Source organism: Roseivivax sp. THAF30, assembly GCF_009363575.1.
Classification (GTDB): Bacteria; Pseudomonadota; Alphaproteobacteria; order Rhodobacterales; family Rhodobacteraceae; genus Roseivivax; species Roseivivax halotolerans.
Genome location: NZ_CP045389.1, coordinates 1,522,878 through 1,579,731 on the forward strand (window position 1 = coordinate 1,522,878; position 56,854 = coordinate 1,579,731).

Annotated in this window: 50 protein-coding genes, 6 tRNA genes and 3 rRNA genes (2 of these 59 only partly in view); 39 read left to right on the plus strand and 20 right to left on the minus strand. The window is 62.5% G+C overall.

Annotation, left to right across the window (positions count from 1 at the left end; translation table 11 throughout):
• Positions 1-625, minus strand: the 5' portion of a protein-coding gene (urtB, locus tag FIU91_RS07360) for an urea ABC transporter permease subunit UrtB (RefSeq protein WP_152462010.1). The gene continues 1,349 nt to the left of window position 1, outside the view; 625 of the gene's 1,974 nt are visible here — the first part of the coding sequence; the start codon lies at positions 623-625; the stop codon falls past the left edge of the window.
• A 63-nt stretch (positions 626-688) separates the two neighbouring features.
• Complete coding sequence (gene urtA, locus FIU91_RS07365) at positions 689-1,954, minus strand: urea ABC transporter substrate-binding protein (protein WP_152462011.1); 1,266 nt, start codon at positions 1,952-1,954, stop codon at positions 689-691.
• 131 nt (positions 1,955-2,085) lie between these two features.
• On the opposite strand from urtA, the gene FIU91_RS07370 reads away from it, so the two are divergent.
• Complete coding sequence (locus FIU91_RS07370; RefSeq protein WP_152462012.1) at positions 2,086-2,961, plus strand: LysR family transcriptional regulator; 876 nt, start codon at positions 2,086-2,088, stop codon at positions 2,959-2,961.
• A 105-nt stretch (positions 2,962-3,066) separates the two neighbouring features.
• The gene (locus tag FIU91_RS07375; RefSeq protein ID WP_152462013.1) at positions 3,067-3,345 is read left to right on the plus strand and encodes a GlsB/YeaQ/YmgE family stress response membrane protein; all 279 of its coding nucleotides are present in this window, start codon (positions 3,067-3,069) and stop codon (positions 3,343-3,345) included.
• Between the two features lie 261 nt (positions 3,346-3,606).
• On the opposite strand, the gene FIU91_RS07380 is transcribed toward FIU91_RS07375, so the two are convergent.
• Positions 3,607-5,667, minus strand: coding sequence for a hypothetical protein (locus tag FIU91_RS07380; RefSeq protein ID WP_152462014.1), 2,061 nt, complete (start codon positions 5,665-5,667; stop codon positions 3,607-3,609).
• Positions 5,668-6,974: 1,307 nt separating this feature from the next.
• Between FIU91_RS07380 and FIU91_RS07385 the strand changes: the two genes are divergently transcribed.
• Positions 6,975-7,541 (plus strand): hypothetical protein, encoded by a 567-nt coding sequence (locus FIU91_RS07385; protein WP_152462015.1) that lies wholly within the window; start codon positions 6,975-6,977, stop codon positions 7,539-7,541.
• Positions 7,542-7,724: 183 nt separating this feature from the next.
• Positions 7,725-8,762, plus strand: coding sequence for a tyrosine-type recombinase/integrase (locus FIU91_RS07390; protein WP_152463679.1), 1,038 nt, complete (start codon positions 7,725-7,727; stop codon positions 8,760-8,762).
• A 74-nt stretch (positions 8,763-8,836) separates the two neighbouring features.
• On the opposite strand, the gene FIU91_RS07395 is transcribed toward FIU91_RS07390, so the two are convergent.
• Positions 8,837-8,910 (minus strand) — tRNA-Cys (locus tag FIU91_RS07395).
• 121 nt (positions 8,911-9,031) lie between these two features.
• Here FIU91_RS07395 and FIU91_RS07400 point away from each other — a divergent pair.
• The 6 genes from FIU91_RS07400 (at position 9,032) to FIU91_RS07425 (ending at position 14,161) form a co-directional block, all read left to right on the plus strand.
• Positions 9,032-9,391: a YqjD family protein gene (locus FIU91_RS07400; RefSeq protein WP_093014677.1), complete on the plus strand. Its 360-nt coding sequence runs from the start codon at positions 9,032-9,034 to the stop codon at positions 9,389-9,391.
• 1 nt (position 9,392) lies between these two features.
• Positions 9,393-9,740 (plus strand): hypothetical protein, encoded by a 348-nt coding sequence (locus tag FIU91_RS07405; protein WP_152462016.1) that lies wholly within the window; start codon positions 9,393-9,395, stop codon positions 9,738-9,740.
• 41 nt (positions 9,741-9,781) lie between these two features.
• Positions 9,782-10,855, plus strand: a complete 1,074-nt coding sequence (locus FIU91_RS07410; RefSeq protein ID WP_172974962.1) for an AI-2E family transporter — start codon at positions 9,782-9,784, stop codon at positions 10,853-10,855.
• Positions 10,856-10,991: 136 nt separating this feature from the next.
• Positions 10,992-11,645, plus strand: a complete 654-nt coding sequence (locus tag FIU91_RS07415) for a protein-L-isoaspartate O-methyltransferase (RefSeq protein ID WP_093014669.1) — start codon at positions 10,992-10,994, stop codon at positions 11,643-11,645.
• Between the two features lie 74 nt (positions 11,646-11,719).
• Entirely contained in the window at positions 11,720-13,096 is a 1,377-nt protein-coding gene (locus FIU91_RS07420) for a TolC family outer membrane protein (protein ID WP_254702062.1), read from the plus strand.
• Positions 13,097-13,168: 72 nt separating this feature from the next.
• Complete coding sequence (locus FIU91_RS07425) at positions 13,169-14,161, plus strand: hypothetical protein (protein ID WP_152462019.1); 993 nt, start codon at positions 13,169-13,171, stop codon at positions 14,159-14,161.
• 86 nt (positions 14,162-14,247) lie between these two features.
• On the opposite strand, the gene FIU91_RS07430 is transcribed toward FIU91_RS07425, so the two are convergent.
• Positions 14,248-14,568 carry a DUF6280 family protein gene (locus FIU91_RS07430; RefSeq protein WP_093014660.1) on the minus strand — a complete coding sequence of 107 codons (321 nt, stop codon included), beginning with the start codon at positions 14,566-14,568 and terminating at the stop codon, positions 14,248-14,250.
• 215 nt (positions 14,569-14,783) lie between these two features.
• On the opposite strand from FIU91_RS07430, the gene efp reads away from it, so the two are divergent.
• Entirely contained in the window at positions 14,784-15,347 is a 564-nt protein-coding gene (gene efp, locus FIU91_RS07435; RefSeq protein WP_152462020.1) for an elongation factor P, read from the plus strand.
• Between the two features lie 142 nt (positions 15,348-15,489).
• Here the strand turns inward: efp and FIU91_RS07440 are convergent, their stop codons facing one another.
• From FIU91_RS07440 to FIU91_RS07455, 4 genes are all read right to left on the minus strand, one after another.
• Positions 15,490-16,290 carry a fructosamine kinase family protein gene (locus tag FIU91_RS07440; protein WP_093014654.1) on the minus strand — a complete coding sequence of 267 codons (801 nt, stop codon included), beginning with the start codon at positions 16,288-16,290 and terminating at the stop codon, positions 15,490-15,492.
• Complete coding sequence (locus FIU91_RS07445) at positions 16,287-17,027, minus strand: folate-binding protein YgfZ (RefSeq protein ID WP_152462021.1); 741 nt, start codon at positions 17,025-17,027, stop codon at positions 16,287-16,289. Before FIU91_RS07445 ends, FIU91_RS07440 begins: the two co-directional genes overlap by 4 nt.
• A 62-nt stretch (positions 17,028-17,089) precedes the next feature.
• Complete coding sequence (locus FIU91_RS07450) at positions 17,090-18,889, minus strand: ABC transporter ATP-binding protein (protein WP_371418270.1); 1,800 nt, start codon at positions 18,887-18,889, stop codon at positions 17,090-17,092.
• Positions 18,886-19,590 carry a tyrosine-protein phosphatase gene (locus FIU91_RS07455; RefSeq protein WP_152462022.1) on the minus strand — a complete coding sequence of 235 codons (705 nt, stop codon included), beginning with the start codon at positions 19,588-19,590 and terminating at the stop codon, positions 18,886-18,888. The genes FIU91_RS07450 and FIU91_RS07455 overlap by 4 nt, the downstream gene beginning before the upstream one ends.
• A 171-nt stretch (positions 19,591-19,761) precedes the next feature.
• Here FIU91_RS07455 and FIU91_RS07460 point away from each other — a divergent pair, with 171 nt between their 5' ends.
• Positions 19,762-20,958, plus strand: a complete 1,197-nt coding sequence (locus FIU91_RS07460) for an alanine--glyoxylate aminotransferase family protein (protein ID WP_093014648.1) — start codon at positions 19,762-19,764, stop codon at positions 20,956-20,958.
• Here FIU91_RS07460 and FIU91_RS07465 read toward each other — a convergent pair.
• Genes FIU91_RS07465 through FIU91_RS07480 form a run of 4 tightly spaced genes read right to left on the minus strand, consistent with a single transcriptional unit; the run spans position 20,955 to position 23,349 of the window.
• On the minus strand, positions 20,955-21,134 hold the full coding sequence (locus FIU91_RS07465; protein WP_152462023.1) for a hypothetical protein: 180 nt from the start codon (positions 21,132-21,134) through the stop codon (positions 20,955-20,957). The genes FIU91_RS07460 and FIU91_RS07465 overlap by 4 nt on opposite strands.
• Positions 21,135-21,190: 56 nt before the next feature.
• Positions 21,191-22,309, minus strand: a complete 1,119-nt coding sequence (locus tag FIU91_RS07470) for a pyridoxal phosphate-dependent aminotransferase (RefSeq protein WP_152462024.1) — start codon at positions 22,307-22,309, stop codon at positions 21,191-21,193.
• A gap of 39 nt (positions 22,310-22,348) precedes the next feature.
• Positions 22,349-22,675: a DUF1992 domain-containing protein gene (locus FIU91_RS07475; RefSeq protein WP_152462025.1), complete on the minus strand. Its 327-nt coding sequence runs from the start codon at positions 22,673-22,675 to the stop codon at positions 22,349-22,351.
• Positions 22,676-22,707: 32 nt separating this feature from the next.
• A complete protein-coding gene (locus FIU91_RS07480) occupies positions 22,708-23,349 on the minus strand; it encodes an NAD(P)-dependent oxidoreductase (protein ID WP_152462026.1) in 642 nt (213 codons plus the stop codon).
• A 115-nt stretch (positions 23,350-23,464) separates the two neighbouring features.
• On the opposite strand from FIU91_RS07480, the gene FIU91_RS07485 reads away from it, so the two are divergent.
• The 4 genes from FIU91_RS07485 to FIU91_RS07500 all read left to right on the plus strand — a co-directional run bounded on the left by FIU91_RS07485 (position 23,465) and on the right by FIU91_RS07500 (position 27,007).
• Positions 23,465-24,751, plus strand: coding sequence for a lipoprotein-releasing ABC transporter permease subunit (locus FIU91_RS07485; protein ID WP_152462027.1), 1,287 nt, complete (start codon positions 23,465-23,467; stop codon positions 24,749-24,751).
• Positions 24,744-25,427, plus strand: coding sequence for an ABC transporter ATP-binding protein (locus FIU91_RS07490; RefSeq protein ID WP_152462028.1), 684 nt, complete (start codon positions 24,744-24,746; stop codon positions 25,425-25,427). The genes FIU91_RS07485 and FIU91_RS07490 overlap by 8 nt, the downstream gene beginning before the upstream one ends.
• Positions 25,428-25,526: 99 nt before the next feature.
• Positions 25,527-26,276, plus strand: coding sequence for a calcium-binding protein (locus FIU91_RS07495; RefSeq protein WP_172974963.1), 750 nt, complete (start codon positions 25,527-25,529; stop codon positions 26,274-26,276).
• Between the two features lie 80 nt (positions 26,277-26,356).
• Positions 26,357-27,007 (plus strand): DUF3047 domain-containing protein, encoded by a 651-nt coding sequence (locus FIU91_RS07500; RefSeq protein WP_152462030.1) that lies wholly within the window; start codon positions 26,357-26,359, stop codon positions 27,005-27,007.
• Here the strand turns inward: FIU91_RS07500 and FIU91_RS07505 are convergent, their stop codons facing one another.
• Positions 27,008-27,442 carry a DMT family transporter gene (locus tag FIU91_RS07505; RefSeq protein ID WP_152462031.1) on the minus strand — a complete coding sequence of 145 codons (435 nt, stop codon included), beginning with the start codon at positions 27,440-27,442 and terminating at the stop codon, positions 27,008-27,010.
• A 148-nt stretch (positions 27,443-27,590) separates the two neighbouring features.
• Between FIU91_RS07505 and FIU91_RS07510 the strand changes: the two genes are divergently transcribed.
• Positions 27,591-28,037 carry a cytochrome c gene (locus FIU91_RS07510; protein WP_245760295.1) on the plus strand — a complete coding sequence of 149 codons (447 nt, stop codon included), beginning with the start codon at positions 27,591-27,593 and terminating at the stop codon, positions 28,035-28,037.
• 2 nt (positions 28,038-28,039) lie between these two features.
• Here FIU91_RS07510 and FIU91_RS07515 read toward each other — a convergent pair whose 3' ends face one another.
• Positions 28,040-28,627: a TetR/AcrR family transcriptional regulator gene (locus FIU91_RS07515; RefSeq protein ID WP_152462032.1), complete on the minus strand. Its 588-nt coding sequence runs from the start codon at positions 28,625-28,627 to the stop codon at positions 28,040-28,042.
• Positions 28,628-28,738: 111 nt separating this feature from the next.
• On the opposite strand from FIU91_RS07515, the gene FIU91_RS07520 reads away from it, so the two are divergent.
• From FIU91_RS07520 to FIU91_RS07595, 16 genes are all read left to right on the plus strand, one after another.
• Complete coding sequence (locus FIU91_RS07520; protein WP_152462033.1) at positions 28,739-29,023, plus strand: hypothetical protein; 285 nt, start codon at positions 28,739-28,741, stop codon at positions 29,021-29,023.
• Between the two features lie 69 nt (positions 29,024-29,092).
• Entirely contained in the window at positions 29,093-30,379 is a 1,287-nt protein-coding gene (locus FIU91_RS07525) for a homoserine dehydrogenase (protein ID WP_093014613.1), read from the plus strand.
• Position 30,380: 1 nt separating this feature from the next.
• A complete protein-coding gene (locus tag FIU91_RS07530) occupies positions 30,381-30,785 on the plus strand; it encodes an NUDIX domain-containing protein (protein WP_216651637.1) in 405 nt (134 codons plus the stop codon).
• A gap of 78 nt (positions 30,786-30,863) precedes the next feature.
• On the plus strand, positions 30,864-31,829 hold the full coding sequence (gene glpX / locus FIU91_RS07535; protein WP_093014607.1) for a class II fructose-bisphosphatase: 966 nt from the start codon (positions 30,864-30,866) through the stop codon (positions 31,827-31,829).
• Between the two features lie 84 nt (positions 31,830-31,913).
• On the plus strand, positions 31,914-33,644 hold the full coding sequence (gene recJ / locus FIU91_RS07540; protein ID WP_254702063.1) for a single-stranded-DNA-specific exonuclease RecJ: 1,731 nt from the start codon (positions 31,914-31,916) through the stop codon (positions 33,642-33,644).
• Positions 33,645-33,710: 66 nt separating this feature from the next.
• Positions 33,711-33,785, plus strand: a tRNA-Glu gene (locus tag FIU91_RS07545).
• A gap of 113 nt (positions 33,786-33,898) precedes the next feature.
• A tRNA-Glu gene (locus tag FIU91_RS07550) sits at positions 33,899-33,973 on the plus strand.
• 638 nt (positions 33,974-34,611) lie between these two features.
• Positions 34,612-36,073, plus strand: a 16S ribosomal RNA gene (locus tag FIU91_RS07555).
• Between the two features lie 140 nt (positions 36,074-36,213).
• Positions 36,214-36,289, plus strand: a tRNA-Ala gene (locus FIU91_RS07560).
• Positions 36,290-36,465: 176 nt separating this feature from the next.
• Positions 36,466-36,542: transfer RNA gene (locus FIU91_RS07565), tRNA-Ile, on the plus strand.
• Positions 36,543-37,004: 462 nt separating this feature from the next.
• A 23S ribosomal RNA gene (locus tag FIU91_RS07570) occupies positions 37,005-40,458 on the plus strand.
• A 137-nt stretch (positions 40,459-40,595) separates the two neighbouring features.
• A 5S ribosomal RNA gene (gene rrf, locus FIU91_RS07575) occupies positions 40,596-40,710 on the plus strand.
• The 16S, 23S and 5S rRNA genes sit together here with 3 tRNA genes alongside, the layout of an rRNA operon.
• A gap of 59 nt (positions 40,711-40,769) precedes the next feature.
• A tRNA-Met gene (locus FIU91_RS07580) sits at positions 40,770-40,846 on the plus strand.
• Positions 40,847-41,223: 377 nt separating this feature from the next.
• On the plus strand, positions 41,224-42,309 hold the full coding sequence (locus FIU91_RS07585; RefSeq protein WP_093012389.1) for a TRAP transporter substrate-binding protein: 1,086 nt from the start codon (positions 41,224-41,226) through the stop codon (positions 42,307-42,309).
• Between the two features lie 121 nt (positions 42,310-42,430).
• Positions 42,431-43,342, plus strand: coding sequence for a TRAP transporter small permease subunit (locus tag FIU91_RS07590; RefSeq protein WP_172974964.1), 912 nt, complete (start codon positions 42,431-42,433; stop codon positions 43,340-43,342).
• Between the two features lie 60 nt (positions 43,343-43,402).
• Positions 43,403-45,763, plus strand: coding sequence for a TRAP transporter large permease subunit (locus FIU91_RS07595; RefSeq protein ID WP_152462037.1), 2,361 nt, complete (start codon positions 43,403-43,405; stop codon positions 45,761-45,763).
• A gap of 87 nt (positions 45,764-45,850) precedes the next feature.
• On the opposite strand, the gene FIU91_RS07600 is transcribed toward FIU91_RS07595, so the two are convergent.
• The 3 genes from FIU91_RS07600 to FIU91_RS07610 form a co-directional block, all read right to left on the minus strand.
• Complete coding sequence (locus tag FIU91_RS07600) at positions 45,851-46,663, minus strand: arginyltransferase (protein WP_152462038.1); 813 nt, start codon at positions 46,661-46,663, stop codon at positions 45,851-45,853.
• An 89-nt stretch (positions 46,664-46,752) separates the two neighbouring features.
• The gene (locus tag FIU91_RS07605; protein ID WP_093012401.1) at positions 46,753-47,196 is read right to left on the minus strand and encodes an RDD family protein; all 444 of its coding nucleotides are present in this window, start codon (positions 47,194-47,196) and stop codon (positions 46,753-46,755) included.
• Positions 47,197-47,264: 68 nt separating this feature from the next.
• Entirely contained in the window at positions 47,265-47,687 is a 423-nt protein-coding gene (locus FIU91_RS07610; RefSeq protein WP_093012404.1) for a DUF2852 domain-containing protein, read from the minus strand.
• Between the two features lie 176 nt (positions 47,688-47,863).
• On the opposite strand from FIU91_RS07610, the gene FIU91_RS07615 reads away from it, so the two are divergent.
• Both FIU91_RS07615 and FIU91_RS07620 read left to right on the plus strand, forming a co-directional pair.
• Entirely contained in the window at positions 47,864-50,644 is a 2,781-nt protein-coding gene (locus FIU91_RS07615; RefSeq protein ID WP_152462039.1) for a glutamine-synthetase adenylyltransferase, read from the plus strand.
• The gene (locus FIU91_RS07620; RefSeq protein WP_152462040.1) at positions 50,641-50,913 is read left to right on the plus strand and encodes a hypothetical protein; all 273 of its coding nucleotides are present in this window, start codon (positions 50,641-50,643) and stop codon (positions 50,911-50,913) included. The genes FIU91_RS07615 and FIU91_RS07620 overlap by 4 nt, the downstream gene beginning before the upstream one ends.
• A gap of 4 nt (positions 50,914-50,917) precedes the next feature.
• Here FIU91_RS07620 and FIU91_RS07625 read toward each other — a convergent pair whose 3' ends face one another.
• Positions 50,918-51,562: a bifunctional 4-hydroxy-2-oxoglutarate aldolase/2-dehydro-3-deoxy-phosphogluconate aldolase gene (locus tag FIU91_RS07625; RefSeq protein WP_172974965.1), complete on the minus strand. Its 645-nt coding sequence runs from the start codon at positions 51,560-51,562 to the stop codon at positions 50,918-50,920.
• A gap of 55 nt (positions 51,563-51,617) precedes the next feature.
• On the minus strand, positions 51,618-53,423 hold the full coding sequence (gene edd / locus FIU91_RS07630; RefSeq protein WP_152462041.1) for a phosphogluconate dehydratase: 1,806 nt from the start codon (positions 53,421-53,423) through the stop codon (positions 51,618-51,620).
• A 235-nt stretch (positions 53,424-53,658) separates the two neighbouring features.
• Between edd and FIU91_RS07635 the strand changes: the two genes are divergently transcribed.
• The 4 genes from FIU91_RS07635 to FIU91_RS07650 form a co-directional block, all read left to right on the plus strand.
• Positions 53,659-54,330, plus strand: a complete 672-nt coding sequence (locus FIU91_RS07635; RefSeq protein ID WP_254702064.1) for a DUF6778 family protein — start codon at positions 53,659-53,661, stop codon at positions 54,328-54,330.
• A 37-nt stretch (positions 54,331-54,367) separates the two neighbouring features.
• Positions 54,368-55,570, plus strand: a complete 1,203-nt coding sequence (locus FIU91_RS07640) for an RSP_2647 family RNA methyltransferase (RefSeq protein WP_152462042.1) — start codon at positions 54,368-54,370, stop codon at positions 55,568-55,570.
• Complete coding sequence (locus tag FIU91_RS07645; RefSeq protein ID WP_152462043.1) at positions 55,567-56,130, plus strand: RSP_2648 family PIN domain-containing protein; 564 nt, start codon at positions 55,567-55,569, stop codon at positions 56,128-56,130. The genes FIU91_RS07640 and FIU91_RS07645 overlap by 4 nt, the downstream gene beginning before the upstream one ends.
• Positions 56,131-56,207: 77 nt before the next feature.
• Positions 56,208-56,854, plus strand: the 5' portion of a protein-coding gene (locus FIU91_RS07650) for an ABC transporter ATP-binding protein (protein WP_254702065.1). Its footprint extends 439 nt past the window's final position; 647 of the gene's 1,086 nt are visible here — the first part of the coding sequence; the start codon lies at positions 56,208-56,210; the stop codon falls past the right edge of the window.

The following is a 56,854-nucleotide window of genomic DNA, read 5'->3' on the forward strand; positions in this document are numbered from 1 at the left end:
CCGCAAGGCTACGGATCGCCTCGACGCGAGGCTCGTCCGTATCGGCAAACGCAATGACAAGGGCAGGTAGCAGCGCTTCGGCGCGGCGGCGCACGCGGCCATCTTCCTCCGTCTCGACGAGGTCGCGCAGAAGCGCGAGATGGCTTTCGTCGGGGTCGCTTTCGATGGATGCGAGCGCGGTCAGCCTGTCTTCGGGATCGTCCGAAGTGAGCCTAAACTGCACGAGCGTCGCGGCGATGACGCCCTGCACGCCACGGTTCGGGCGTAGCTGGTCGACCTCCCGGCTGGTGGCCGTGCCGAGAAGCTCGCCAGTAGAGATGTCGAGCAGCGTCAGCGGGTCCGCATCGGGGTCTTCCACATAGACGAAGAGCCCGTCGCTCTGCCGCTGGTAAAGCTCGCGCGCGTTCCAGGTCGCGAGGAAGTCCGGCACCTCCGGCAGATCGGTCGCGACGAGGACGTCCAGAACCTCTTGCACCGTTTGGCGCGAGGCATTGGCGACGAGATCGGCGTTGTCTTGCAGGATGGCTTGCAGCGCGCCGGTCTCAGGTTCCTGCGCCTCGGCCTTGTGAGCCGCAACGGCGAGGAAAAGCACACCGGCAAGCGCGGCGACGAAGGATCGGATCATGGTTGTGACTGCCCGGATCGGGTGACGGCGGATCAAATCCGCCCGCCGCCTCTTGCTTCGAGATCAGTAGTTCGACTGGAGCTGGACGCAGCTTTCCGTCTCGGTGTTGTACATCCCGCATTCGAGGCCCGGCCAATCGGAGGTCAGGACCGCGGAGTCCGGCAGGAAGTCCGTCCAGGCATCGCCCGGCACTGGCTCGGTCTGGCTGATGATGTCGAACTGACCGTCGGCGGTGATCTCACCGATCAGCACCGGTTTGGTGAGGTGATGGTTCGGCAGCATCTCGGCGGTCCCGCCCGTGAGGTTCGGGAAGGTCTGACCGACCATCGCCTCGATCACCGCGTCGGGATCGGTCGTGCCTGCTTGCTCCACGGCCTGCACCCACATGTTGAAGCCGATGTAATGCGCTTCCATCGGGTCATTTGTCACGCGGCTGTCGTCGCCGGTGAACTCGTGCCAGTTCGCGATGAACTCCTCATTGGCCGCGGTATCTGCGGACATGAAGTAGTTCCACGCCGCGAGATGACCAACGAGCGGCTCGGTATCGAGACCGGCCAGTTCCTCTTCGCCGACCGAGAAGGCGACAACGGGAATGTCGTCCGCCGTGACGCCTTGCGCCGCAAGCTCGGTGTAGAAGCCCACGTTGGCATCGCCGTTGATCGTCGAGATCACGCCGACCTGCTGGCCGCCTTCACCAAGCGCCACGACGTCGCTGACGATCGAGGACCAGTCCGAATGGCCGAAGGGCGTGTAGTTGACGAAGATATTCTCTTCCGGGATGCCCGCATCGAGCAGGTATTGCTCGAGGATCCGGTTGGTCGTGCGCGGATAGACATAGTCGGTGCCGAGAAGCGCGAAGGTTTCGACGCCCAGCTCTTCTAGGAAATAGTCGACTGCAGGGATCGCCTGCTGGTTCGGCGCGGCGCCAGTATAGAAGACGTTGTAGGAGCTTTCCTCGCCCTCGTACTGCACCGGGTAGAAGACGAGCCCATTAAGCTCTTCCACGACCGGCAAGATCGCCTTGCGGCTGGCCGAGGTCCAGCAGCAGAAGACGACGTCGACCTCATCGACCGTTAGAAGCTCGCGCATCCGCTCGGCGTAAGTTGGCCAGTCCGACGCGCCATCGACCACGACAGGCACCAGCTCTTCGCCCAGAAGGCCACCGGCCGCGTTCTGCTGTTCGATCATCATCATCATGACGTCGCGCAGCGTCGTTTCGGAAATCGCCATGGTCCCGGTGGTGGAATGCAGGATTCCGACCTTGATTTCTGCATGGGCAGCCTGGGCGGTGAGTGCGGCTACGGCACTGGCGAGCAGCAGTTTCTTCATGAATATGTCCCCCTGTCGACATCAATCATTTTGCATGTGCAGCATCATCCATTCCGCATTGACCCAGTGTTGTCTGCCGGTAAATTTGCGTCGGGGTGGTGCAATAATTGCACCACGCGGCGGAGCGTTATGTGAAACATCTCAGGATCTACACGGCGATCCGGCTGATTCAGCGTCAGGGCTCGATCCGGAAGGCGGCAGACATGCTCGCCGTGTCCCCCTCCGCCCTGAACAGATCGATCCAGAACTTCGAGGAATCGATCGGTGCCGAGATCTTCGAGCGAATCCCGAGCGGTGTGCGCCTGACTTCCGCAGGGGAGTTGCTGCTCGACGTGGTCGACCGTCACCTTGTCGAGTTTTCGGAGCTGCAACGGCAATTCGGCAACCTGCGTGATGGAGAGATGGGCGCGCTGCGCGTGGGTCTCGGCGCAGATATCGCCGCCGGTTTGCCGCTTGAGGCGCTTGCCGATCTCGAGGCGGACATGCCGGGGATTTCGGTGGAGGTTAGCTCGGGGCGCGAGATGCGTCGCTTGCGCAATCGGGATATTGACCTCGCCGTCCTGACGAATCCCGAAACCGACCGCTCGGTCGAGGTGCTGGCTGCAGGCCAGGTGCCACTGGTCGTTTGCGCCTCGGCGGATTGGACGGCCCGGGGGGGGCGCATTGGCCTATGGGATCTTGTCGATGAAAGGCTCGTCCTGCCGCCCGAAGGCACTGGCGCCCGCGCCGCGATTGCCCACGCGATCCGCCGCCACGCGCTTGAGGAAGGCCCGGTCACAAGCGTCGCCGCGCCGTATCTCGCGCAGCTCATGCGCGGGGCAGGGCGCGTTTGCATCTTTCCCGCGACGATCTTTGCAGGTGTTGAAGCTGAGCTTCTCCAGCGGATCGCCATAGACATAGGCGCGGTGCAGATCAGCGTTCTACGTCTCGCCGGCGCACCGATGTCGCGCCCCGCAGAGCGCTTCCTGCGCTTCATGGAAGCGCGGCTAGATGGAGCGGGCCAGTGACGCAACGAATAGAGACGAATACGTCCCACAGACGTTGAGCTTCTCGACCGCCGTCGGGCACTGGCCTAGAATTCTTCTCAAGCGTCACACAATAGGAGTCGAGACATGGAAACCTTCTTCGAAGCCCTGGGATTGATCTCGCTCATCCTCCTCGCAGGCGTTGGCCTTCTGGCCGGATACCTCGCCGGTCGAATCGCCGGCCGGAACATGGCGCTCTACCTCGCGGTCGGGGTCATCGCCGCTATCGCAACACCGTTCATCTTGGCCGCCGTCGGAATCAGCGTTCTCGCCGTGGGTGGCATCCTGTTCCTGCTGGTCGTCGGAGCCGTCGGAGCGTTGATTGTTCTCGCGCTCGTTCGGGCGATTGCTCAGAAGGGTAGATAAGACTTGGCATTGTGTTCGGCGGACAGCCAAAGTGCCTGGTTCTTACAGATGGCGTTCCAAGCGACCTGTTTAACGTCTCTGCCGCAAGTGGGCGGAGGTAAGGCGAACATCGCTTCGGAAGTACTCTGTTTGCAAGTCTCGCGTGTCACTCACTTTTTAGGGGTTCGCTGACCCGCGATCGTGGACGCTAGCCCCAAACACGGCGCTTCGGCGCTATTACAAGCCTTTCCGAGTATTCAACTCCTAAAGGGCTGAGTAGCCCTAACCGTCTTGATTTGCAAAAGAGCACCTAAAGGCTGCCGGGTTCATCATCCGGATCTCGGCCATCTGGTCCTCGAGCCGCTTCACCGCATCTTTGATGTGGTGTGGTGTGGTCTCGGGGCTCCGGTAATGGTCGATCAGGATCCGTCCGGTCATCGTGTGCAGCATCTCGTGCAGCACCGTCTCGGGGCTCGCATTGGCGATGAACACGACCCCTGCGCCGATATGGGTCTGACCCAATTGGATCGGCTGCTTGGCAAGATCCGGCATCTCCTGATCCCGGAACGCCTCGAGAGCCTTGGCCTCTCCGAAGAAATACCGCGCCTCGCGGAAGGACGGATCCTTCTTCAGGACATCCCAGAAGAGATCCATCTGAGCCATCGAGCTATCGGTGCCGGCAGAGATCGCTGCAAGGAGCTGGTCGCCCCGGATCGCCCGGACACCCTCATGGTTCGGAACCGCCTCGCCGATCTCTTCGATCAGCGTCGCCATGCCCTCGGTTGCTTCCTGAGCGTAGCTCTTCGGCGCGGTCTCCTCTGCCTCGAGACGCTTCAGCTCCATCGCATAGAAGCCGTTCAGCGCCTCGGCGATCTCGTCATAGGCCAGCGCATCGTCGGACGGTGTGGTTTGACCTGAATTGGTGTGGGGTGTCGCTCCCGCCGCCATGTGATCAGTCTGGCTTGCCACCTGGCTCAGAGCGAACTTCCGGGCCTTCACCTCGCGCGCTTTCCGCTCCAGCGTCTTCTGCAGCCCTTGGATATGAGCGGGCGAGAGACGCTCGTCGCTCTTCAGCTTCAGAGCCCGCCGGATCGCCTTGATCGTCTCAGGCTCAAGCGCGTTCAGGGTCTCCTCGGAGATCATCGAGGACATCTGGAAGAAGCCCTCTGCCAGCGCCTCGTAGACATTGCCCTGGATCCAGCCGTCAAAGACCGCCTTGTTGATCTGACCCGAGCCCGCCTCAATCTGATCGACTGCGAGTTCGACACCATCGAAGACCGGCAGCGAGACATCGAGCGAGCCATCGGCTTGAACATAGATGTTCAGCATCATCCGCCCGTCGCCGGTGCCGATCGTCAGGTAGGGGGAGACCTTCACCGAGGCCTCGTTGGGTCCGAAGACCGAAGCCTTGGTCGAGAACCGGCCTGTCAGGGACTTCGAGACAACCTTCTCGGTGGTCTCGCGCACGGGCTTCAGGATATGGAAGCTCTGGGCATCTGTCTTGTAGATCGGAGCCAGAACAGAGATCTCCTCGAAGACCTCCTTCATCTCCGCCTCGGACAGCATCTCGCCTTTCTCGTCCTGACGCTGGTTCAGGGCCTTGGAGAAGATGTCCTTAAAGACCGCTGCCTGCACCTGGCTCGCTGCCTGGGTCATCTTCATATCGGCTGCAAGACCACCCGTCGCGGCATCGACCGCTTCCATCATGGGCTCGGCAAAGCCTTCGAGGATCCAGCCCCGCATGGTCGCGATCTGGGTCCGGTTCGGCACAAAGCTCTGCGGCTGCGCCATCTTGGCGCTGAACTGAGCCTCGGTCATCCCGAAGATCCCAGCCAGATCCTGAGCCAGCGTCGTGCCGGCAAAGAGCGGGTGATCCTTCCAGTTGGCTCCGCTTTGCGAGAGCTCCGAGAGCACCGGATAGAACTCATCGAGCACCGCATTGGCGATCTTCGCCGCAATCCCGTCATTGCCCGACCCATAGAGGAACACGGTCAGCGGGTTCTTGGTGACAGAGCGCTCCACCGAAGGCGAATACACCCCGTTCTCATCCGCGGTCCCGAGGGCGAAGTCGGGCGAGAGCGCATCAAGCACGCGCAGCGTGCGTAGATGTGCGTCTGCCCGGCCGCCCGTCTGACCCTCGGAGATCTTCTCAGCCAGCAATCCCTCAAAGCGCTTGGCTGCCATGTGATAGAGATCTTCCCCGCGCTCCTTGTCGGGGTTCCGGGCAGCCTCAAGCTCGATGAACTCCGCCAGCGACATGGGCTCGCTCGTGAAGAACGGCCCACCCTTGGCAAAACGCTCGACCTCAGCCCGATCAAACGCCCCCGACCCCATCTGGATCATCGCATTGACCGGACCATCGGTGCGTCCATCAGCCTAAAGGCTAAAACGCTTTTTGTGCTGCCTGTAGTTTACCTAAGACCTACAGAGAAAATACGGGCCGAGTACCATGTCTAACCTTGTTCCAGCGGTCAGCCTTTAGGAGTTGGCTCTCCAGAGGAAGCTTGGCGAGCGGTTAGATGGACGCGTTTCCCCGCGGCAAACTGGGTCTGATTCAGTCGAACAGTCATGGGTGAATAGGGCGCGCATGTTTTAGAGCCCTCGCAGCGCCCCGGAGATGCCCCGTAGCTGGATGACTTGTATTGGCGGCTTACCTTGTAGCCAAAAATCAAGATCGCGCCGTAGGGGGCTTCTCCGGGGCTCTCTGGGCGTGCTTTGTCTTTTAGTGAGGTCGAAGTTGTCGGAGGTGCACAATTCGGGTCCCAGTCGAAACTTTTCGCTTGCCGGACTCTGAGGGCAGCGGTATCCTCAGGAGGCCTTCTGGGAAACGGCAGCCTATATTTAGTTAAAGACAACTTCTCTATCTATAATTAGTTGGAAAAGGAATTTTTCTTCATACTAAAAGTTAAGGTACTACTGCTCAGGTAATCTGAGTGTCTACTGTATTCCTTCACTTCATACTCACCACATCTAGGAGTTTTCTCTCCACGAGCGTAGCGAAGTGGGGGGAAAACGACGACGAATGTGGTGAGTATGAAGTGAAGAGAACTATAATAACTAATTAAATATACTTTCTTCTTTGGATCGAATTCTTTGGTAACACCTTTTCCCCTTGGCTCCTTAAGGAGCCAAGGGGAAAAGGTGTTACGGCGGTCCAGTGAGTTTTGAGGAGCTGGTTCCGCTGCGTCTACTCCGCTCCGCGCGCGCCGACTGCCTGAGTGGGACGGGATGGTTCGGCCCTGCAGTCCGTGCGGCACCGGCGATCGGCACGTCCTGGAGTGCACGGAAACCTCTCGCTCATTGGTGCTGTCTGTCCATTGGTTCTGCGATAGCGAGCTGCAGCCGTTCCTTCTTGCCTAAAGGTTGGCCGGAAACATCAGCAACTGAAGGTCCGCACCAGGCCTGGTCTAAGCAAAGACCGAAGAAGTCAATGATCTCACGGCGTCTTTTGATCGAACTTCTCGTTCAGCGGCACGCTACTTGGGGATGTGGGGGGGGGCAGGCCAATCGCAGCGCGTCTGCCTGTCATCACGTGGTTCGTGCGACGAACTTGACCAGATGACGTGGTCTTGGCGTGAAAAAAATTTATGCCATTGACTTTGGCTTGAACTGAATTCACCCTAGAGCGGTCAGATGAAAGATCGTAGGACATGACTTCAAACGAATACGTAACTGGTCTCGCTGAGGTAATGGGAGTGGAGAGAACGGAACTCGCCACCGTAGACCGTGCCCTTGCAAAGCGTGGACTTCGGCAGGTCGCGCGAGGAAAGTCTCGGCCTGACATCAACCTCATAGAGGGTGTTCGGATCGCTTTGGCTTGGGCGGGAGCGCAGAAACTGACAGAGGCTGCGGATGAAGTCGAAAGGTTAGGCCAGTTCTTCTACACCAATGACGAGCCGCAAAATGTAGTCGATGCGGAGTTCATCAACCTGTTTGGTTCTAAATCCGAAGAGTTTACGGGAACCAATTTCTGGAACATGATCGTCTTTGCAACCCGGCGGGTCGGAGCTGAGGCATACCCATCGTCAAAGCTGCAAGTTCACGTGACAAAAAACAGCGGCATCGAAATTAAACTCCTATCGGGTGTGAGACCTGTCACCGTATGGTTCCAGTTTCTTGGAGCGTTCGCTTTTCGGAAACGTCGGAATGTTGAGACGACCGTTTCGATCTCTGGGGATGTTCTGAAATGGATCTATGACGTCACGGAGGGCGCGTGATGCCGAGGCCAGCCGTTCCAAGACCAAAGGACATAATTGATCTACTAAAAATGGCTCGAGCTGAAGGATTTGGCTCTGTTCGTATTGAGACCACTTCTGAAGGCAAATTCGCGATCTCAGTGGGAGAGGCCGAGGGAATATCAACCGTAACTCCCTTAGAGAAGTGGAGGGCACTACGTGGCGATGCCTAAGGGCATTCATCGGGTTCGAAGGAAGCTGGTTTCTGGGAAAAGCCGGTTTCATTTTTATGCTTGGCGAGGAGGTCCAAAGTTCTGGGTCGACGACGTACACAGTCCGCGGGATCCGGATTTTCAGTTGGCCTTTGCGGAAGCCATCAAGCGCCCGGAACCAAAGATTCTAATGACGCCTCGGTTGGTAGATGAGTTCCTATCGAGTGCAGCCCGTGCGAAAGCGAAACGGTCTTTTGCAGATCAGCGCAAATGGCTCCTGCGCTTTGCAGAGCATTTTCACGATGCTCCGGTTGCAATCTTCGAGGAGCGTGGCGCTCGAGGAGAGGTGAACAAGTGGCGGGCCCGATGGAAACACTCGCCCAAACAGCATGACATGGCTGGAACTCATGCGGTCCGAGTTTTGAACTGGGCCGTTGAGGAAGGCCATTTGTCCGAGCATCACTGTCACAGACTTCCCAAGCTTTATGACGTGGATCGGTCAGAGGTCGTCTGGACCACGAAGGACCGAGAGTCGATCGATGCAATTGCGCCCAGCTGGGTCCAAAGATTGCTCTGTGTTGCCTGTGAGACGGGCTTGCGACCGGGTGACTTGGTCAAGCTGACGCGCGCGGCGGTTGAGACGACGCCCTCTGGCCTTCGTTTGAGAGTGCGGACGAGCAAACGGGGCAGGGTGGCTCACATCCCTATAACCGAGACACTGGCCCGCGTCATCGATGCAACGCCGCGCGACCAAATGCTGATTCTTACCAACGCACGGGGCAACCAGCTGACGCCGCACCGCGCCTCTGAGGGCCTGCGACAATGGCGCGACAAAGCGGGGCTGAGCGAAGATCTCCGACTGCAGGATTGTCGGGGGACAGCTGCGACGCGGTTGCTCGATGCGGGTCTCAGCCTTTCCGAGATCGCAAGCCACATGGGCTGGTCGCTACGCCACGCTGCAAATGTCATCGAGCATTATGCGCGTGTCTCACCAGGCGAAACAGATGCCGTCTTGCTCAAGCTGCAGCAGCACAAGGGGGCTGGATCGTGAACAAAACTGTAAACGCACCTGTAAACGGCCCAGTGGGAGCAATCGGTTGGTGCGTCTATGTCATTGAAAATAAATGGAGGCGAGTACCGGAATCGAACCGGTGTACACGGATTTGCAATCCGCTGCGTAACCACTCCGCCAACTCGCCAGAGTGGGCTTGTCTCTAGGTGGCTGTCGCGGCAGCGTCAAGCGGATAAGAGCGGCTGGCCTGATGGAACCGTTCCAGTCACGGGGCGTTGATCCGGGAATGGGAAGCAAGGAGTTGGACCATGGCCCAGAGCCAGACAACAGCACATATCAAGGACGTGGAATCGCAGGCGCAGCAGGCCGCGGGCAATGACAACGCTGCGTTGAAGGCGCAGATCGAGACGCTGAAGGCAGATCTCGCATCGATCACCGACCTCCTCGGCGAGATTGGCGCGCGCCGCAAGGACGAAACCGTCGACGCGGCCCGTGCCCGGTACGAATCCGCCAAGCGTGACGGGGAGCGTCTCTACGAGGATGCGCGCCACCGCGCGAATGACGCGCAGGACCAGGCGCTTGAAGCGATCCGCCGTCAACCGGCGACCGCCATCGGTATCGCGGTCGCGGCCGGGTTTCTTGCTGGCTTGATTACAAGTCGGAAGTAACATGGCACTTTTCGCCCATGCAGAGGCGGTCGCACGGCGCAAAGTCCGTGGGGCCGCCTATTCCGTTGTCGGCACGCTGTTCATTCTCCTCGGTGTCGGGTTTCTCTGCGCGGCCCTCTGGATCGTTCTGGTGGAACTTCGAGGCGCTCTCTTCGCGGCACAGGTGATCGGGTTCGGGCTTTTCGCGATCGGGTTCATCATACTCGGGATCGGCAAGTTCATATCCCGGCGACCAGTCGTCGTCGCCGGCCACAGTGCGGCTCCACAGACCACGACTTTGCCGATGGTTCAGCTCATCGAGGGCTTTCTGATCGGACTTGATGCGGGACGGAAGTCCAAACGGCGATAGCGGTTTGCACGGACCGCCATCGCCGCTCAGGGGAGAAAAAGGTGAGACAGAAAACTGATGGCGCCAGCGCCGCGCTGATCATCATCGCGTCGCTTCTGGTCGCCGGGGCGCTTTACGTCGCGCAGGATGTCGCTGCACCCATCGCGCTGGCGATCGTATTCGGCATCATCGTCGCGCCGATCATGGAGTTTCTCTGTCGGATCGGTTTGCCGCCCGGTCTTGGCGGAGCGTTGATTCTTCTTCTCACCGTCGCGCTTCTCAGCACCGCCGCCGTCGGTCTCGAGCCGGTTTTCTGGCGGTTCGTGGATGCGATTCCATCGATCCGCATGGAGATGCAGGAGATCGTTTGGCAGTTCCGGGACACCTTGAACAGCCTCGGCAATGTCAATGAAGAGATGAAGGAAGCCTTTGGAGGCGCCGGCGAGGATGGCGGAGACGGCGAGGCGGCGGCGGTGCCTTCGATGACCGATGCGATTTTCGCGGCGCCCGCGTTCCTCGCCCAGTTTCTGATCTTCGCCGGCACATTCTATTTTTTCCTGGTGCATCGTCTCAGCGTCTATTCCTTCCTCGCTGCGCGTCTCAGCCGCGCCGGGGAAGGGCAGGCTTTGCGCGAGAGGTTCCGGGTCGCCGAATTCCTCGTCTCTCGATATTTCATCGCCATCACTATCGTGAACTTCACTCTCGGTTTCGCGACGACAGCCGTGATGACCGCGCTCGGGATGCCGCTGCCTTATGTCTGGGGTTTTGCCGTCGCGATCCTCAACTACGTGCTCTATCTCGGGCCGGCCCTGATGGCGTTCCTGTTCCTGATCGGCGGGCTGGTGAACTTCGAGGGCCTTATGTCTGCCGCGCCGGCCGCGGCTTTCCTGACGCTGAACATGATCGAGGCGCAGTTCGTGACCCCTGCGATGGTCGGCCGACATGTTCGTCTCAATCCGCTTCTGGTCTTCGTCTCTCTTGTCTTCGGCCTGTGGTTCTGGGGACCGATTGGCGGTGTCGTCGCGATCCCCTGCCTCGTCATCGGTATCGCGATGGTGGACGAGCGCGTGCTCGGACAGCATGCGCGCAAAAACGATCGCTCGGACGCAGGGGGCACTCGGGACACCGGGGCATGAGGTCACTGTGATCGGCATGACGCGCCTGTGATCGCAAGGCCGCGACAATCTGGGTTTCACACCTTCTGTTTGTTGCCGCTTCAGGTAAGCTGTGTCACTAGTGAAGAGATAGCTTCTGAACGGATGAGTTTAGCTTATGCCAGACTTCGCGACCCTGCGCCGGGTGATGGTGGACACGCAGGTGCGTCCCTCTGACGTCACGAAATTTCCCATCATTCAGGCGATGCTGACGGTTCCGCGTGAACGATTTCTGCCGAACGACAAGGCGGAGGTGGCCTATGCCTCCGAAAGCGTGACGCTCGCTGAGAACCGGACCGTGCTTGCGCCGCGCACCTTTGCCAAGATGCTCGACGCGCTCGATGTCACGCCGGACATGCTCGTTCTCGATATCGGTTGCGGTTACGGGTATTCCGCCGCGGTTCTGGCGCATGTGGCCGAGGCGGTCGTCGCGGTCGAGGATCTTGAGGACATTGTGGATGAAGTGCCGGGCCTTCTGTCGGAGACCGGTGCCGATAACGTCGTTCTTCATACCGGTCCCCTGAGCGAGGGCGCGGCCGAGCACGGACCTTACGATGCGATCATCGTGGAAGGCGGCGTGGAGACATTGCCGGATACGCTGGATGATCAACTGAAGGAAGGCGGACGGATCGTCTGCCTGTTCGTCGAGGGACGCCTCGGCACGGTGCGGGTCGGCTACAAGATCGACGGTCACCTGAACTGGCGCTACGCGTTCAATGCGAGCGCACCGGTTCTTCCGGGATTTGAGGAAAAACGCGCATTCGCTTTGTAGAACGGGGCACGCGCAGCAGGGAAGCAGGGCAGGGACAGATGAAGACATCGAACTTTCTCAAGGCGGCGTGCGTGATGGCATCCGTGCTTTCGGCAGGCGTTGCCAAAGCCGATACACTCGCCGATGCACTTGTGGGTGCCTATAATTCGAGCGGTCTTCTGGAACAGAACCGCGCTGTGCTCCGGGCCGCCGATGAAGACGTCGCGCAGGCCGTTGCCCAGCTCCGGCCGGTGCTTGACTGGTCCGCCGAGGTCACGCGCAATTTCGGCACGCAATCGAGCCTCGGTCCGGCAGGTCAGCGAAACACGGGCGGTTTCATCAGCGAGGAGGCCTCGATCGGCCTCAACGCGTCGCTCCTCGTCTATGATTTCGGGCGCACGCGGCTCGGCATCGACGCGGCGAAGGAGGCTGTGCTAGCGACCCGCGCCCAGCTCGTCTCGATCGAGCAGCAGGTTCTCTTCCGCGCGACGCAGGCCTTCTTCGAGCTCGAGCGCGCCCAGCAGACCCTGCGCCTGCGCCAGAGCAACCTCAACGTCATCAACCGCGAACTGCGTGCCGCGCGGGACCGGTTCGAAGTGGGCGAAGTGACGCGCACGGACGTGGCGCTCGCCGAAGCGCGGCTCGCCGAAGCGCGCAGCCAGCTTGCGGTCGCCCAGGGTGATGTCGCCCGCGCACAGCAGGAATACCTGCGTGCGACGGGACGCCAGCCCGGCACGACCGATGTGCCCGCCTCGATCCCGCCGATTCCCGGCTCGCTGGAAACCGCGACCGCGATCGCATTGCGGACGCATCCCGACCTCATCGCCGCACAACGCCAGGTCACGCTCTCCGAGCTGAACATCGCGATCGCCGAAGCGACGCTGAAGCCCAGCGTCAACCTGAGCGGACGTTACGGCTATACCAAGGATCTGGAGAACACGGACAACTTCACACGCAGCGGCTCAATCTCTCTCGGTGCGTCCGGGCCGATCTATCGAGGCGGCGCGCTGACGTCCGCCCTGCGTCAGGCCAAGGCGAACCGGGATCAGCGCCGCGCGAATTTGCATGTGGTCTCCGAGCAGATCCGCCAGAATGTCGCCAATGCCTATGTAAACGTGGAAGTCGCAAGCGCGGCGATCCAAGCGAGCCAGCGGCAGGTCGAAGCCGCACAGGTCGCCTTCAACGGCATCCGCGAGGAAGCCCAACTCGGCGCACGCACAACGCTCGACGTCCTCAACGCCGAGCAGGATCTGCTCGACGCCCGGACGCTGGTGATCTCGGCGCGCGTCGACCGCTATGTCGCTGCATACAATGTCATCAATTCGATGGGCCGCCTGACCGTCGAGGAACTGAGCCTGCCGGTGCAGCAATACGACCCGTCAGCCTATTACAATCTTGTCAAGGACGCGCCGGCCCTGTCTCAGCAGGGCGAAGACCTCGACCGTGTCCTTCGTGCGATCGGAAAAAACTAAGGTTGTTCCGATCTGTTGTGCGGAATCGGAGGCGAGGCTAGACTTCTCGCTTGAGGCAGAGCGGTGAAGTAAATGTCGAAACCAGTCTCGAACGTAGAAATCGAGGATGTCCTAGCGTCGATCCGGCGTCTCGTCTCTGATGACGGTCGGTCGGGCGCTGCGGAGCCTGCGAAACAGGCTGAGTCCGCCGTCCGCGCGTCGGCGCCTCAATCCGTTGAACGGCTTGTCCTGACCCCCGCGCAGCGAGTGGCGGTCAGCGATCCCGAGCCGCAGGGGCGCCCGTCCGAAGGGGCAGGGGAGGCACCCATCCTCCTCACCGATCCGAAGAACGTGCCAGCGCAGCCCGAGACCGAGAGCGCGCAGATGGCAGACGCGGCCGCCCCGGAAAGGGCCGCGCCGGTGAACGGGGCCGACGCAGACGTTCTCGCGAAGGTCGTGCAGGATGAACTCGCCGCGCTCTTTGCCAGCGAAAGCGCGAAAGAGGACGAGGCGGAAAGCGACGCCGCAGAAGATCAAGCGGGCGGCGACACAGAGGATATGTCCGCTTCGGAGGAAGACGCCAGCCAGGCGTTGGACTCGGCGGACAACGCCGAGCCGGATGAGCTGCCGGAAGAGGCGGTGCAAACGCCCGAGCCCGTGGAGGCGATAGCGGAGCCCCGCTCGGTCCGCAGCGGAATGAGCCTCGAAGAGAAGATCGCGGAGCTCGAATCCATGATCGGTGGCGCGTCCGAGGAATGGGATAGCGACATGCCCGGGGATGGCGAGAATGCAGCCTTCGCGCACGGGCCGGAAGCGTCTCTCGATTGGGAGGACACGCCGATGTCCGGCGCGCTTTTCCAATCCCGCCGCGCGGGACATCTCTCCAGCATGGCCGATGACCTCGAGGACAGGGACGATCGGACCGGTTCGGTCCCCGCGCTCGACGAGGAGGCGCTTCGTAGCCTCGTCGCAGGCATCGTGCGCCAGGAACTGCAGGGCACGCTCGGGGAGCGGATCACGCGGAACGTACGCAAGCTCGTCCGCCGCGAGATCCAGCGCGCGCTTGCGAGCCAGGATTTCGAGTAGCCCGGTCTTCAACTTGAGCGGCGAATAAAAAAGGGCGCGTTCAGAAGAACGCGCCCAAATTCAGATCCGGTCTTGGATAGATGGAATCAGGCGGCTTCCGCCTGAAGCGCTGCGTTACGACGCTCGCTTTCCTCGCGCGACAGGGCCACGGAGGTGCGCACGCCTTTGCCGACGAACTCCATCAGGCCTTCCACGACACGTTCGTTCGGGTCGATACCCGCGCAGGTCAGAACCTCGCGGCCGTCGCGCGAACGTGCCCAACGAGCGATCTGCTCGGGGCCGTTGCCGTATTTCTTGTCATCGGCGATAGCATCGTCGAGCGCAGCGAGCACAACGGCCGCAAAAAGCTTGCGAGCGCGGTTTCCCTGCTCAGCGTTGAAAGCCGTTGCGTCTACGAAATCTCGCATGGATCGTCCTTTGGATTATTGGTCTTGTGTTCCGGGCGTAAGGGGCCTTATGGCCTATTTGCTGCGATTCGGATACAGCGAAATTGCATGGCTCCCTTGCGTCATGGTCATAGCGGCGCCTGTTTTCCCTACGAGATATGGTAAGGTTGCAGGGGCACTAAGGGGCAGATATAGGGTCAGCCGAATTCCGATCAACCTTCCGACAAGGTTTTGCCATGGCCAAGATCAACGGTAACGAAATCCGCCCGGGAAACGTGCTCGAGCATAACGGAGGGCTCTGGGCCGCCGTAAAGGTCGACCACGTCAAACCCGGCAAGGGCGGCGCCTTCGCGCAGGTAGAGATGCGCAACCTTCGCAACGGCTCGAAGCTGAACGAGCGCTTCCGCTCTGCCGACAAGGTGGAGCGCGTCCGCCTTGAGCAGCGGGACATGCAGTTCCTCTTCGAGAGCGAGGGACAGCTGACCTTCATGGATACCGAGACCTTCGACCAGGTTACGCTCGATGCCGAGATTCTCGGCGAGCGCCGGCCCTTCCTCCAGGACGGCATGACCATCGTCGTGGAGTTCTACGACAGCGAGGCGCTCAACGCGACGCTGCCGCAGAAAGTGACCTGTCGTGTCGCGGAGACCGAGCCAGTGGTGAAGGGTCAAACCGCCGCCAACTCGTTCAAGCCGGCGCTGCTCGACAATGGCGTGAAGATCACGGTGCCGCCCTTCGTCGGGCCGGACGAGGAGATCGTCGTCAATACCGAGACCATGGAATACTCCGAACGCGCCTGAATTCGGCGTTTCGGGTTTGAGTCTAAATGCCCCGGCCAATGGCGCGGGGCATTTTCGTTAGAGGGGAAGGGGCGCTGCCCCCTCTTGGCGGCGGAGCCGCCAATTCACCCCCGCGGTATTTCCGCCAACCCAAGAACCGGGATCACATCTCCGCATCCGCCAGGAAGCGCTCGACCATCGGACGGTAGCTGTCCCCGAAGAGCGTCAAATGGACGAGGGCCGGCCAGAGCTTGTAGATCGCTTCACGTTCGGAATAGCCGGGCTCCAGCTTGCCGTAGCCGCGCCAGAACGCCGTATCGGGCTCTCCGAAGAGCGTCAGCATCGCCAGGTCGACTTCCGAATGCCCGTAATAACAGGCCGGGTCGATCATCACCGCCTGATCCTTCGTGAAAAGAAGGTTGCCGGTCCAGAGATCGCCGTGAAGGAGCGCAGGGTTCGGATCGCGCGGAAGCCGCTCTCCGACGCGGGCCGCGAGTGCTTCGATTCGTTGACCAAGTTCGGCCGGCAGGTTCGGTAGGAAGGGGAGGAGCCGGCGCTCGGCCCAGAATTCCGGCCAGGTCGGCAGCGTCTCGTTCTCGATACGCAAAGAGCCGAAAGCGTAATCCTCGTTCCAGCCATAGCCCTGACCGGCCCAGGAATGCATCCGCGCAAGCGCTGTGCCGAATTCTCGCCAACGACGCGGACCTGGCGTCGCCTCTTCGAGATATTCCATGCAGAGAAGACCGTGCTCGACGTGAATGACCTCGGGTACCGGCGCATAAAGCATCCGCATGGCCGACAGCATCCGGCCCTCGGCGTCGACAAGTGGGCCGCGCTTGGCGACAAGCCGGTCCCCGTTGCCAAGCGTCACGAGCGCGACTTCGGACAGATCTCCGCCATGCAGCGGCTCGTGCGAGACCACGTGGCTGTCATAGGTGTCGAGAAGGGCTTGCGGCAGGCTCATCCCTGCACCTTCACGGATGCGTCGCCCGCCTGCATCTCGCCACTGGCGCGCGCGAAGCGCAAATAGGCAAGGCCTGCGCCGCCCGATTGCGTGAAGAGCGTGCCGGCGGGTTTGCCGTCTGCGGTGATCTCGGTGCCGAGGGGGGCGGAGCCCTCGACTTCCACGACAGCGAGACCCTTCTTCAGCTCGGTCTTGTGTTTCATGCGCGCGGTGACCTCCTGGCCGATGAAGCAGCCTTTACGGAAATCGACGCCGTTCAATCGCTCGAATCCCATTTCGAGGATATAGCTGTCCGGATCGAGTTCGACACCGGCAAGCGGCACCCCGGCGGCAACGCGCGCCGCATCCCAATCGACACCTTCCTCGGACGCGCGTCCGTCATAGGCGCGCCAGCCCATGCGCGGATCGCGCGGATCGGTGAGCGCGTCGTCCGGAGCCGCCCCGAGGCCGCGCGCGACGACGATATCGGTTTCTTCGATCTCGACCTTGGAGCGCAGCTTGTAGAGCGTGAGCGCCTTCAGAAGATCGCCGGATTGGTGTGACGCCACATCGAGCAGGATCGTATCGTCGTCGGCAATCGCGAAGAAATCCGCGCGATACTTGCCCTGCGGTGTCAGAAGGGCGGTGTAGACCGGGCCCTTGTCCAGCCGGTCGAGGTCGTTGGTAACGAGGTTCTGCAGGAATCGGTGAGCCTCGGGCCCAGAGACGCGCAGAACCGTGCGGTCGGTCTCGCTCATGGTCGCCTCATATCTTTGGACCAGACCCTATGCCTTGGCAGGGCAAGCTGCAACCGGAGCGGCTATTCGCTGCCGTCAAATTGAAGCCTGTGGAGATCGGCATAAAGGCCGCCCTGTTCGATTAGGCTGTCATGCACGCCTTGCTGCACGACCGCGCCATCCTGCATCACGACGATCTTGTCGGCGTTGCGGATCGTCGACAGCCGGTGCGCGATCACGAGCGTCGTGCGGCCCTTCGACAGCGTCTCCAGCGCCTCCTGCACATGCGCCTCGACCTTGGCGTCGAGCGCCGATGTCGCCTCGTCGAGAAGCAGGACCGGCGTGTCGCGCAGGATCGCACGGGCGATGGCGACGCGCTGTCGCTGGCCGCCCGAGAGCTTCGAGCCGCGCGGGCCGACAGAGGCGTCGAGCCCGCCGTCGAGATCTGGCAGGAAGGCGGTGACATGGGCCGCATCAAGCGCTGCCTGCAACTTCTCTTCGGGAATGTCGTCGCGGCCTAGCAGGATGTTGTCGCGGAGCGACTCGTCGAAAAGAAGCGCGTCCTGGCTGACGACCGAGAACAGCGCGCGCAGCTCCTCGAGGCGCATCTCTGTCGTCGGCACCCCGTCCAGCATGACGGCGCCCGAGCTGGGGTCGATCATCCGAGTGAGCAGGTTGAAGATCGTGGACTTGCCCGCGCCGGACGGGCCGACCAGAGCGGTGACCTGGCCTGCCTCGGCGGTGAAGTGCGCGCCGCGCAAGACTGCCTGGTCGCCATAGCTCGCATGGACATTGTCGAGCCGGATCTCGGGCACGCCGCTCGGGGCGGGCTTGGGGTGGGCCGGATCGCGCACGTCGGGTTCGAGATCGAAAAGCTCGCGCAACCGCTCGAGCCCCGCGATCGCGGGTTGCAACGTGCCCGACAGGCTGCCGAGGCGCCGCAGAGGCTCGAAGGCGAGGCCGATCGCGGTGAAGAAGGCGACGAAATCGCCGACGGTCTTTTCGCCCGACATGATCTCGGAGCCGCCGAAATAGAGAACGGCAGCGAAGCCCATGCCCGACATGATATCGATCAGTCCCGGCACGGCGGCGGACGCTGCGGCCGCGCGGATACGCACCGCCAGGAGCCGGTCTGCCAGCGACGCGAACCGCCCGGCCTGGTAAGTCTCAAGCGTATTGAGCTTGATCGGGACGATACCGGTGAAAATCTCGTTGAGGCGAGTCGAGAGCCCGGCCTGCATGTCCCTCGCGCGCCGAGACGTGCCGCGCAGGAAGCGCTGGATCGCGAAGGCGGGCATGATGAGCAGCGGCGCCCCAACGAGCGCGACCAGCGTCCAGCGCCAATCGATGAAGAAGGCCACCCCGAAGAGGGAGAACAGCGCCACCACATCGCGCCCCGCGCCGGTGATGAGCGCCTTCCAGACCGAATTGATCGTGGCGACATCGCCGTTGAGACGCTGCATCAGGTAACCCGGCCCGTAGCTTTGGTGGAACGAGCCGTCGAGCCGCATCACGTGGCGCAAGAGATCCTCGCGCAGCTCGTTGATGCTGATCTGGCTGACGCGCCCCAGGATCGTCTTCTGCGCGATTCCCGCGACCGCGCGGATAAAGAAGATCCCGAAGAAGATGAGTCCGACCAGTCCGATCATGTCGGCCTCGCCGCCAACGAAGACCCGGTCGAACATCGGCTTCATCATATACGAGAGTGCGCCGAACATCGCGCCTTCGATCGACATGAAGAAGAAGGCGGCGATGAACCAGATCCAGTGCTTGGCAAGATAATCGCGGCTGATCCAGGCGATCAGGCCCATACGCTCGCCGAAGGTATTGTCTTCGCCCGCGTCGTAATCCTCGGTGGTCTTTAAGGGGCCCTTCGCGCTCATGCCGGAAGCGCCACGTCTTTAGCCGGGCGGTTCGCATCGAAGGCCGCCTGAATGCGGCCGGCATCATATTCGTCGCGCAGCCAGTCCTCGAAGCCGATCTCTCCGCTTGCCTGCCGGGCCTCAAAGACGTCGAGTATGTAATCCTGCACGCCGGTCTTGGTGAACTTGAGATGGACATATCTTAGGCCGAGCTGCTTGCGGGCCTCTGCGATGCTCGCGCCCTCGAAAATAAGAAGATACATCGCGGCGGCGATGCCGGTGCGATCCGCGCCGGATTTGCAGTGAAAGACCAAGGGCTTCTCGGCGGTCCGCATCGCGTCGACCACGGCGAGGAGCCGCGTGTTCTTGGTGGCGTTGCGCGCCCACATCTTGGCGTCGATCAGCGTCAGGCCAAGCTCTTCGCAGATCTCCTTCTCGAAGAGATAGAAGGAAAACTTGTCCTCGCCGCGTAGATTGATGACGGACTTGATACCCATCTTCTTGTAGCGGCGGAAGCGGCGATGCGTTGGATGGTTTGAGCGGTACACGCCCGGTGCGATCTCGAAGAAGTTCGTCCAGAAGCCGCGCAGGATCGCGTGATCGAAGAACGAAAAATGCAGATGACTCAGGAATCTCTGCTTCGGCGAGGTGATGTCCTTGCCAAAAGAGCGCATGATCTGCCTTTCGGCGTCACCAACCCGGGTCCAGAAAGTCTTGCTCATAACGTCCGACATTACCTTGCGAGGCGGGTCTATCGTCTCGGGCGCGATGGGAAAAGGCCTTAGCCACAGTGCCGGCCGGATTGTCGCCCTACATTGACCTCTCGCCGCGTCGAGGTAGGGTCGCGCGGCTGCATCTGTAAGATGCGCCGTCATCCATCGAAAGGCTGCTCAATGTCCCTTGCTCATGGCCGTCCGTATCTTGCCATTCCGGGCCCATCGGTCATGCCCGACGCTGTCCTCCAGGCGATGCACCGCGCCTCGCCGAACATCTACGAGGGCGAACTGCCGACGATGGTGGACGGGCTGATCCCGGATCTGAAGCGCGTCGCGCGGACGGACGGGCATGTGGCGATCTACATCGCCAACGGGCACGGGACGTGGGAAGCGGCTCTCTCCAACATCGTCATGCCGGGCGAGAGTGTGCTTGTCTGCGCCACCGGCCGGTTCGGGCATGGCTGGGCGGAGATGGCGCGCGCGATGGGGATCGAGGTCGATCTCCTGGAGTTCGGCAAGCAAGCTCCGGTCGATCCAGAGGCTCTGAAGGCGCGGCTCCTCGAGGACAAGGGCCAGAAGATCAAGGCCGTGCTGACGGTGCATGTCGATACATCGAGCTCGATTCGCTCCGATATCGCCGAATGCCGCCGCGCGCTCGAGGAAGCGGGGCATCCCGCGCTGCTCGCGGTCGATTGCATCGCCTCGCTTGGCTGTGACCGGTTCGAGATGGATCTCTGGGGCGCCGATCTGATGATCACCGCGTCGCAGAAGGGCCTGATGGTGCCGCCGGGGCTGGGCTTCGTGTTCTTCAACGATCGCGCGGCGGCGGTCAGGGCGAAGATGCCCCGCGTTTCGCGCTACTGGGACTGGAGCGAGCGGGCCGCGCCCGAGATGTTCTACCAGTATTTCGGAGGCACAGCTCCCACGCACCACCTCTACGGGTTGCGCGCAGCGCTCGATCTCATCCATGCCGAGGGGATGGAGGCGGTCTGGGCGCGGCACGCCGTTCTTGCCCGCGCGATCTGGGCCGCGGCCGAGACCTGGGGAGAGGACGGGCCCTTGCGCCTCAACGTCGCCGATCCGGCGCATCGCAGCCACGCGGTCACCGCGCTCCGCCTCGGCGCGCCACATGGGGCGCGTCTGCGTGCCTGGACGGCGGAGCAGGCGGGCGTGACGCTCGGAATCGGGCTCGGCATGTCCGAAGAGGGCGATCCCAAGGGCGAGGGGTTCTTCCGGTTCGGCCATATGGGCCATGTGAACGCGCACATGATCCTGGGGCTTCTCGGGACCGTCGAAGCCGGACTCGCGGCGCTTGCGGTGCCGCATGGGGCCGGCGGCGTCTCGGCGGCGGCACGGGTGATCGCAGAAGGTTAGCCGCGCCGTGTTGCGAGCCGGTCGATCCAGCGATTGAGCCCCCAGCCGATCAGCAGGACGGGCAGGAGCCCGTAGAGCGCCCAGACCACGCCGAATATCCAGACGAGATTCACCCCGCCCATGATCAGCGCGGCATTGGTGAAATCCGGGGCCCTGCTTGGGGTGTGATCGCGCATGGCTTCGCCTCCGTCGATAGCGGAGACGATAATGCAGATTGACGTTAAGGAAAGCCCTAGCCTGCTTGCGCCGCTTTCGCGTCCTCTATCGCGTGGGGAAGAACCTCGGCGAAGACATCGAGGTCTTGCGGGCTGCCGCAACTGACCCGGATACAGCGGTTCTGCGGCTCGGCGAACGGCATCCGCACGAAAACACCCCGCGCCACCAGCGCATCGAGAATCGCCTTTGCAAAGGCCCCGTCGCGCCCGCAGTCGATGGCGACGAAGTTTGTCGCCGAGGGCAGGGGTGTCAGACCGTTCGCTTCGGCGATCTTGGCGATCCGCGCCTTGGATTTCGCCGCTTCGGTGCGCACTTCCTCCAGCCAGACCTTGTCGTTCAGGGAGGCGAGTGCAGCTTCCTGGCCAGGCCGCGTCATGCCGAAATGGTCTCGCACCTTGTCGAACGCCTTGATGAGCGGCGCGGCGGCACAGGCGTAACCGACGCGCATCGCGGCGAGCCCATGCGCTTTGGAAAAGGTCCGGGTGCGGATGACGCGCGGATCTTCGGGATCGATTCTCGGCGCGGTGCCCTCGGGGGCGAACTCGATATAAGCCTCGTCGAGAAGGAAGAGCGTGCCGTCGGGAATGAGATCCAGCGCCTCCTCGATCTCGCGGCCGGTCCACCAGGAGCCCATCGGGTTGTCCGGGTTCGACATGTAGACGATCTTCGCGTCGACCTCGGCCGCCTTGGCGAAGAGCGCCGGCAGATCTTCGCGGTCCTCGCGGAACGGCACCTTGTGGAGGACGCCGCCGAAGCCGTTCACATGGTAGTTGAAGGTCGGATACGCGCCGTTCGTGGTCACGACCGCGTCGCCTGGTTCCACCAGAACGCGGACGAGCACGCCCAGAAGCCCGTCGATGCCTGCGCCGACGACGATGTTCTCGGGCCGCGCGTCCATATGTTCGGCAAGCGCGGCGATCAGCTCGTGGTTCGAGGCATCGGAATACATCCAGGCCTCCGGCGCCGCGGCGCTCAGCGCTTCGATGGCGCGCGGAGAGGGGCCGAAGACGGATTCGTTCGCGCCGATCCGGGCGCGGAAGGGGCGGCCCATCGTCCGCTCTTGCTCTTCGGGGCCGATGAAGGGCACGTCGGAGGGAAGCGTCTGGGCGAGTCGGGTCAATCTGGGTCCGGTCATGGGCGCGAGTATGCAATCCGCGGCCCCGGCGGCAAGGGGTCAGCGTCCGCGGAGCCGCGCTTCCTTGGCGAGCGCATGGCGCAGACCAAGATCGGTGACGCGGCGCATCAGCATCGCGCGCCGTTCGGGATCTGACTCCTGCGCGAGTTCCGCCTGCGCCTCGCGCAGCAGGTTCCGCAGCTCCAGCTCCTGCGGAATGGCGCCCGCCTCGGACATGATCCGGTAGCCTGCCCGCGTGATCGGATCGAGCCCGTCAGAGGTGCTGAGATCGCTGAGCGGCTTGCCCGCACCCGGCAGATTGTCGAAGACGCCGTCCTCGAGCGCTTCCTGCATCTTCTGTTCGGCGATCCGGGCAAAGAGCGACATGACAAAAGTCTATGCCGCGCGCGCTGAATTGCTCAAGAGGTGAGGACCGGTGCCTCGCGGATATGTGCGCCGTCCTCGATCGCCCGGACGAGGAAATGTGCGACATCGCCGCGCGGGATCAGGCCCATCCGCCAGCTCTTGGGGTCTGTCAGCACCTTGTAACGTCCCGTTCCCTTGCGGTTTCGAAGGATCGTCGGGCGCGCGATGGTCCAGTCGAGCGAGCTTGCCTTGACCATCTCTTCCTGCCGGGTCTTGTCCTTGTAAGGCTCGCCCAGAAGGAAGGAATGGCCCTGCCGCTCGATCCAGCTGAGCGCCTCGATCGACTCGCCCGCGCCGATCCCGGTAACGATCAGGAGGCGTTTGGGGCCTTTCTCTTCCATCAGCGGCAAAAGCGCTTCGGTCGATTTCGAGAACAGCGAGACCGGCTTCCAGATCATCGAGACGCTTTCCTCGATGCCGAGGCAGGAGACGACCGCGTCCACGCCGTCGAGGGCCGGGGCAAGATCGCCCGCAGAGGTGGCGTCGCCGGGCCAGCGTTCGAGTCCAGCCGCGTCGAGTTCGATCTTGTCCGCGCTCCGGGCGAAAGCGCGGACTTCATGGTTTCGGCTCAATGCTTGTTTGACGACCTCAAGGCCGATGCCCTTGGACGCGCCAATTACGAGGATACGGGTCATGGTGGTTCTCCTTTGACCATCACCTAAGCGTGCGCGCGCCGAAGAAAAGACGCCCCACGCTTGACCCGCGCGCGGCAAGCGATCACCTAGGCGCGAGCTACAGAAAGGCAGCCTCATGGCCCGACGCACCGCCCCCTTCGCGGGGTTCGAATGGATGATCGCCTGGCGATACCTTCGCGCGAAACGCGCAGAGGGCGGCGTCAGCGTGATGACCTGGATTAGCCTTGTCGGCATCACTCTTGCGGTGTTCGCCCTGATTGCGACGCTGGCGGTCCGCTCGGGTTTTCGGGCGGAATTCGTCGACACGATCCTCGGCGCGAACGCCCATGCATCGGTCTATTCGGGCGGCACGCAGGACGCGGCGGGCAATTCCATCCGCACCTTCCAGGATTTCGAGGAACGCGCGGCGCGCATCGCCGAGGTCGAGGGCGTGACCCATGCCGCAGCTATCGTGCGTGGCCAGGTCATGGCCAATGCCAACGGGCGCAATTCCGGGGTCGAGGTGTTCGGCACGCGCGCCGAGGATCTGCAGACCCTGCCGCGCATCGTTGATCCCGAGACCGGCATCGGAAATATCGACGAGTACGACAGCGGCATCGCGATCGGCTCCGGCGTTGCGCGCGAGCTGGGCGTGGGGCTTGGCGATCAGGTCAAGCTGATCTCGCCTGACGGGGTGAAGACCGCCTTCGGCCAGAGCCCGCGCGTGAAGTCCTATGACGTGATCTACGTCTTCTCGGCCGGGCGCTACGACATCGACCGCACGCGCATCTACATGCCGTTCGAAGAGGCGCAGCTCTACTTCAATCGCGAAGGGCAGGCCGACGAGATCGAGGTCATGGTCGAGAATCCCGAAAACATTGGTCAGTACCGAGCGGCGATCGCGGCAGCGGCGGGCGAGGGCGCCTATCTCTGGACATGGCAGGACGCCTCTGGCGGCTTTCTTTCCGCCCTCGAGGTCGAAGACAACGTGATGTTCGTCATCCTGTCGATCCTCGTTCTGATTGCGGCGATGAACATCACCTCGGGGCTCATCATGCTTGTGAAGAACAAGGGGCGGGATATTGGAATCCTTCGGACGATGGGCCTGACGGAGGGCGCGGTGCTTCGGGTCTTCTTCATCTGCGGGGCCTTCACCGGGATCATCGGCACCGTGGCGGGCGTCATCCTGGGGTGCCTTTTCGCGATCTATATCGACCCGATCTTCTCGGCGGTGAATTTCGTCGCGGGGGGCGGGGTCTGGGACCCTTCGGTGCGCGGCCTCTACCAGCTGCCCGCCAAGCTCGAGTTCGGCGACGTGATGTCGGCGGTGGGCCTGTCGCTGGGCCTGTCCTTCCTCGTCACGATCTTTCCCGCCCGCCGCGCGGCGCGGATGAACCCGGTGGAGGCGCTGCGCTATGAATGACACGGTGCTCCGCCTCGAACGCATTACCAAGATATATAACAAGGGCTTGCGGAACGAAATTCGCGTTCTGCGCGAGGTCGATCTCAGCGTCGGCGAGGGCGAGGTGGTGGCCCTCGTCGCGCCATCGGGCGCGGGCAAGTCAACGCTTCTTCACATTGCGGGCCTTCTCGATACACCCGACGACGGCCGCGTCGTGATCGGCGGCGAGGAGATGAGCGGCGAGAACGATCGCAAACGCACCGCGGTGCGCCGCGACAGCGTGGGCTTCGTCTACCAGTTCCACCACCTTCTTCCGGAGTTCACCGCACTCGAGAACGTGGTTCTGCCGCAACTCGCGAATGGGGCGGGCTCTCGCGAGGCGGAGGCGCGGGCTATGACGCTTCTCGACAGCGTCGGCATCGCGGACCGCGCGCGGCATCGGCCTGCTGCCTTGTCAGGCGGCGAGCAGCAGCGCGTTGCCTTCTGCCGCGCGATGGCGAACAAGCCGCGCCTTCTGCTGGCGGACGAACCCACCGGCAATCTCGACCCCGACACTTCCGACAAGGTGTTTGCGGCGCTGATGGCGCTCGTGCGCGACACCGGCCTGTCAGCGGTGATCGCAACGCATAATCATGAGCTTGCCGCGCGCATGGATCGGCAGGTGCAGCTTGACCAGGGGCAATTGCGGACGCTCTGACGGATCCGGGAAAAATGTCGTAAATTGTCGCAAACGGGTCCTAATTCGGCCGGTATCGCGGGGCATCTTCGCCGCGGGTTTCGCTGATGGATGAGCTCTATGTCCTTGGAATTGTTGTTCGCGCTTGTTGCGCTCACACCTCTCGCGGTCGGCGCGGGTCTACTGGGTCTCGGCGATGGCGAGGATGAGCCGGAAGAGACCGATGCCCCGGATATCGAAGAGCTCGAGATCACGACAGAGGGCGGTCCGCTCGCCGATGTGCTTCTCGGCACCTCTGAGAACGATGTTGTCGATGCGCTAAGCGGCGACGACACGGTCGAGACCGACGAGGGGGACGATGTCGTCTTTGGCCGCGAGGGGGATGACGACATCTTCGGCGGCGACGACAACGACACGCTGCTCGGCGAGGACGGCGATGATGGGCTCTTCGGCGAGGACGGTGATGACGCGCTCTTCGGCGGTGCCGGTGCCGACACGCTGGCAGGCGGGGCGGGTGATGACATCCTCTATGGCGCTGACGAGACGAGCGATGACGACGAGGCCGATGAGCTCGACGGCGGCGACGGCGACGACTTTCTCGAACTCGGTGCCGGTGATCAGGGGACCGGCGGGGCGGGCGCGGATGTCTTCTCGGTCGGCGGGACTGCGGCGATCACCGATTTCAACGCCGAGGACGATCAGATTATCGTGCGCTACGATGCCGAGCCTGCCCCGGAAATCGAGAGCCAGACCGTCACAGCGACGGGCGTGACCGTCACTCTGTCGGATGGCACGGTGATCTCGCTGGATGGGCTGACCGAAGCCATTCCCGAGGATCGGATTGCCTTCGTCGGCCCTTCGACGCTCTGACATCCGTCACGCAGACGTTTTTCGTTGAAACAGCCATGCGGGCTAGCCTCGTGTTTGTGCGAAACGAAAGGACGTCCCTTATGCGTATCATATCGACCCTCGCCGCCGGAGCCGTGACCCTTGCCGCCGCTGGCGCCGCGTTCGCCGCCAGCGTGCCCTTCGACGACGCGTGGAAAGTCCAGCGCTTCTCGCTCTTCTCGGGCAATGACTATGATTTCAACGGCGACACGCTCGCGGTCGGATCGGACGGGACTGTTTCGATTGCCTATCGTCCCTTGGCCGAAGAAAACTGGAGCGCAAGGTCGGCCAGCTGGTCCTGGGGCGTCGATGAAGGCGTGCCGCCGACCGACCTTTCGCAAAAGGGCGGAGATGACCGCAATCTCGCCGTCTATTTCGTTTTCCTGCCCGAAGACCGCGCCGAGGAGATGCAGGGCGTCGCGATCACCAGCCTTCTGAACGAGGACGACATTCGCGCACTCGTCTACGTCTGGGGCGGCGATCACGAACGCCGAGAGATGCTCGACAGCCCCTATCTTGGAGAGCGCGGCAAGACCGTTGTTCTGCGCCCGTCCGGCACCGGCGCGCATGAGGAGAGCGTCGATCTCGCGGCGGATCACGAGGCAGCGTTCGGCACTCAGCCGGGCGCGCTGGTCGGCGTCGCAATCTCGGGCGACAGTGACGATACGGAGACCTCGATCGACGCGAGCGTCAGCAACTTGGTTGTCGAGTGATCACGCTTTCTGCGTGATCCAGACACCGAGCGCCATCACCGCGATCCCCGTCGCCCGCGTCATCGTCAGCGGGGATGGGCGCGCTCCGAAAAGGCCGAACTGGTCGATGATCGCCGCTGAGATAAGCTGCCCCAAAAGCACGAAGAACACCGCGTTCCCGATGCCGAAATGCGGCGCGACATAGGTGATCGACAGCACGTAGAAGGCAACGAGCAGCCCTGCGAGGAACAGATGCCTTGGCGCATCGGCAGCTTTCAGGATCGCGTGCGGGCCCGTCAGCAGCGCGATGACCCCCGCCGCGATGAACGCGACCGTGAACAGGATCGCCGCTGCGCCTGCGGGCGATCCGATCCTGACGCCAAGCGCGGCATTCAAAGCCGCGAGCAACGGAATGCCAATCCCGGCGAGAAGCATGATCGAGGCATAGTGCAGCATTTCAATTCCTCTCCGCTGAGCCGCGCGGACCCTGGCGCGCCTTGGCGGTCAAGTCACGCCGAAAGATGTCGCTCCGTCATCCGGGGCTTGCGCCACCGGCCCCGAGGCGCGAGAAAATGAAAGGGCACGAGACAAAAGGGCAGGACAGATGAAAACGACGGGTTTGATGGCTTTGGGGCTGGCAGTCGCAACGCTTGCGGCGTGCGACGAGACCGGAATGCAGACGACCACGGCGGCGAGCGCCGGCATGCCGAGCGCTGCCGAGGGCGAGCAACTCTTCATGGAGTATTGCGCGGCCTGTCATGGGGCGGACGCGAAAGGCGATGGACGCATGGCGCGCGCGATGCGCGTGCCGCCGAAGAACCTCACGCTACTCAGCGTGCGCTCGGGCGACACCTTCCCGACGGCACGGGTTCTCTCGACGATCGACGGCTACGCGAGATCGGATATTGACGGGCCGGCCATGCCGGAATTCGGTGAGCTGCTGTCGGGTGAGCTGGTTCCTTACGACAGCGGCGATGGCGTCCTGACCCCGACACCGCGCAAGCTTGTGGCGATCACGGAATATCTGCGCTCGATCCAGGCGGCGCGGTAGCGTCAGGCGGATACGAGCCGCTGTACCATCGTCCAGTAGAGCGCTTCGACATCGGCGCGCGAGAGACGTCCGTCCTCGCGGAACCAGGTGTTGACCTGCGTCAGCATGCCGATGATCGCGAACGCGGTCACACGGGCGTCCTCGAGCTGGAAGATGCCGTCTTGCACGCCCTCCTCGAGGATCTCGACGAGGGCTCTTTCGTAGCGGCTACGCAAGGCGGCGATTTCGTTGAAATGCTCGGGCGTCAGGTTCCGCAGCTCCATGTATGAAATAAAGACCGCTTCCGGACGCTCTGAGTTGAAGCTGAGGTGAAACCGCGTGAACGCCTCGAGACGCCCGAGCGGATCGACCGGCTTCGGCCAGGCCTCGTAGGCGGCCAACAGATCCTGCATGTGAGTCTTCATCAGCGAGACGAGCAGCATCTGCTTGTCGGGCGTGTAGTTATAGAGCGCGCCCGCCTGCACGCCGACTTCTGTCGCGATCTGGCGCATGGAGACGGCGGCGTAGCCGTGTTTTGCGAACAACCGCAGCGCCGCGCGTTCGACGCGCGGGCCGGTGATATCGGAATGTGAGCCTCGGGTACGCGCCATGCGCGAAAGGATGATATGAACACCCGTTCAGATCAAGCGGCTTCATCCTTGCCAAGCGACGGGGTGTCGGGCAAGACGTTTTGGCATGGGGACACACTTGTTGGAGACCGGATGCGCCTTGCTCTCTTCCTGCTGATGACCGGGCTTGCCACGGCCTGCACGCAGTTCCCCGAGCTCGACGCCACGGCCACGCCCGGTGTTGCGGATGCGCCTTATCCCGACCTTCTGCCCATCGACCAGCTTCTTCGCGGCTCTGTAGCGCGCGCGACGCCCGAGGTTCGCGCCGGTGTCGAAGCGCGTGCGGCGGCGCTGCGCGGGCGCGCGGCGGCACTTCAGGGGCCGGTCATAGATGCCGCCACGCGTCGCCGGATGGCCGGGGGCGTTGCGACGCGCTAACCCACGTTGCAGCCTGCCCGCCGACCGGCTAGAGGGGCGGCGAGCACAAAGAACCAGGGAGCTTCCTTCATGTCTGACCCGCTGCGACTGGGGATTGCAGGTCTCGGCACCGTAGGTGCGGGCGTCGTGAAGATCGTTCGGCAGAAAGCCAATCTCCTGGCGACACGGACCGGACGCCCCGTCGAGATCGTCGCCGTCTCCGCCCGCAATCGCGACAAGGATCGCGGCGTCAGCCTTTCGGCCTACGAATGGGTCGACGATCCGGTGGCGCTGGCGCGGCGCGACGATATCGACGTGCTCGTCGAGCTGATGGGCGGCTCGGATGGCCCGGCCAAGGCCGCGACCGAAGCCGCGCTTGCCTCTGGCAAGGATGTCGTGACTGCGAACAAGGCGATGCTGGCCCATCATGGCCAGAAGCTTGCAACGCTCGCCGAGGAGAACGGCGCGGCGCTCCGGTTCGAAGCGGCGGTCGCAGGCGGCATTCCGGTTATCAAGGCGCTCACCGAAGGGCTTGCCGGCAACGAGGTCACGCGCGTGATGGGCGTGATGAACGGTACCTGCAATTACATCCTGACCCGGATGGAAAGTGCCGGGCTCAGCTATCGCGAGGCCTTCGAGGAGGCGGACGATCTGGGCTACCTCGAAGCCGATCCGGAGCTGGACGTGGGCGGCATCGATGCCGGGCACAAGCTCGCGCTTCTCGCCTCCATCGCCTTCGGCACCGAGGTCGCCTTCAGCGGCGTCGATCTCGAGGGGATCGGCAAGGTCTCGATCGACGATATCCGGCAGGCCGCCGATATGGGCTACAAGATCAAGCTTCTGGGCGTGGCGCGCATGACGGGCCGGGGGCTCGAGCAGCGAATGGCACCGTGTCTCGTGCCGCAGACCTCGCCGCTCGGCCAGCTCGACGGCGGCACCAACATGGTGGTGATCGAAGGCGACATGGTCGGGCAGATCGTGCTGCGCGGCGCGGGTGCGGGCGAGGGGCCGACCGCGTCTGCCGTGATGGGCGACGTGATGGATATCGCGCGGGGCCTCAGGATCCCGACCTTCGGCAAGCCCGCGAGCGCCCTGACGAAAGCCCAGCCCGCCACGGTCGCAACGCCCGCGCCCTATTACCTGCGGATGCGCCTTCTCGACAAACCCGGCGCGCTGGCGAAAGTCGCGACCGCGCTTGGCGAGGCGGGCATCTCGATCAACCGGATGCGGCAATACGATCATTCCTCCGACAGCGCGCCGGTTCTGATCGTGACGCACAAGACGACGCGCGATGCGCTCGACCGCGCGCTCGGCGCGATGAGCCGCACGGGCGTTCTGGCGAGCGATCCTGTCGCGCTCAGGATCGAGCAGGTCTGAGGTGATCCGCGCCTCCCTCGCGGTGGTGATCCGGGAGGGGGCGGCGCTCCTGGTGCGCCGCTCGCACCGTCCCGATGCGGGCCTCTGGGGGTTTCCGGGCGGCAAACGCGAGCCCGGAGAGACTGCGCTCGATTGCGCGATCCGCGAGCTCTTCGAGGAAACCGGTCTTCAGGCGACGGCAGGAACGCCTCTCGGCACGCTCACCCTGTCCCGTGCAGGTCTGCTCTATGAACTCGATGCGTGGCTTTGCATCGATGCAAAGGGCGACGCGCAGGCCGCCTATGATGCGGAAGAGGCGCGCTGGTTCGACGTTCAGGGCGTCGTCGCGGGCAAGCTGCTGATGAGCCGTGATGTCGACCGACTGACCCTTCGCGCGGTCCATCGCCTGACGGCAGCTGACCGTTAGCGCACACTGCCTTGCGCCCCCGTGACGGCCCGCGCTAGGAGTGAGCTCGACATATTGCACCCATATCGGAGAGTATTGATGAGCGCGCCCCAGGATTTCAACGACCGTATGCTGTCGCTCGGGCTCGCCCGTGTCGCTGAACAGGCCGCCATCGCCTCTGCCGATTTCATCGGGCGCGGCGACGAGAAGGCTGCCGATCAAGCTGCCGTCAACGCGATGCGCGACCAGCTCAACCGGCTCGACATCAAGGGCGTCGTCGTCATTGGTGAGGGCGAACGGGACGAGGCACCGATGCTTTACATCGGGGAGGAAGTGGGCAACGGCACGGGGCCGGGTGTCGACATCGCGCTCGATCCGCTCGAAGGCACGACGTTAACCGCCAAGGATATGCCGAACGCGCTGACGGTGATCGCGATGGGCCCGCGCGGCACGATGCTGCACGCGCCGGACGTCTACATGGACAAGCTCGCGATCGGACCCGGCTATCCCGAGGGTGTCGTCACCCTCGACATGAGCCCGCGCGAGCGTGTCGAGGCCCTGGCGAAAGCGAAAGGCTGCCAGCTCGACGAGATCACTGTCTGCATCCTCGAGCGTCCCCGCCACGAAGAGATGATCGGCGAGGTCCGCTCCACCGGCGCTGCGATCCGGCTGATCACCGATGGCGACGTGGCCGGCGTCATGCACACCGCCGAACCGGCAATGACCGGGATCGACATGTATATGGGGCAGGGCGGCGCACCCGAAGGCGTTCTTGCCGCGTCGGCGCTCAAATGCATGGGCGGTCAGATCTACGGTCGTCTGCTTTTCCGCAATGACGACGAACGCGGCCGGGCCGAAAAGGCCGGTATCACCGATCTCGACAAGATCTATGCGCGCGACGACATGGTCACCGACCACGTGATCTTCGCCGCGACCGGCGTGACCAGTGGCTCGCTATTGCCGGGCATCAAGCGCGAGGTCGGCTACCTGACGACCGAGACGATTCTCATGCGGTCCAAGACCGGGTCGGTGCGCCGCATGGTTTACCGCAACCCGACGCGCTGAGCCCTGGCGCTGGTCTTGGCGGGTGACGGCAACGCAATAACGGCAGTGAGAGCGGCGGGTCAGGAATCGCCTGCGTATCTCGGTGTGTCGCAATCCCTGACCGGCCGACGCTGGGTCGGCCCGAGCGCCGAGGTGCAGCGGCTCGCCGAGGCGACGCAGCAGGAAACCGGGCTCGCTCCGGCGCTGTGCGGAACGCTCGCGCGCCTTGGTGTCACACCGGATTCGGTGGAAGGCTTTCTCGAGCCGCGTCTTCGCGACCTCCTCCCCGATCCGCGCGGCCTGCGCGATATGGAGCGCGCCGCGAGCCGCGTTCTCAAGGCCGTCTCCGGGAAGGAGCGGATTGCGATCTTCGCCGATTACGATGTGGATGGCGGCGCGTCCGCTGCGTTGCTGATCGATTGGCTCCGCCAGCAAGGACGCGCTGCGACGCTCTATATCCCCGACCGGATCGATGAGGGCTATGGTCCGAACGATACGGCGATGGCGGATCTGGCCGCCAGGCACGACCTGATCATCTGCGTAGATTGCGGCACCCTCAGCCACGGCCCGATTGCGGCGGCGGCGGGCGCGGATGTGGTCGTGCTCGATCACCACCTCGCGGGCGAGACCCTGCCGGAGGCCCATGCGGTCGTGAACCCGAACCGGCAGGACGAGGACGGCGCGCTCGCGCATCTCTGTGCTGCGGCGGTCGTCTTTCTGATGCTCGTCGAATGCGGCCGGCAGATGCGCGAGGCAGGTCAGGCGGGGCCGGATCTCATGGCGATGCTCGATCTCGTCGCTTTGGCGACAGTGGCCGATGTCGCCCCGTTGCGCGGCGTCAATCGCGCGCTTGTCCGGCAGGGGCTTGCGGTGATGGCCCGGCGCGCGCGTCCCGGCCTTGTCGCATTGTCGGATGTGGCTCGGCTCGAGACCGCGCCAAGCTCCTATCACCTCGGTTACGTGCTCGGCCCTCGGGTCAATGCGGGCGGGCGCATCGGCAAGGCCGATCTCGGCGCGCGGCTTCTTGCGACCGACAATCCTCACGAGGCCGCGGCGATGGCCGAGGAACTCGACCGGCTGAATACAGAGCGCCGAGAGGTGGAGGCGGTCGTCCGCGCGCAGGCTCTTGTCCAGGCCGAGGCACGCGGTCTCGATGCGCCGCTTGTCTGGGCGGCAGGCGACGGCTGGCATCCGGGGGTGGTCGGCATCGTGGCCTCGCGCCTCAAAGAAATGACCAATCGTCCCGCCATCGTCATCGGATTCGACGGCGGCGAAGGCAAGGGATCGGGCCGGTCGGTCGCCGGCGTCGATCTCGGCGCGTCGATCCAGCGGCTTGCGAGCGAAGGTCTCTTGATAAAAGGCGGCGGTCACAAGATGGCCGCCGGCCTGACGGTCGCCGAGGACCGGCTCGAAGAGGCGATGGCGCGCCTGTCCGAATTGCTGGCCAAGCAAGGCGCGGGGCAGGGCGGGGCTGCGGACCTCACGCTCGACGGGGTTCTGATGTGCGGTGCGGCCAATGTGGACCTCATCGAGGCCGTTGATCGCGCCGGGCCTTTCGGCGCCGGAGCACCCGCGCCGCGCTATGCCTTTCCCGATGTGCAGATTCTCCATGCCAAGCAGGTAGGCGAGGGCCACCTGAAGCTGACCTTCGGAGATGGGCTTGGCGCGCGCATCGACGCCATCGCCTTCGGTGCGTTCGACGGTCCTATGGGCAAGGCCCTGTCGGAGCATCGCGGCCAGCGCGTACATCTGGCCGGCCGGCTTGAGATCAACGAATATCGTGGTCGGCGCAGCGTGCAGCTCCGGCTCGAGGACGCCGCGCTCCCCGGGGCGTGAAATTTCCTGAAAATCCCTCTTGCAGCGCCGCGCGGCTTTTTCTAAACACCGCCCACGCCACGGCATGGCCCGTTCGTCTATCGGTTAGGACGCCAGGTTTTCAACCTGGAAAGAGGGGTTCGATTCCCCTACGGGCTGCCACCTTTTCTCCCATACGCAGCGGATGGTTCGACCCTCTCAGGATCGAGCGACCATGCGGCGGGAAGAAGGGCACTTGCCTCGGCGCGGGCCTTGCTCTAGGCCCGCTACAGGATGGCCCGTTCGTCTATCGGTTAGGACGCCAGGTTTTCAACCTGGAAAGAGGGGTTCGATTCCCCTACGGGCTGCCACTCCTCCTCGCATATCGACGATAGAATCCGCGCCTTGGGGTGTTTCCCGCGCTTGTCAGGCGGTTCAGCCGACCTGTCGGAGCGAGGCTTGGCCGGTCTCGGTGCGAGCAAGCAGGTGAGCAGGCTTTTGGGCGCTACTGATTTAGCCGAAAAAACAGTCACTTGGCAGGCTGTATGAAAAAAATCTGACAAAATCCGTATTTTCTTCTTGCGGGTTTGGAGAGGTATCCGTAGATAGCGCTTCACCGGCGGCGCTGAGGCGCGGTTGGGGCGCCAGACGGGGCGGCGGCGAGGGCCTGAGGGTTCGAGCGGATCGCAGACGAGGCGGATAACATCTGAGGCATTGCTGGGCGGGCGCGTCGTAGGAATAGGGCGCACTGGTCTGGTTTTTGTCTCTGGCTCTTTGACATTATTGGTATCTGAAGAGATATGCGGGCGGTTTGGTCGATCAACTCGACAGACGTCCAGGCATATCGGCCTTCTAGGGTTTCGGCCCGATGATGAAGGTGTCAGCTTCACTGTTTGAGCGGCTTCGTTTCTTTTGGAGACGTAAGCACGTGAGAACAGATGGCCTTTCACTTTTAGTCGAGTGGAGGGATGTGCTTGGGTTCGAACGTCAAGAACACCTTAGGGTGTTTCAACTTGAGAGTTTGATCCTGGCTCAGAACGAACGCTGGCGGCAGGCTTAACACATGCAAGTCGAGCGAAGCCTTCGGGCTTAGCGGCGGACGGGTGAGTAACGCGTGGGAACGTGCCCTTCTGTGCGGAATAGTCCCTGGAAACGGGGTTTAATACCGCATACGCCCTTTGGGGGAAAGATTTATCGCAGAAGGATCGGCCCGCGTCTGATTAGGTAGTTGGTGGGGTAATGGCCTACCAAGCCGACGATCAGTAGCTGGTTTTAGAGGATGATCAGCCACACTGGGACTGAGACACGGCCCAGACTCCTACGGGAGGCAGCAGTGGGGAATCTTAGACAATGGGCGCAAGCCTGATCTAGCCATGCCGCGTGAGTGATGAAGGTCTTAGGATCGTAAAGCTCTTTCGCTGGGGAAGATAATGACGGTACCCAGTAAAGAAACCCCGGCTAACTCCGTGCCAGCAGCCGCGGTAATACGGAGGGGGTTAGCGTTGTTCGGAATTACTGGGCGTAAAGCGCACGTAGGCGGATCGGAAAGTTGGGGGTGAAATCCCGGGGCTCAACCTCGGAACTGCCTTCAAAACTATCGGTCTAGAGTTCGAGAGAGGTGAGTGGAATTGCGAGTGTAGAGGTGAAATTCGTAGATATTCGCAGGAACACCAGTGGCGAAGGCGGCTCACTGGCTCGATACTGACGCTGAGGTGCGAAAGTGTGGGGAGCAAACAGGATTAGATACCCTGGTAGTCCACACCGTAAACGATGAATGCCAGTCGTCGGGCAGCATGCTGTTCGGTGACACACCTAACGGATTAAGCATTCCGCCTGGGGAGTACGGTCGCAAGATTAAAACTCAAAGGAATTGACGGGGGCCCGCACAAGCGGTGGAGCATGTGGTTTAATTCGAAGCAACGCGCAGAACCTTACCAACCCTTGACATCCTGTGCTACATCGGGAGACCGATGGTTCCCTTCGGGGACGCAGTGACAGGTGCTGCATGGCTGTCGTCAGCTCGTGTCGTGAGATGTTCGGTTAAGTCCGGCAACGAGCGCAACCCACATCCTTAGTTGCCAGCAGTTCGGCTGGGCACTCTAGGGAAACTGCCCGTGATAAGCGGGAGGAAGGTGTGGATGACGTCAAGTCCTCATGGCCCTTACGGGTTGGGCTACACACGTGCTACAATGGTGGTGACAGTGGGTTAATCCCCAAAAGCCATCTCAGTTCGGATTGTCCTCTGCAACTCGAGGGCATGAAGTCGGAATCGCTAGTAATCGCGTAACAGCATGACGCGGTGAATACGTTCCCGGGCCTTGTACACACCGCCCGTCACACCATGGGAGTTGGTTTTACCTGACGACGGTGCGCTAACCTTCGGGAGGCAGCCGGCCACGGTAAGATCAGCGACTGGGGTGAAGTCGTAACAAGGTAGCCGTAGGGGAACCTGCGGCTGGATCACCTCCTTTCTAAGGATGACCTGGCAGATCGTCACGACGATCTCGAGGGTCACTTAGCAGTCCTTCATGGACATATAAGACCGAACCGTCCTCATATCTCTTCAGAACGCTGGGTCCTGCACGGATCGCCGTGCGGGGTTCCATAGCACGGGGCCTTAGCTCAGCTGGGAGAGCGCCTGATTTGCATTCAGGAGGTCAGGAGTTCGATCCTCCTAGGCTCCACCACGGCTTCTTGCGCAGCAAGGATGCCGAGTGCGCGGCAGGGCATTGCGAAGCAATGTCCCGAGAGCGTCACCCGGTAGCCATTCAGGCGCATCGGCCCCGCTGGACAGCCCTTTCGGCAGCTTTTGCTAGCAAAAGCGCCTGTCGGGCGACGCCGATTTTGCAAAGCAAAATCAGCTGGGTCGGTAGCTCAGGTGGTTAGAGCGCACGCCTGATAAGCGTGAGGTCGGAGGTTCAAGTCCTCCTCGACCCACCACTTCCTCCTGACGGGGGATTTGGTCCCAGAACTCGTCCCGATTAGATCGATCAGCCGTTTGCGAACGTCTGTTCCGTCCAATCGGACGCCTCAATGACATCGTTAAGAGAGATACAATCAACATTGCTTGGTTGCCATAAGTGTTTGGCGACCTCAGTTGGTCTCACCTCGAGTGAGCGGTATGCGCCGGGTCTAGCCGACCTTGTTCATATACCCCTTCTGAAACGAGCAATCGTTGTCCAAGTCAAGTACACTAACCACTCACTGTCTTTGCATAGAGGCAGTGAGACAAGTGCTTTATTGCGACGAAACCTTTGGTCTTGAGCGGCAATCGTCCTCAAGTAGCCGAAGGCGGTAGGACACAATAAAGCGCGGGAAAGTATGCTTTTGATCGGTAGGATACGGGCTGTGTCGCCTTGCCTTCGCGCAGGGACGGCAGAGATCCTGTCTCTTACTGGATCAAATCAAGCGCGAGAAGGGCGTTTGGTGGATGCCTTGGCAGCAAGAGGCGATGAAGGACGTGATACTCTGCGATAAGCCGCGGTGAGCCGAGAATAGGCTTTGATCCGCGGATCTCCGAATGGGGCAACCCACCTGATACTCAGTTATTATTAGCCGCAAGGTTCTTGATAATTGGGTAAAACAGGGACTTATGACCTGAATATATAGGGTTATAAGAGCAAACCCGGGGAACTGAAACATCTAAGTACCCGGAGGAAAGGAAATCAATTGATACTCCCCTAGTAGCGGCGAGCGAACGGGGACCAGCCGAGCCTTTAGAGTGACCGGAACATGGTGGAAAACATGGCCGTAGCGGGTGACAGCCCCGTACGGGAAGCTCGAGAGGACGTATTAAGTAGGGCGGGACACGTGAAATCCTGTCTGAAGATCGGGGGACCACCCTCGAAGGCTAAGTACTCCTTGCTGACCGATAGCGAACCAGTACCGTGAGGGAAAGGTGAAAAGCACCCCGACGAGGGGAGTGAAACAGTACCTGAAACCGAGCGCCTACAATCAGTCGGAGCTTGACTGGACTCTTATGACAATCTGCGGTCATGGTCCTGCCTGAGGAATTGAGCGGCATAAAGCCCTCAAGCAAAGACAGGTAGGGACGAACATGGCCGACGGGACGTTTGCAGTATTGTTGCTGGTGGCGGGATTGACCGACATGAGCGCGAATTACTGCGGAACGGGAACGGGTTGCCTTGGCAAGACGGAGACGTCGCCGCGACTGGCCTTGTCGGCCGGCTCGGTGATCGAACGCAATGCCGAGGAAAGCCCGGAGATCTATCTTCGCTACGATCCGGGATACCGGCTCGGGCCGTTCGGCACGAGCCTGGGTCTGTCGACGGGCGAGGCGGGATCGTGGATCGGTCTCGGGGCCACCTACACGGTGCCCTTCGGATCGACGCCGTTCTATGCCGAACTGCATGCGATGCCGGGTCTATATGTGGAAGACGAGTTCGATCTCGGCGGGCCGGTTGCGTTCCGCTCGGGGGTGGAGCTCGGCTACGAGATGCGGAATGGCTGGCGCGCGGGCGTCAGCTATGACCATCGCTCGAATGCGGGGATCTACGACGACAATCCCGGGATCGAGACGGTGCAATTCCGGATCTCGGTGCCATTCTAGGCGAGAGCAGATGTTATAAGTGTCCAGTCTTGTGACGGCGTACCTTTTGTATAATGGGTCATCGACTTGGTCTATCTAGCAAGCTTAAGCCGTTAGGTGTAGGCGCAGCGAAAGCGAGTCTGAATAGGGCGCCTGAGTTAGATGGATCAGACCCGAAACCGAGTGATCTAGGCATGACCAGGATGAAGGTTAGGTAACACTAACTGGAGGTCCGAACCCACACCTGTTGAAAAAGGTCGGGATGAGTTGTGCCTAGGGGTGAAAGGCCAATCAAACTCGGAGATAGCTGGTTCTCCGCGAAATCTATTTAGGTAGAGCGTCATCCGAATACCCCGGGGGGTAGAGCACTGGATGGGTAATGGGGCCCCACAGGCTTACTGATCCTAACCAAACTCCGAATACCCGGGAGTACTAGATGGCAGACACACTGCGGATGCTAACGTCCGTAGTGGAGAGGGAAACAACCCTGACCTACAGCTAAGGCCCCCAATTCATGGCTAAGTGGGAAAGCAGGTGAGACGGCCAAAACAACCAGGAGGTTGGCTTAGAAGCAGCCATCCTTTAAAGATAGCGTAACAGCTCACTGGTCTAAACAAGCTGTCTTGCGGCGAAGATGTAACGGGGCTCAAGCCATGAGCCGAAGCTTAGGATGCCGTATGGCATGGTAGCGGAGCGTAGTGTGACATAGGTTCATTCCTCCTTAGTGGGTTCGCCCACATTGGAGGAGAGAGCTTTACTGTGAAGCCGGGGCGTAAGCCATCCGGTGGAGTGATCACTAGCGAGAATGATGACATGAGTAGCGACAAAGAGTGTGAGAGACACTCTCGCCGAAAGTCCAAGGGTTCCTGCTTAAAGCTAATCTGAGCAGGGTAAGCCGGCCCCTAAGGCGAGGCCGAAAGGCGTAGTCGATGGGAACCAGGTTAATATTCCTGGGCCAGGAGATGGTGACGGATCCCGGACGTTGTCGATCCTTATCGGATTGGATCGGCAGCCAAGGGGTCCCTGGAAATAGCCCTCCATGAGACCGTACCCTAAACCGACACAGGTGGACTGGTAGAGAATACCAAGGCGCTTGAGAGAACGACGTTGAAGGAACTCGGCAAAATACCTCCGTAAGTTCGCGAGAAGGAGGCCCAGTTTCTACGCAAGTATTGGCTGGGGGCACAAACCAGGGGGTGGCGACTGTTTACTAAAAACACAGGGCTCTGCGAAGTCGCAAGACGACGTATAGGGTCTGACGCCTGCCCGGTGCCTGAAGGTTAAAAGGAGGGGTGCAAGCTCCGAATTGAAGCCCAGGTAAACGGCGGCCGTAACTATAACGGTCCTAAGGTAGCGAAATTCCTTGTCGGGTAAGTTCCGACCTGCACGAATGGCGTAACGACTTCCCCGCTGTCTCCAACGTCGACTCAGCGAAATTGAATTGCCTGTCAAGATGCAGGCTACCCGCGGTTAGACGGAAAGACCCCGTGCACCTTTACTACAGCTTCAGACTGGCATCAGGCATGTGATGTGCAGGATAGGTGGTAGGCTTTGAAACCGGAACGCCAGTTCCGGTGGAGCCACCCTTGAGATACCACCCTTCGCCTGCTTGATGTCTAACCGCGAACCGTTATCCGGTTCCGGGACCCTCTGTGGCGGGTAGTTTGACTGGGGCGGTCGCCTCCTAAATCGTAACGGAGGCGCGCGAAGGTTGGCTCAGAGCGGTCGGAAATCGCTCGTTGAGTGCAATGGCAGAAGCCAGCCTGACTGCGAGACTGACAAGTCGAGCAGAGTCGAAAGACGGCCATAGTGATCCGGTGGTCCCAAGTGGGAGGGCCATCGCTCAACGGATAAAAGGTACGCCGGGGATAACAGGCTGATACTGCCCAAGAGTCCATATCGACGGCAGTGTTTGGCACCTCGATGTCGGCTCATCTCATCCTGGGGCTGGAGCAGGTCCCAAGGGTACGGCTGTTCGCCGTTTAAAGAGGTACGTGAGCTGGGTTTAGAACGTCGTGAGACAGTTCGGTCCCTATCTGCCGTGGGTGTAGGATACTTGAGAGGAGTTGCCCCTAGTACGAGAGGACCGGGGTGAACGATCCACTGGTGGACCTGTTGTTGCGCCAGCAGCAGTGCAGGGTAGCTATGATCGGACAGGATAACCGCTGAAGGCATCTAAGCGGGAAGCCCCCCTCAAAACAAGGTATCCCTGAGGGCCGTGGAAGACCACCACGTCGATAGGCCGGAGATGTACGCGCAGCAATGCGCTCAGTTGACCGGTACTAATGGCCCGATAGGCTTGATTTGATCCAGTAAAAGGCAGGATTGCCAAACACTCGGACCAAAAGCACACAAACCCGCAATACAAAACTCGGACAACAAAGGTTGATCCCCTTCATTCCAGAAGGACACCAAAGCGCAAACGCGCTGCGGGCTTTCCTCGGTTTGGTGGTCATAGCGCGAGCAAAACACCCGGTCCCATTCCGAACCCGGCCGTTAAGTGCCGCAGCGCCAATGGTACTGCGTCTCAAGACGTGGGAGAGTAGGTCGCCGCCAAACCTAGTAAAGCCCGATCAATAACAAACGTATCTCTCATAACGATAAAATATAACAAATACCGCGGGATGGAGCAGTCCGGTAGCTCGTCAGGCTCATAACCTGAAGGTCGTAGGTTCAAATCCTACTCCCGCAACCAGCTTTAGCGAACAGGCCGCACCCGAAAGGGTCGCGGCCTTTTTGGCTCGTGCGAAGGGCGCAGGCTGGAGCGGCGGGTATGCTCGCTTAGGGAGCGGCATGCTTCTCGGCATCTGCTATCGAGCTCCAAGGGCGTGCCTCAAAATACGCTTTCAAAATGCATTTTTTCTTTCGCGCAAGAATTGTTCCTTCTGCTTCTGTCCAGAGTTTTTTTCGGTCATTTCCCGTCCGTTAGGAACCAATAGGTGTTTCGTGACGACGTTATTCTGGCTACCTTTCCAACACTTAACGATCCGCTTGGGCAGGGCGATTCGTGATTTACGGGGACAGGGAACCTCGTGGTTGCATCCTCCCAAGCTATAAAACGGGAGGAAATCTATGGATCGTCGTTCTTTTCTGAGAAAGTCCGCTATCGGCGGCTCTGCCGCTGCGGCTTCAACGCTCGCGGCACCGCTCTATGCACAGGGCAATCGCACGCTGACGATGGTGACCTCGGTCCCCGACGGCTTCGCGATCTTTGATGACGCGGCCAATTACGCGGCAAATGCCATCACCGAGATGACCGACGGTCAGATCACCATCAACAAGCAGCCCGCCGGCTCGCTCGTTGGTGCGTTCGAAGTGTTCGACGCCGTATCTTCCGGCCAGGCTGACCTTTACCACTCGGCCGAGTATTACTTCCTGAACCAGCACCCGGGCTTTGCCTATTTCACCGCCGTGCCTTTTGGCATGACGGGCGTCGAGATGCTGGCCTGGTACTATCATCAGGGCGGTGCGGAGCTTCACCAGAACCTCGCGAGCCTCTTCAATCTGCGTCCGTTCCTTGCGGGGAATACCGGGATGCAGCCGGGCGGCTGGTTCAATTCCGAGATCTCGTCGGCAGATGACCTGCAGGGTCTGCGCTTCCGGATGCCGGGCCAGGGCGGCCAGGTGCTTGGCCGGCTCGGCGCATCGGTGCAGAACATTCCCGGCGGCGAGATCTACCAGGCCCTGTCCTCGGGCCAGATCGACGGCGCGGAATGGATCGGGCCCTTCGCGGACGAGCGTCTTGGCTTCCAGGAAGTCACCAGCCTCTACTACACCGCCGGCTTCCACGAGCCGGGCTCGGCACTGTCCCTGTCGATGAACCTCGACGTCTGGGAAAGCCTCACGCCGGCGCAGCAACGCATCGTCGAGATCGCCTGCGAAGCGACCCACGCCAACAACCTGGGGATGTCCTGGGCTGAGAACGGCGCGGCGCTCAAGCGTCTTCAATCCGAAGGCGTCCAGGTGCGTGAATTCCCCGACGATGTCTGGCAGGCCTTCGGCACGGCTGCGGCGGAAGTCCGGCAAGAGAGCATGAGCGACGACCTCTTCGCGGAAATCTCCAACAGCTACTTCGAGGCGATGGAATCGACCTCCGCATGGTGGGAGATCGGCGATGGCGAGTATATCCGCCAGCGCAACCGCGTGAACGCGGGCTGATCGACACTCCAAGACAGATCCGCCCGGTCCATGCCGGGCGGATTATCTTCGCGATACGAAAGACGAGGCGGCGCGCGTGGCCCGGCAACCCGGCCGTGATGTCTGCCCGGAGGGAAGCCACTTGATCGAGTTCGTTCTTTGGTTCGTGACGAACATAGTGCTCGCGCCATATAACCTGCTTCTGGCGATCGCCAATCCAGCCGCCTGGCTGAACTGGTCGAACCCCGAGGCGGTGATGCGCTTCATCTATTACGGGGCGTCGGTCGAGCTGTTCTTCATCGTGTTCACGGCCTTCGTGGTCGTCACTCTGATGGGCATGTTCTGGCGGCGCAGCATTCTGTGGGCCGGCGTGCGTATCCTCGAAGGAATCGCGAACGCTGTCGGCCGCACTGCAGCCTGGGCCGGCCTTCTGATGGTTCTCGTCCAGGTGATGATTGTTTTCCTGCAGCGTATCTTCCGCGTGGCGGAGATCCAGCTCGGCCCGCTCGGCACGACGCTCGCGATGGACTTGAGCTGGTGGGCCGAGGGCCTGAAATTCTACAATGCGCTGGTCGTGACGCTTTGCGTGTCCTGGACCTTTGTTCAAGGCGGGCATGTGCGCGTCGATCTTTTCTATTCGAAGGTCAAGTTCCGAACCAAGCGCGTCATCGATATGTTCGGCGCGATCTTCTTCATGATGCCGGCGATCGGCCTGACCTATCTCTACGCCTGGTTCTTCATGTGGCGGCACCTGATGACGCCCGCGGTGACCTCGACGAGCGATCTTGACAGGATGCTCATGCAATCGCGGATCTTCCGATGGAACGTGGAGACGATCGGCTTCAGCCCGAACGGGTTCAACGCGTATTTCCTCTTCAAGGTGCTGATCGTGGTGTTCTGCGTGATGGTGCTGATGCAGGCGGTCGCGGTGTTCTGGCGGGCGTATTGCGAATTCGTGGAAGGGCCCGAGAGCGAGGACAAGTATCTCGATCGGGACGTCACCGGCAGCGCGGCGCAGGACATCGAACACGCGGCGCATTCGGGATATTCCTGAGCGGCCGCTTAAAGGGAACAAAGACGCCCGCTGCAGGGCGCAGCTGAGGGACGGACAGACATGCTTTTCGGGTTGGATGGGGTCGAGATCGGCCTGATCATCGTATTCCTGACGCTCTTCGCGGGAATCATGACCGGCTTCCCGGTGGCCTTCGCCATCGGCGGCGCGGGCGTGATTTCCTTTGCCATCATCGCGGCGCTCGACGGGGCGGGTCTTCTGATCCACCAGGCGATTGATGTCGGATCGGCGGAATATTCCGCGCTTCTGGCCGAGGGCGTGGCGCGGGACGCGATATCGACCTTCACTTTCCCGGAATTGCCCCGAATAGAAGAGCCGCTCTTCCCGGGCGGCTGGGAGCAGGCGCTCGAGCGCAACATCTCCTTCATCGTCAACCGCATGAACGAGCGCGTCATCGCGGGTCAGTCGATCGAGACGCTGCTTGCGGTCCTCATGTTCGTCATGATGGGCATCACGCTTGAGCGTTCGCGCATCGCTGAGGATCTGCTGACCACGATGGCGAAGGTCTTCGGCCCGTTGCCGGGCGGCCTTGCCGTGTCCATCGTCATCGTCGGTGCATTCCTTGCGGCCTCCACCGGTATCGTCGGGGCGACGGTCGTGACCATGGGTCTTCTGGCCCTGCCGACCATGCTGCGGAACAATTACTCGCCCGAACTGGCAACGGGTGTCATCGCGGCAAGCGGCACGCTCGGCCAGATCATCCCGCCTTCGATCGTCATCGTTCTTCTCGGCACGCTTGTCGGAGACCTCTACGCGACAGGACAGGAAACGCGGGCGCAACTCGCCGGATGTACGGACGCTCTGACCTATCTCGGTGAGCCGGCCGTTCTCTCGGTCGGCACGCTTTTCCAGGCGGCGCTGCTGCCCGGCCTTTTCCTCGCTTTCCTTTACGCGGGATATGCCTTCTGCTTTGCGCTGTTCCGTCCGAATTCGGCGCCGCCGGTGATCTCGACCGATGCGAGCGGCGGAGAATACGTGACGCCGAATGAAGCGCTGACTTGGTATCTTCTTGCGCCGGTCGGTCTGATCGTCGCTGTGGTCATCGGCTTCTCCACCGGCATCATCGGCAGCCAGTCGATCACGGTGTCGGATTATGCGGACACCGGAGGCAGCAGCGCGGCGCTCCGGACGAACGTCTCGCCGCAATGTCAGGAGGCGATGATCGAGCTGCACGGCCAGGCCGCCTGGGACCGGGCGGTGGAGACGCGGGCGGCCGAAGGGGGGAGCGCGACCAATGAGGTCGTAGAGCTCACCGAAGAGGAACGCGCCGCTGCGCTCGAGGCTGCACGCACCAACGCGCCGCCGATCGGCACCGGCATCGCGGTCATGTTCACGATTCTCGCTCTCACGCTCATCGTCGCGCGCGGCGTCGCACCGAGCGCATCACCGGTTCCGCTGATCGTCGGGGCCGGGGGCGTTGTGCTCGCCTTCCTGCTCGACATCCTCTTCGTCTTCCCCGGCACGGGGCCCGCGGCCACGTTCCTCATCATGACGATCCCGATGGCGCTGACACTCTTCGGAACCACCTACGCGATGAAGCGGCTCTCGCAGAATGAACTTCTGCGCGTGGTCTTCCCGCCGCTCGTTCTGATCGTGGCCGTGCTGGGCTCGATTCTTGGAGGGATCACCAACCCGACGCCGGCTGCGGCGCTCGGCGCGGCCGGGGCGATCATGCTCGCGGCCTATCGCAAGCTGAAGGAAGAGGGCAATCCGCTCGCCAAGATCGTCATCTGGGCGTCCTTCGCGATCGTTATCATGATCTTGTTCGGCGTGAATTTCGATCTCAGGATCACGCGTGAGAACGTGCCCACCGCGGACTGGGTCGCCTATATCATCGCGCAAATCGCCTACCATTTCGCGTTTTTCGGGCTGCTCTACAGCTGCTGGGTGCTGTTCCGGATGACGATCCTGGGTCCGGTCGTGCGAGAGACGGCGAAAGTGACCTCGATGGTCTTCACCATCCTGATCGGCTCACAGCTTCTGAACCTCGTGCTGATCTCCTTCGGGGGCGAGCATTACATCCAGCAATTCCTGCGCTCGTTCGAGAACGAGCTTGCGGTCTTCCTGCTGGTGATGCTGATCCTCTTCATCCTGGGCTTCGTGCTCGACTTCCTCGAGATCATCTACATCGTCGTCCCCATCGTGGGTCCGGTGATCTACGGCGGCACACTCGATCCCAAATGGGTGACGATCATGATCGCGGTGAACCTGCAGACCTCGTTCCTGACGCCGCCCTTCGGCTTCGCGTTGTTCTACCTGCGCGGGGTTGCTCCGAAGGAAGTGACAACAGGCCACATCTATCGCGGCGTGTTGCCCTTCGTCGGAATCCAGGTTCTGGGCCTCGGGCTTCTGTGGCTCTTCCCGGGGATCGTGACCATCGTTCCGGATCTCATTCCGAATTGAGGCAGGCCGTCGAAACAAAGAAGAACGCCGCGAGAAAATCCTCGCGGCGTTTTGCATTGGTGGAGGCGAGACGCTGGGCGAACGTAATCAGCGCACGGTATCGGGGAGCGAGATATTCGCGACTTGCTCCGCGATGGGGTTGGTCCCGCCGGGATTCAGATCGTCCGAGAAATCCTCGTCGCCGTGAAGCCGGGTCCACTCGCCACCACGGAAGACCTCTAGACCGGTGAAGTTGCGCTTGTAGCCCATCTTGGCGCTGCCGGGCACCCAATAGCCGAGATAGACGTAGGGCAGCCCCGCATCCCGCGCGATCTCGATGTGATCGAGGATCATGTAACCGCCCAAGGATTGCCGCGGCAGGTCGGGTTCGTAGAAGGAATAGACCATCGACAGCCCGTCATCGAGTACGTCCGTCAGGCAGACGGCGGTCAGGTGATCGCTCTCGCGGTCGACATATTCGATCACTCGGCTGCGGATCGGTGTCTCCTCGATCATCGCGGCGAACTCGAAGATGTCCATATCGGCCATTCCGCCATCGGCGTGACGATGGTCGAGATAGCGCCGGAAGAGACCGTATTGCTCCTCGGTGGCCCAAGGGCTCGTCGCGCGGCGCACGAGGTGCGCGTTTCGCTTCGCGGTGCGCTTCTGGCTTTTGGACGGGGCGAAGCGCGCGACGTCTATCCGCGCCGACAAGCAGGCCGCGCAGTCGGAGCAGGACGGACGGTAGAGCACGTTCTGCGAACGCCGGAACCCCTGTTTCGACAGCGAGTCGTTCAGCTTTTCGGCCTGCGGTCCCTGAAGCGCTGTGAACAGCTTCCGCTCCATCCGTCCCTCGAGATAGGGGCAGGGCTGCGGGGCTGTCACGTAGAACTGGGGGGCAAGCGGAAGGGTGTGGCGCATGGTGGGCGTCGGTCCGGGATACTCGTCAGATGAACCCGAACGGTAGCAATGAAACTTGGGCGCGCCAAGATGTGACGCGCACCTATCTTTCAGGCCCGCCGGTTCAGCATGACGGTGCCGAGAACGAGGTCCGAAAGGCCCTGGCGGCGCTCGGTCGTGAGCATCAGCACGATGGAGCCGACCTGCACGATCGCGGTCGAGATGGACAGCGCGTAGCCAAGCGTATGGAGGAAGGCGAGCCCGGTATCTAGGCGCTGCCCGTAGGCGTCGCGCAGCTCGATCGCCATGGCGCGCATGCCCCAGGTGGCCGAACCGTTCGCAAGCGTGATCCAGCGGTAGACGAAGCTGATCGCCAGCCAGACGACCGGCAGGAAGAACAGCGCGATGCCGAGCGTGAAGACCACCACGGGCACGACCAGGATGCCGACGAGGATCGTGTCGATCACCCAGGCCAGGAAGCGCTTCGAGGTCACGCTGTCGTAGAATTCCGGCTGCGCGACGGGATCGGGAAGATGGTCAGTAACAGCGTGCATGTGCGTCTCTCGTTATGCTTGTGACGGTCATGGCTCCGGGACCCATATGGGCCCCGGATGCGGGTTTGTCAGGAGGCGTCCGCATCGCGCTCGTCCTTTGCGCGGCTTTCGCGCTCGGACATGAACTCGTCGAACTCGGCTTTGTCGCGGGCTTCGCGCAGGCGGTGCAGGAAGCTCTCGAACTCGGCCTGCTCTTCCTCGAGCCGGCGCAGCGTCTCGGTCTTGTAGGCGTCGAAGGCGGTGTTGCCCGACCCTTTCATCGCCGAGAAGGCGTGACGGGTGGAATGACTGCGGCGGGACGTGCAGGAAAACATGCGTTTGCTCCAGATCATGTAGGCAAGAAGGGCGAGGCCCACGGGCCAGAAGAACACGAAGCCGAGGATCATCGCGACGATCCAGGCGGCCTTGCCTTTCCGGTCGAGCCACGCTTCGGCGCGGCTGAGCCATCCCGCAGTCGCGGGAAGCGTGGACATCTGTGCGGTACTTGTCATTTCGGTCTCCTTCGAATGCGGGTCAGATCGCGGTTTCGTTATGTGAATGTGTTTCACATCTCATGAGATCGGTATCTGCCATGTCGCTTTCAAGGGTCGATGTGAAATGTTTTTACATTTTTGGTGGGGAGATTGATTTCCTTGCAGTTTCCCGGTGGACATGGCCAAGTCCAGACATGGATTTCGCCTCCCGTATCACCCGCTCACCCCGACCTTTCGATGCCGAACAGGGCGAGGAGGCACGCGCCGCTGTTCCCTGGGCGTCGCCTGACGTCGCGGAGGTTGTCGCGGGCGCAGGCGGCTCTGCGCCGTATCTCAAGACGCTGATCGAAAAAGAGAGCGATTGGCTCGAAGGTGCGGTCGACGATGCCGAAGGCGCGATCGCGGCGCTCTTTGCGTCGCTGAAGTCGGGGGCCACAGGGGATCGCGCGGCAGATTTGCGGAGAGCCAAGCGCCGGGTCGCGCTTTTGACGGCCCTGGCCGATCTTGGCGGTGTCTGGGACCTCGAGACGGTGACAGGCATGCTTACCGACTTCGCGGACCTGTCGGTGCAACTTGCGCTCGAGGCTGCGGTGGGTGCCGAGATCTCGCGCGGCAAGCTGCCCGGCGCGACGGAGGATGACATACCGCAGGCCGGCGGCATGGTGGCGCTCGCGATGGGCAAGATGGGCGCGGGCGAGCTCAATTATTCCTCCGATATCGACCTTATCTGCCTGTTCGACGAGACGCGGTTCGATCCCGACGATTTTCACGACGCGCGATCGAGCTTCGTTCGCGCAACGCGCAAGGTCTGTCAGATGCTCTCGGATCACACGGCTGAGGGGTATGTCTTCCGCACCGACCTGCGCCTGCGCCCCGATCCGGCGGTCACGCCCGTCTGCATGGCGATGGAGGCTGCGGAGCGCTATTACGAAAGCCTTGGGCGCACTTGGGAACGCGCGGCCTATATCAAGGCGCGCGCGGCCGCAGGTGATGTCGATGCCGGCGAGCGGTTCCTGACGGCACTGACGCCGTTCGTCTGGCGGCGCCATCTCGACTTCGCCGCGATCCGCGACGCCCATGACATGCGCCTGAAGATCCGCAAGCATAAGGGGCACGGGCAGCGCATCGTGCTCGAAGGGCACGATATGAAACTCGGTCGTGGCGGCATCCGCGAGATCGAGTTCTTCACGCAGACCCAGCAGATCATAGCGGGCGGCCGCGATACGGATCTGCGTGAACGTGGCACGGTGACGGGGCTGACGCAGCTCGCAAAGAAAGGCTGGATCCCGGGCGATACGGCCGAGACCCTGTCGCGCCATTACCGGGCGCATCGAGAAGTCGAGCATCGCGTGCAGATGATGAACGACGCGCAAACGCACCTGTTGCCGAACAACGAGGAAGGGTTCGAGCGGCTCGCGGCGCTCATGGGGCGCGATATCAAGGACTTGAAGGGGGATGTTCGAGCGCGACTTGAAGAGACGCACGCGACAACAGAGGGCTTCTTCACGCCGGACAATGGCAGCGCCGCGCCCGAAGCCGATGCGGATTTCGGTGCCGAGATTATCGGGCGTTGGCCAGCCTATCCCGCCTTGCGTTCATCGCGCGCGGTCGAGATCTTCGAGCGGCTGAAGCCAGAGATCCTCGCGCGCCTGCAAAAGGCAGCGCGTCCTGAGGAAGCGCTGGTCGCCTTCGACGGCTTTCTCGAAGGGTTGCCGGCAGGCGTCCAGCTCTTCTCGCTGTTCGAGGCGAATCCGCAGCTTATCGATCTTCTGATTGATATTGTCGCGACATCACCGGATCTTGCGCGGTATCTTTCACGCAATGCCAGCGTCTTCGACGCGGTGATCGGTGGCGATTTCTTTGAGGAATGGCCAGGTCTCGAGGCATTGACCGCGTCGCTCTCGGCGACGCTCGAGCGGGAAGGCGATTACGAAAGCCGACTCGATGCGGCGCGGCGCTGGGGCAAGGAATGGCACTTCCGGGCGGGCGTGCATCTGTTGCGCGGGCTGACGACACCCGACGAGGCCGCGCGGCAATATTCCGACGTGGCGGAAGCTTCGCTAGCGGCGCTTTGGCCGGTGGTCTGCGAATATTTCTCCCGTCGTCACGGCACGCCTCCGGGCCGCGGGGCCGTCGTCCTCGGTATGGGTTCGCTTGGTGCGCGGCGGCTCCATGCGCGCTCGGATCTCGATGTCATAGTGATATATGACGCCGCGGGCATCGAGGCTTCAGACGGGAAAAAGTCCCTGTCTTCAAGAGCCTATTATGCGCGGCTCACGCAGGCGCTGGTTGCCGCGATCACCGCGCCGATGGCAGAGGGCCGTCTTTACGAGATGGATATGCGCCTGCGCCCCTCGGGCAATCAGGGGCCGGTCGCCACCGCGCTCCAGGCGTTCAAAGACTACCAGGAAAACGAAGCCTGGCTGTGGGAGCATCTCGCGCTTACGCGGGCGCGCCCGGTCGCGGGGCAAGCCGAGCTTGCGCGGGAGGTGGACGAATTTCGCGACACTCTACTTGCGGCGCGTCGGGGGCGTCGGGAGGTGCTCGGCGAGGTTGCGAGCATGCGGGCCCGGATCGCGTCGGCCAAGGGCCCGGGTGGAGGCTGGGATCCCAAGATCGGACGCGGCCGGATGCAGGAGATCGAGCTGCTTTCGCAAGCCTGTGCGCTCCTTGCGCCAGCAACTCCGCGCGCTCTGCCGGAGGCTCTGGACAGCGGCGTCGAAATCGGTCTTCTCGAGCCTCGAGATGCGGAGAGGCTGAAGTCTGCCTATGCGCTTCTCTGGTCAGTGCAGGTCTGCGTGCGCCTGATCTCGGATGGCGCATTCGATCCAGCGGACGCCGGCGCCGGTGCGGACGCATTTTTGCTGCGCCTAACGGAGGCAGGCGATATCGCGGGGCTCGAAGCAGACATGGAGGCACGGGCCGAGGCGGCGGGCCGTGTCATCGACCAAGTGCTGGAGAAAGGCACGGAATGAAAGAGACACACCAGATGGACCCCAAGGGTCTCATTCGTGAGGCCTACCGGATCGACGGGATCACGGCCGAGGATTGTCGCACGATCTTTCTCGACTGGGCACTGACGCTGCCGGTCGAGGTCGACAACGGTCAGGCGATCGAGACCATGCTCGAACTCCACGGTGTCGAGGGGCATCCGATGACGAAAGTCCTTCGCGAGGGGCTGAATACGCTGCAACAGCCGCGCCGCCGGGGCGGTGCAAGCGGGCGCGGGCGCTCCTCTCATTGAGGGCTCAGCGGGGCAGTCCGGCCGCTTCCTTTGCAAGGCGCGTGATGCCCTCCCAATCGCCGGATTGCATCATCTCTTTCGGGGCGACCCAGGAGCCGCCGACACAAAGCGTATTGGACAAACCGAGGTAGTCGGGCGTGTTCGCAAGCGATACCCCGCCCGTCGGGCAGAAACGAACCTGCGGCAGCGGCGCCCCGATGGCTTTCAGCGCCTTGGCGCCGCCATTGGCCTCGGCCGGGAAGAACTTCTGTACAGTATAGCCGCGTTCGAGAAGCCGCATGACTTCGGTCGACGTGGCCGCGCCGGGCAGGAGCGGCAGGTCGTGCGCCTCGCAGGCATCGAGAATCGCATCGGTCGCGCCGGGCGAGACGCCGAAGCGCGCGCCAGCTTGAACGGCAGCCTCGACATCGCGTGGCGATAGGAGCGTGCCCGCGCCCACGACGCCGCCCTCGACCTCTGCCATCTCGGTGATCGCCTCCAGCGCCACCGGCGTGCGGAGCGTCACTTCCAGAACCGGCAGCCCGCCCGCGACCAGCGCCTCGGCAAGAGGGCGGGCATGCGCGACATCGTCGATGACAAGAACGGGAATGACCGGGGCGAGCCGGCAGAGAGCTTCGGATTTCTGGCTGGCTTCGGTTGCGGTGATCATCGGTCGGGCCTCGGGCGTCTTGAGTTGATCGGATTGGCGGTGAAGGGCAGGGCGGTCAGACGACCACCGCCGCCCCGTTCGAGGCGAGGCCGACATTCTGGCGGAACGCTTCGAAGAGCTCGCGCCCGACCCCGTGGCCGTTGTCGGTGAGGTCTGGCGTGGCTGCCTCGCGGCTGTCGAAATCCTCGGCAAGGCAGGTGATCTCGCCTTTGACCGCATCGACGCGGATCATGTCGCCGTCACGCACGCGGGCGAGCGGGCCGCCCTTGGCCGCCTCTGGCGAGAGGTGGATGCAGGACGGCACCTTGCCAGATGCGCCGGACATGCGTCCATCGGTCACGAGCGCCACCTTCAGGCCCCGATCCTGAAGAACGGCGAGGGTCGGCGTCAGCGAATGCAGCTCGGGCATCCCGTTCGCGGTCGGGCCCTGGAAACGCACGACAACCACGGTGTCCTCGGTGAACTCGCCCGCCTTGAAGGCCGTTTTCACCGCTTCCTGATCCTGGAAGACGCGCGCCTTTGCCTCAATGACGTGGCGCGAAGCTTCGACCGCCGAGGTCTTCATCATGCCGCGCCCGAGATTGCCGTCGAGTTGCTGCAGCCCGCCCGTCGGCTGGAACGGATCGGAAGCGGGACGCAGGATCTTGTCGTTCTGCGTTTGGCCCGCCCCGGGCGCGTAGACGATGCGTTCGCCTTCGAGCTTGGGCTCCTGGGTGTAAAGCGACAGCCCGTCGCCCGCGACGGTGCGGACGTCGTCATGCAACAGCCCTGCGGTGAGAAGCTCGCCGATCATGTAGGACAGGCCGCCCGCGGCGTGGAAATGGTTCACGTCGGCAAGCCCGTTCGGATAAACCTTTGCCATCAGCGGAACGGCGTTGGAGATCTCGTCGAAATCCTCAAGCTCGAGCTCGATCCCTGCAGCGCGCGCCATCGCGGGCAAGTGCAGGACGAGGTTCGTTGATCCGCCCGTCGCCATCAGTCCGACGATCCCGTTCACGAAGGCCTTCGCATCGAGGATGTCGCAGACAGGGCGGTAATCGTTGCCGAGGGCGGAGATCCCGGCGGCGCGTTCCGTTCCAGCGCGGGTTAGCGCGTCGCGGAGCGGTGTGTTCGGGTTGACGAAGGATGCGCCCGGCAGGTGCAGGCCCATGAACTCCATCAACATCTGGTTGGAATTGGCGGTGCCGTAGAAGGTGCAGGTGCCCGGCCCGTGATAAGAGGCCATCTCGGCTTCCATCAGCTTGTCCCGGCCCACTTCTCCGGCGGCGAATTGCTGGCGGACCTTGGCCTTCTCGTCATTGGGCAGACCGCTTGTCATCGGCCCAGCGGGCAGGAAGATACCGGGGATGTAGCCGAAGGTCGCCGCGGCGATCACGAGGCCCGGCACGATCTTGTCGCAGACCCCGAGATAGAGCGCGGAGTCGAACGTGTTGTGCGAGAGCGCAACGCCCGCCGCGAGCGCGATCACGTCACGCGAGAAAAGCGACAGCTCCATGCCGACCTGGCCTTGGGTGACGCCGTCACACATCGCCGGAACGCCGCCTGCGACCTGCGCGGTGGCGCCGGCATCGCGCGCCGCGGCGCGGATGAGATCAGGGAAGCGCTCGAACGGCTGATGCGCCGAAAGCATGTCGTTATATGCCGTGACAATTCCGATATTCGGGCTGCGCTCACCAGCGAGGGCGGCCTTATCGTCGCCCATCGCCGCGTAGGCATGGGCCTGGTTGCCACAGGACAGGTGCGCCCGGCGGGGGCCTTCATCCGCCGCGCGCCGCATCCGGTCGAGATAGGTGCTCCGGCGCGCTTCGGAGCGCTCCTCGATCCGTTCGGTGACTTTGGCGATGGTGGAATTGAGGGTCATCGAGGCGATCTCCCGTCTGGCATTACGGCTCTCATCTAGCTTGGTTAGCGCTAACGGTAAAGCGGAAACCCGTAACTCAAGACGGGTATGCGCGTTCTCGAGCGGGCCGGACGGTCCCATCTCGCGACGCCGCCCTTGCGCGAAAATGACCCCGGACACGCCCCAATCGCGCCTCAAAGGACGGTCATCAGAGGAGAGTGCAAGAAAAAGCGCTCTGCGTGAATGGAGTGTCAGAATGATTACGACGAAACATGTCCTCGGCCTTGTTGCCCTTCTTGGGCTGTCGGCCTGCGCCAGTGTCGATACCGCATCCCGGAACGAGACCGGCATCACCAGCGCACCGGCCGCGATTGCCGCGCCCGCAGGTGCTACCGAAGCGGCCCCGCGGCTCGCGCAGATTGCGCTGACCGGCTACGAGGTCGAGGTTCCGGGCTATCTGAAAGTGTCCGAAGCCAACGCGTATATCCCGCGTGCCGACATCGTCTGGCGCGGCGATGCGCCGGGTGACCGCTACCGCCAGGTCGGAGCGATCTTCGAGGCCGGGCTCGCCCAGGCCGCGCCGACCCTCCAAGGCAGCGTTCCGGCCCATGCCAAGATCACCGTGCGGCGCTTCCACGGCCTGACGGAAAAGGCGCGCTACACGACTGGCGGCGTTCACAACATCATCTTCGACCTTGCGCTCTACGACCCCGCGACGGGTGCGCTGCTGCGGCCGGTGGAGACAGTGCATGCGGACATGCGAGCGCTCGGCGGCAACCGCGCCATCGAGGCCGATGCGGCAGGACAGACGCAGAAAGTGCGCGTGACCGAACATCTGCGCCGGACCCTTCTTGAAGAGTTGACCCAGCCAGGCGGTCACGAGAATGCGCGGCTCGGCGTGATCCAGGCGCTGAATTACGCGCGCTGATCTTCCCCCGGCTCTGGCGAGTGGATAAGAGGGCGCCATGACAGCGCCCTCTTTTTCGTATCCCGTCCTCCGCATGAAGCCCAAGGCCAATGCCCGTGCCATCCGGCGTGGCTTTCCTTGGGTCTTTTCCAACGAGCTTGTGCTCGACCGCCGCGCGAAGGCGTTGGCGCCGGGCAGTATCGCGATCCTCGAAGATGCCGAGCATACGCCGCTCGCGCTTGTGGGCGTGAACCCTGCCTCCAAGATCGCAGCGCGCGTTCTTGATTGCGACACCAACGCCACGATCGACCGCGACTGGCTCGAGGCGCGGCTCGCCAAAGCGCTGTCCCTGCGCCAACGCCTTTATGACGCGCCGTTCTATCGTCTCGTTCACGCCGAGGCAGACGGTCTGCCGGGGCTGATCGTCGACCGTTTCGGCGATACCGTTGTCGTGCAGCCCAACGCCTTCTGGGCCGATACCTTGATCGAAGAGATCGCCGATGCGCTGATGGCCGTCACGGGCGTCGCCAACGTTCTGAAGAACGCAAGTGGGCGGGGACGGCACCTCGAAGGGCTCGATGATCTGGACGTGACGCTTCGCGGTGAGGCCCCGGATGCGCCAATCACGGTCGAGATGAACGGCGCGCGATACATGGCGGATCTGACTGGCGGGCAGAAGACGGGCCTTTTCTTCGACCAGCGGCCCAACCAGGCCTTCGCGCAGCGCCTGGCACAAGGCGCGCGCGTTCTCGACGTCTTTTCCCATGTCGGCGGCTTTGCACTGGCTGCGTTGGCGGGCGGCGCAAGCTCGGCGCTCGCCGTCGACGGCTCGGCCCCGGCGCTCGCGCTCGCGCGGGACGGCGCCGAGGCGATGGGCGCAGCGGAGCGGTTCGACACCCGCGAAGGGGATGCGTTCGAGACGCTGCAGGCCCTCGGACAGGAGGCCGGGCGCTTCGACCTCGTGATCTGCGATCCGCCCGCATTCGCGCCCGCCAAGCCGGCGCTTGATGCGGGGCTACGCGCCTATGAGCGCGTGGCGCGTCTCTCGGCGCCGCTCGTCGAGGAGGGCGGCTACCTCGTCCTCTGCTCCTGTTCGCACGCGGCGGACCTGTCATCGTTCCAAGGGGCGTGCCTGCGTGGCATCGGCCGGGCCGGCCGCCGGGCGCAGCTCATCCACACGGGCGGTGCCGGGCCCGACCATCCGCTCCTGCCGCAACTGGCCGAGAGCGGATATCTCAAGGCGTTGTTCTTCCGGCTGTGAAGGTTCTGATCGACACCTGTGTGCTTTACCCCACGGTCCTGCGGGCCGTCACGCTGGGTGTGGCGCGCACGGGTGCGTTCACGCCGCTATGGTCGGCACGGATCCTCGAGGAATGGGCGCGCGCGGCCCGCAAGCTTGGCCCGGGCGGCGAAGCCCAGGCGCGCGCCGAGATTGCGGAGCTGCGCCAAGACTGGCCCTGCGCCGAAGTGGCCTGGCCGTCTTCGCTCGAGGCGCGGCTCTGGCTGCCCGACTCGAACGACGTGCACGTGCTGGCGGCGGCGATCGCGGGCTCGGCGGATGTCATCCTGACGCACAATGCTCAGGATTTTCCGCGTGGTCCGCTCGCCGACGAGGGGCTGTCCCGCGCGGATCCGGATGGGTTTCTCCTTGGTATCTTCAAGGCCGATCCCGAAGGTGTCGCAGCCGCGGCGGATGCGGTTCTCGCCGAGGCACGCCGCCTCTCGGACGCGGATTGGCAGATCCGCCCGCTTCTCAAAAAGGCCGGTCTGCCGCGTCTTGGCAAAGCCCTTGCGTCTCAAGGTGACGACGCCGCGTCTTGAACCCGGCACGGGCGGCTGCTAGCTGCCTGCGGAACCCGACGCTTTCCATCGGCTTTCATGGTAAGGAGGCCCGCGCGGTGCCCCAGAACGCGCCCCGGCTCGAGATCAGGAATCTGACCCGTACTTTCGAGGGAAAGACGGTGGTCGACGACGTGTCGCTGTCGATCCTGCCCGGCCATGTGACCTGTCTTCTCGGCCCATCGGGCTGCGGCAAGTCGACGACCCTCAGGATGATCGCGGGCGTCGACATGCAAAGCACGGGCGAGATCTATGTCGATGGCAAGCTTGTCTGCGACACGATTTTTCGCGTGCCGCCGGAGCGGCGCTCCATCGGTCTGATGTTCCAGGATTTCGCACTGTTTCCGCATCTGTCGGTGGCGCAGAACGTGGCCTTCGGTCTGAAAGGCGACAAGTCCGAGAACCGCGAGCGGGTCGAACAGCTTCTCGATCGTGTCGGTCTTCTGCACTACATCGACGCCTTCCCGCACGAATTGTCGGGCGGTGAGCAGCAGCGCGTGGCGCTCGCCCGCGCCCTTGCGCCGCGTCCGCGCGTGATGCTGATGGACGAGCCGTTCTCGGGTCTCGACAACCGGCTCCGCGACGGGATCCGGGACGAAACGCTCAGCCTCCTGAAGGAAGAGGGGACCAGCGTTCTTCTGGTCACCCATGAGCCGGAAGAAGCGATGCGCATGGCCGACGAGATCGCGCTGATGCGCGATGGGCG

Coding starts and splice junctions, on each gene's coding strand:
- urtA (WP_152462011.1), bottom strand. CDS start 1,954: ATGAAGAAACTGCTGCTCGCCAGTGCCGTAGCCGCACTCACCGCCCAG.
- FIU91_RS07375 (WP_152462013.1), top strand. CDS start 3,067: ATGGAAACCTTCTTCGAAGCCCTGGGATTGATCTCGCTCATCCTCCTC.
- FIU91_RS07380 (WP_152462014.1), bottom strand. CDS start 5,667: ATGATCCAGATGGGGTCGGGGGCGTTTGATCGGGCTGAGGTCGAGCGT.
- FIU91_RS07385 (WP_152462015.1), top strand. CDS start 6,975: ATGACTTCAAACGAATACGTAACTGGTCTCGCTGAGGTAATGGGAGTG.
- FIU91_RS07390 (WP_152463679.1), top strand. CDS start 7,725: ATGCCTAAGGGCATTCATCGGGTTCGAAGGAAGCTGGTTTCTGGGAAA.
- FIU91_RS07400 (WP_093014677.1), top strand. CDS start 9,032: ATGGCCCAGAGCCAGACAACAGCACATATCAAGGACGTGGAATCGCAG.
- FIU91_RS07405 (WP_152462016.1), top strand. CDS start 9,393: ATGGCACTTTTCGCCCATGCAGAGGCGGTCGCACGGCGCAAAGTCCGT.
- FIU91_RS07415 (WP_093014669.1), top strand. CDS start 10,992: ATGCCAGACTTCGCGACCCTGCGCCGGGTGATGGTGGACACGCAGGTG.
- FIU91_RS07420 (WP_254702062.1), top strand. CDS start 11,720: ATGGCATCCGTGCTTTCGGCAGGCGTTGCCAAAGCCGATACACTCGCC.
- FIU91_RS07425 (WP_152462019.1), top strand. CDS start 13,169: ATGTCGAAACCAGTCTCGAACGTAGAAATCGAGGATGTCCTAGCGTCG.
- FIU91_RS07430 (WP_093014660.1), bottom strand. CDS start 14,568: ATGCGAGATTTCGTAGACGCAACGGCTTTCAACGCTGAGCAGGGAAAC.
- efp (WP_152462020.1), top strand. CDS start 14,784: ATGGCCAAGATCAACGGTAACGAAATCCGCCCGGGAAACGTGCTCGAG.
- FIU91_RS07440 (WP_093014654.1), bottom strand. CDS start 16,290: ATGAGCCTGCCGCAAGCCCTTCTCGACACCTATGACAGCCACGTGGTC.
- FIU91_RS07445 (WP_152462021.1), bottom strand. CDS start 17,027: ATGAGCGAGACCGACCGCACGGTTCTGCGCGTCTCTGGGCCCGAGGCT.
- FIU91_RS07450 (WP_371418270.1), bottom strand. CDS start 18,889: ATGAGCGCGAAGGGCCCCTTAAAGACCACCGAGGATTACGACGCGGGC.
- FIU91_RS07455 (WP_152462022.1), bottom strand. CDS start 19,590: ATGAGCAAGACTTTCTGGACCCGGGTTGGTGACGCCGAAAGGCAGATC.
- FIU91_RS07460 (WP_093014648.1), top strand. CDS start 19,762: ATGTCCCTTGCTCATGGCCGTCCGTATCTTGCCATTCCGGGCCCATCG.
- FIU91_RS07465 (WP_152462023.1), bottom strand. CDS start 21,134: ATGCGCGATCACACCCCAAGCAGGGCCCCGGATTTCACCAATGCCGCG.
- FIU91_RS07470 (WP_152462024.1), bottom strand. CDS start 22,309: ATGACCGGACCCAGATTGACCCGACTCGCCCAGACGCTTCCCTCCGAC.
- FIU91_RS07475 (WP_152462025.1), bottom strand. CDS start 22,675: ATGTCGCTCTTTGCCCGGATCGCCGAACAGAAGATGCAGGAAGCGCTC.
- FIU91_RS07480 (WP_152462026.1), bottom strand. CDS start 23,349: ATGACCCGTATCCTCGTAATTGGCGCGTCCAAGGGCATCGGCCTTGAG.
- FIU91_RS07485 (WP_152462027.1), top strand. CDS start 23,465: ATGGCCCGACGCACCGCCCCCTTCGCGGGGTTCGAATGGATGATCGCC.
- FIU91_RS07490 (WP_152462028.1), top strand. CDS start 24,744: ATGAATGACACGGTGCTCCGCCTCGAACGCATTACCAAGATATATAAC.
- FIU91_RS07495 (WP_172974963.1), top strand. CDS start 25,527: ATGTCCTTGGAATTGTTGTTCGCGCTTGTTGCGCTCACACCTCTCGCG.
- FIU91_RS07500 (WP_152462030.1), top strand. CDS start 26,357: ATGCGTATCATATCGACCCTCGCCGCCGGAGCCGTGACCCTTGCCGCC.
- FIU91_RS07505 (WP_152462031.1), bottom strand. CDS start 27,442: ATGCTGCACTATGCCTCGATCATGCTTCTCGCCGGGATTGGCATTCCG.
- FIU91_RS07510 (WP_245760295.1), top strand. CDS start 27,591: ATGAAAACGACGGGTTTGATGGCTTTGGGGCTGGCAGTCGCAACGCTT.
- FIU91_RS07515 (WP_152462032.1), bottom strand. CDS start 28,627: ATGGCGCGTACCCGAGGCTCACATTCCGATATCACCGGCCCGCGCGTC.
- FIU91_RS07520 (WP_152462033.1), top strand. CDS start 28,739: ATGCGCCTTGCTCTCTTCCTGCTGATGACCGGGCTTGCCACGGCCTGC.
- FIU91_RS07525 (WP_093014613.1), top strand. CDS start 29,093: ATGTCTGACCCGCTGCGACTGGGGATTGCAGGTCTCGGCACCGTAGGT.
- glpX (WP_093014607.1), top strand. CDS start 30,864: ATGAGCGCGCCCCAGGATTTCAACGACCGTATGCTGTCGCTCGGGCTC.
- FIU91_RS07585 (WP_093012389.1), top strand. CDS start 41,224: ATGGATCGTCGTTCTTTTCTGAGAAAGTCCGCTATCGGCGGCTCTGCC.
- FIU91_RS07595 (WP_152462037.1), top strand. CDS start 43,403: ATGCTTTTCGGGTTGGATGGGGTCGAGATCGGCCTGATCATCGTATTC.
- FIU91_RS07600 (WP_152462038.1), bottom strand. CDS start 46,663: ATGCGCCACACCCTTCCGCTTGCCCCCCAGTTCTACGTGACAGCCCCG.
- FIU91_RS07605 (WP_093012401.1), bottom strand. CDS start 47,196: ATGCACGCTGTTACTGACCATCTTCCCGATCCCGTCGCGCAGCCGGAA.
- FIU91_RS07610 (WP_093012404.1), bottom strand. CDS start 47,687: ATGACAAGTACCGCACAGATGTCCACGCTTCCCGCGACTGCGGGATGG.
- FIU91_RS07615 (WP_152462039.1), top strand. CDS start 47,864: ATGGATTTCGCCTCCCGTATCACCCGCTCACCCCGACCTTTCGATGCC.
- FIU91_RS07620 (WP_152462040.1), top strand. CDS start 50,641: ATGAAAGAGACACACCAGATGGACCCCAAGGGTCTCATTCGTGAGGCC.
- FIU91_RS07625 (WP_172974965.1), bottom strand. CDS start 51,562: ATGATCACCGCAACCGAAGCCAGCCAGAAATCCGAAGCTCTCTGCCGG.
- edd (WP_152462041.1), bottom strand. CDS start 53,423: ATGACCCTCAATTCCACCATCGCCAAAGTCACCGAACGGATCGAGGAG.
- FIU91_RS07635 (WP_254702064.1), top strand. CDS start 53,659: ATGATTACGACGAAACATGTCCTCGGCCTTGTTGCCCTTCTTGGGCTG.
- FIU91_RS07640 (WP_152462042.1), top strand. CDS start 54,368: ATGACAGCGCCCTCTTTTTCGTATCCCGTCCTCCGCATGAAGCCCAAG.